This window comes from Jeotgalibacillus sp. S-D1 (assembly GCF_004358665.1).
GTDB lineage: Bacteria > Bacillota > Bacilli > Bacillales > Jeotgalibacillaceae > Jeotgalibacillus.
The window spans coordinates 1-57,671 of record NZ_SMZR01000008.1; the positions used below are offsets into that span (position 1 = coordinate 1).

46 protein-coding genes, 1 pseudogene and 1 riboswitch are annotated in these 57,671 nt (G+C 42.8%); of the genes and pseudogenes, 12 read left to right on the forward strand and 35 right to left on the reverse strand.

Annotation, left to right across the window (positions count from 1 at the left end; all coding sequences use genetic code 11):
• From E2R51_RS17455 to E2R51_RS17480, 6 genes are all read right to left on the reverse strand, one after another.
• Positions 1–1,736: NTTRR-F1 domain (locus tag E2R51_RS17455; protein WP_133378383.1), on the reverse strand; the 1,736-nt coding region annotated here is incomplete at its 3' end.
• Between the two features lie 903 nt (positions 1,737–2,639).
• On the reverse strand, positions 2,640–4,310 hold the full coding sequence (locus E2R51_RS17460) for a collagen-like triple helix repeat-containing protein (protein ID WP_133378384.1): 1,671 nt from the start codon (positions 4,308–4,310) through the stop codon (positions 2,640–2,642).
• Between the two features lie 396 nt (positions 4,311–4,706).
• Entirely contained in the window at positions 4,707–6,404 is a 1,698-nt protein-coding gene (locus E2R51_RS17465; protein WP_205703347.1) for an alpha-helical endospore appendage domain-containing protein, read from the reverse strand.
• A 353-nt stretch (positions 6,405–6,757) separates the two neighbouring features.
• Complete coding sequence (locus E2R51_RS17470) at positions 6,758–7,474, reverse strand: N-acetyltransferase (RefSeq protein ID WP_133378385.1); 717 nt, start codon at positions 7,472–7,474, stop codon at positions 6,758–6,760.
• Entirely contained in the window at positions 7,471–8,559 is a 1,089-nt protein-coding gene (locus E2R51_RS17475) for a Gfo/Idh/MocA family protein (RefSeq protein WP_133378386.1), read from the reverse strand. The genes E2R51_RS17470 and E2R51_RS17475 overlap by 4 nt, the downstream gene beginning before the upstream one ends.
• A complete protein-coding gene (locus E2R51_RS17480) occupies positions 8,553–9,665 on the reverse strand; it encodes a DegT/DnrJ/EryC1/StrS family aminotransferase (RefSeq protein ID WP_133378387.1) in 1,113 nt (370 codons plus the stop codon). Before E2R51_RS17480 ends, E2R51_RS17475 begins: the two co-directional genes overlap by 7 nt.
• Before the next feature lie 186 nt (positions 9,666–9,851).
• On the opposite strand from E2R51_RS17480, the gene E2R51_RS17485 reads away from it, so the two are divergent.
• Entirely contained in the window at positions 9,852–11,183 is a 1,332-nt protein-coding gene (locus E2R51_RS17485; protein WP_133378388.1) for a nucleotide sugar dehydrogenase, read from the forward strand.
• Positions 11,184–11,253: 70 nt separating this feature from the next.
• Here the strand turns inward: E2R51_RS17485 and E2R51_RS17490 are convergent, their stop codons facing one another.
• From E2R51_RS17490 to E2R51_RS19890, 3 genes are all read right to left on the reverse strand, one after another.
• Positions 11,254–12,036: an SDR family oxidoreductase gene (locus E2R51_RS17490; RefSeq protein ID WP_133378389.1), complete on the reverse strand. Its 783-nt coding sequence runs from the start codon at positions 12,034–12,036 to the stop codon at positions 11,254–11,256.
• 77 nt (positions 12,037–12,113) lie between these two features.
• Complete coding sequence (locus E2R51_RS17495; protein WP_133378390.1) at positions 12,114–12,560, reverse strand: staygreen family protein; 447 nt, start codon at positions 12,558–12,560, stop codon at positions 12,114–12,116.
• A gap of 70 nt (positions 12,561–12,630) precedes the next feature.
• Positions 12,631–12,771 (reverse strand): hypothetical protein, encoded by a 141-nt coding sequence (locus tag E2R51_RS19890; RefSeq protein ID WP_165967266.1) that lies wholly within the window; start codon positions 12,769–12,771, stop codon positions 12,631–12,633.
• 292 nt (positions 12,772–13,063) lie between these two features.
• On the opposite strand from E2R51_RS19890, the gene E2R51_RS17500 reads away from it, so the two are divergent.
• On the forward strand, positions 13,064–13,486 hold the full coding sequence (locus E2R51_RS17500) for a hypothetical protein (RefSeq protein WP_133378391.1): 423 nt from the start codon (positions 13,064–13,066) through the stop codon (positions 13,484–13,486).
• A gap of 52 nt (positions 13,487–13,538) precedes the next feature.
• Here the strand turns inward: E2R51_RS17500 and E2R51_RS17505 are convergent, their stop codons facing one another.
• The 3 genes from E2R51_RS17505 to rlmD form a co-directional block, all read right to left on the reverse strand.
• A complete protein-coding gene (locus tag E2R51_RS17505) occupies positions 13,539–16,295 on the reverse strand; it encodes a hypothetical protein (RefSeq protein ID WP_133378392.1) in 2,757 nt (918 codons plus the stop codon).
• A 388-nt stretch (positions 16,296–16,683) separates the two neighbouring features.
• On the reverse strand, positions 16,684–17,196 hold the full coding sequence (locus E2R51_RS17510) for a YehS family protein (RefSeq protein ID WP_133378393.1): 513 nt from the start codon (positions 17,194–17,196) through the stop codon (positions 16,684–16,686).
• Positions 17,197–17,223: 27 nt separating this feature from the next.
• Positions 17,224–18,603 (reverse strand): 23S rRNA (uracil(1939)-C(5))-methyltransferase RlmD, encoded by a 1,380-nt coding sequence (gene rlmD / locus E2R51_RS17515; protein ID WP_133378394.1) that lies wholly within the window; start codon positions 18,601–18,603, stop codon positions 17,224–17,226.
• A gap of 224 nt (positions 18,604–18,827) precedes the next feature.
• Here rlmD and E2R51_RS17520 point away from each other — a divergent pair, with 224 nt between their 5' ends.
• Positions 18,828–19,271, forward strand: coding sequence for an NUDIX hydrolase (locus tag E2R51_RS17520; protein ID WP_133378395.1), 444 nt, complete (start codon positions 18,828–18,830; stop codon positions 19,269–19,271).
• 94 nt (positions 19,272–19,365) lie between these two features.
• On the opposite strand, the gene E2R51_RS17525 is transcribed toward E2R51_RS17520, so the two are convergent.
• From E2R51_RS17525 to gatC, 5 genes are all read right to left on the reverse strand, one after another.
• Positions 19,366–20,319, reverse strand: a complete 954-nt coding sequence (locus E2R51_RS17525) for a diacylglycerol kinase (protein WP_133378396.1) — start codon at positions 20,317–20,319, stop codon at positions 19,366–19,368.
• A 199-nt stretch (positions 20,320–20,518) separates the two neighbouring features.
• On the reverse strand, positions 20,519–21,076 hold the full coding sequence (locus E2R51_RS17530) for a thioredoxin family protein (protein WP_133378397.1): 558 nt from the start codon (positions 21,074–21,076) through the stop codon (positions 20,519–20,521).
• Positions 21,077–21,219: 143 nt separating this feature from the next.
• A complete protein-coding gene (gatB, locus tag E2R51_RS17535) occupies positions 21,220–22,653 on the reverse strand; it encodes an Asp-tRNA(Asn)/Glu-tRNA(Gln) amidotransferase subunit GatB (RefSeq protein WP_133378398.1) in 1,434 nt (477 codons plus the stop codon).
• Between the two features lie 12 nt (positions 22,654–22,665).
• On the reverse strand, positions 22,666–24,123 hold the full coding sequence (gene gatA / locus E2R51_RS17540) for an Asp-tRNA(Asn)/Glu-tRNA(Gln) amidotransferase subunit GatA (RefSeq protein ID WP_133378399.1): 1,458 nt from the start codon (positions 24,121–24,123) through the stop codon (positions 22,666–22,668).
• A gap of 12 nt (positions 24,124–24,135) precedes the next feature.
• Positions 24,136–24,426 carry an Asp-tRNA(Asn)/Glu-tRNA(Gln) amidotransferase subunit GatC gene (gene gatC / locus E2R51_RS17545; RefSeq protein ID WP_133378400.1) on the reverse strand — a complete coding sequence of 97 codons (291 nt, stop codon included), beginning with the start codon at positions 24,424–24,426 and terminating at the stop codon, positions 24,136–24,138.
• A 277-nt stretch (positions 24,427–24,703) separates the two neighbouring features.
• Here gatC and E2R51_RS17550 point away from each other — a divergent pair, with 277 nt between their 5' ends.
• On the forward strand, positions 24,704–24,946 hold the full coding sequence (locus E2R51_RS17550) for a hypothetical protein (protein WP_133378401.1): 243 nt from the start codon (positions 24,704–24,706) through the stop codon (positions 24,944–24,946).
• A 401-nt stretch (positions 24,947–25,347) separates the two neighbouring features.
• Here E2R51_RS17550 and E2R51_RS17555 read toward each other — a convergent pair whose 3' ends face one another.
• On the reverse strand, positions 25,348–25,782 hold the full coding sequence (locus E2R51_RS17555; RefSeq protein ID WP_133378402.1) for a YueI family protein: 435 nt from the start codon (positions 25,780–25,782) through the stop codon (positions 25,348–25,350).
• 496 nt (positions 25,783–26,278) lie between these two features.
• Here E2R51_RS17555 and putP point away from each other — a divergent pair, with 496 nt between their 5' ends.
• From putP to E2R51_RS17585, 6 genes and pseudogenes are all read left to right on the forward strand, one after another.
• The gene (putP, locus tag E2R51_RS17560; RefSeq protein WP_165967271.1) at positions 26,279–27,763 is read left to right on the forward strand and encodes a sodium/proline symporter PutP; all 1,485 of its coding nucleotides are present in this window, start codon (positions 26,279–26,281) and stop codon (positions 27,761–27,763) included.
• Positions 27,764–28,016: 253 nt separating this feature from the next.
• Positions 28,017–29,876: pseudogene (gene glgB, locus E2R51_RS17565) on the forward strand (1,4-alpha-glucan branching protein GlgB); the annotation flags it as partial.
• Between the two features lie 40 nt (positions 29,877–29,916).
• The gene (locus E2R51_RS17570; RefSeq protein WP_133378404.1) at positions 29,917–31,074 is read left to right on the forward strand and encodes a glucose-1-phosphate adenylyltransferase; all 1,158 of its coding nucleotides are present in this window, start codon (positions 29,917–29,919) and stop codon (positions 31,072–31,074) included.
• The gene (locus tag E2R51_RS17575) at positions 31,071–32,096 is read left to right on the forward strand and encodes a GlgC family sugar phosphate nucleotidyltransferase (RefSeq protein WP_133378405.1); all 1,026 of its coding nucleotides are present in this window, start codon (positions 31,071–31,073) and stop codon (positions 32,094–32,096) included. Before E2R51_RS17570 ends, E2R51_RS17575 begins: the two co-directional genes overlap by 4 nt.
• On the forward strand, positions 32,093–33,538 hold the full coding sequence (gene glgA, locus E2R51_RS17580; protein ID WP_133378406.1) for a glycogen synthase GlgA: 1,446 nt from the start codon (positions 32,093–32,095) through the stop codon (positions 33,536–33,538). Before E2R51_RS17575 ends, glgA begins: the two co-directional genes overlap by 4 nt.
• Before the next feature lie 3 nt (positions 33,539–33,541).
• Positions 33,542–35,941: a glycogen/starch/alpha-glucan phosphorylase gene (locus E2R51_RS17585; protein ID WP_133378407.1), complete on the forward strand. Its 2,400-nt coding sequence runs from the start codon at positions 33,542–33,544 to the stop codon at positions 35,939–35,941.
• A gap of 74 nt (positions 35,942–36,015) precedes the next feature.
• On the opposite strand, the gene E2R51_RS17590 is transcribed toward E2R51_RS17585, so the two are convergent.
• The 7 genes from E2R51_RS17590 to E2R51_RS17620 form a co-directional block, all read right to left on the reverse strand.
• The gene (locus E2R51_RS17590; protein WP_133378408.1) at positions 36,016–37,230 is read right to left on the reverse strand and encodes a CamS family sex pheromone protein; all 1,215 of its coding nucleotides are present in this window, start codon (positions 37,228–37,230) and stop codon (positions 36,016–36,018) included.
• Positions 37,231–37,237: 7 nt separating this feature from the next.
• On the reverse strand, positions 37,238–39,253 hold the full coding sequence (gene ligA, locus E2R51_RS17595) for an NAD-dependent DNA ligase LigA (protein ID WP_133378409.1): 2,016 nt from the start codon (positions 39,251–39,253) through the stop codon (positions 37,238–37,240).
• A gap of 14 nt (positions 39,254–39,267) precedes the next feature.
• The gene (gene pcrA / locus E2R51_RS17600) at positions 39,268–41,508 is read right to left on the reverse strand and encodes a DNA helicase PcrA (protein WP_133378410.1); all 2,241 of its coding nucleotides are present in this window, start codon (positions 41,506–41,508) and stop codon (positions 39,268–39,270) included.
• Positions 41,509–41,553: 45 nt separating this feature from the next.
• Complete coding sequence (gene pcrB / locus E2R51_RS17605) at positions 41,554–42,234, reverse strand: heptaprenylglyceryl phosphate synthase (RefSeq protein WP_133378411.1); 681 nt, start codon at positions 42,232–42,234, stop codon at positions 41,554–41,556.
• 221 nt (positions 42,235–42,455) lie between these two features.
• Positions 42,456–42,770, reverse strand: coding sequence for a YerC/YecD family TrpR-related protein (locus tag E2R51_RS17610; RefSeq protein WP_133378412.1), 315 nt, complete (start codon positions 42,768–42,770; stop codon positions 42,456–42,458).
• Between the two features lie 24 nt (positions 42,771–42,794).
• Positions 42,795–43,847, reverse strand: a complete 1,053-nt coding sequence (locus E2R51_RS17615; RefSeq protein WP_133378413.1) for a DUF3048 domain-containing protein — start codon at positions 43,845–43,847, stop codon at positions 42,795–42,797.
• A 41-nt stretch (positions 43,848–43,888) separates the two neighbouring features.
• Positions 43,889–45,622: an adenine deaminase C-terminal domain-containing protein gene (locus E2R51_RS17620; RefSeq protein WP_133378414.1), complete on the reverse strand. Its 1,734-nt coding sequence runs from the start codon at positions 45,620–45,622 to the stop codon at positions 43,889–43,891.
• 150 nt (positions 45,623–45,772) lie between these two features.
• Between E2R51_RS17620 and E2R51_RS17625 the strand changes: the two genes are divergently transcribed.
• Together E2R51_RS17625 and E2R51_RS17630 are read left to right on the forward strand one after the other, a co-directional pair.
• On the forward strand, positions 45,773–46,048 hold the full coding sequence (locus E2R51_RS17625; protein ID WP_165967268.1) for a YgaP family membrane protein: 276 nt from the start codon (positions 45,773–45,775) through the stop codon (positions 46,046–46,048).
• 187 nt (positions 46,049–46,235) lie between these two features.
• Entirely contained in the window at positions 46,236–46,556 is a 321-nt protein-coding gene (locus E2R51_RS17630; protein ID WP_133378416.1) for a helix-turn-helix domain-containing protein, read from the forward strand.
• Positions 46,557–46,615: 59 nt separating this feature from the next.
• Here E2R51_RS17630 and E2R51_RS19895 read toward each other — a convergent pair whose 3' ends face one another.
• The 10 genes from E2R51_RS19895 to purC all read right to left on the reverse strand — a co-directional run bounded on the left by E2R51_RS19895 (position 46,616) and on the right by purC (position 57,588).
• A complete protein-coding gene (locus E2R51_RS19895; protein WP_165967269.1) occupies positions 46,616–46,759 on the reverse strand; it encodes a hypothetical protein in 144 nt (47 codons plus the stop codon).
• Positions 46,760–46,795: 36 nt separating this feature from the next.
• Positions 46,796–46,894: riboswitch (cyclic di-GMP riboswitch) on the reverse strand.
• A 784-nt stretch (positions 46,895–47,678) separates the two neighbouring features.
• Positions 47,679–48,935: a phosphoribosylamine--glycine ligase gene (gene purD, locus E2R51_RS17635; protein WP_133378417.1), complete on the reverse strand. Its 1,257-nt coding sequence runs from the start codon at positions 48,933–48,935 to the stop codon at positions 47,679–47,681.
• 191 nt (positions 48,936–49,126) lie between these two features.
• Positions 49,127–50,659, reverse strand: coding sequence for a bifunctional phosphoribosylaminoimidazolecarboxamide formyltransferase/IMP cyclohydrolase (gene purH / locus E2R51_RS17640; protein WP_133378418.1), 1,533 nt, complete (start codon positions 50,657–50,659; stop codon positions 49,127–49,129).
• 26 nt (positions 50,660–50,685) lie between these two features.
• Entirely contained in the window at positions 50,686–51,264 is a 579-nt protein-coding gene (purN, locus tag E2R51_RS17645) for a phosphoribosylglycinamide formyltransferase (protein WP_133378419.1), read from the reverse strand.
• A 12-nt stretch (positions 51,265–51,276) separates the two neighbouring features.
• On the reverse strand, positions 51,277–52,317 hold the full coding sequence (gene purM / locus E2R51_RS17650) for a phosphoribosylformylglycinamidine cyclo-ligase (RefSeq protein WP_133378420.1): 1,041 nt from the start codon (positions 52,315–52,317) through the stop codon (positions 51,277–51,279).
• A gap of 11 nt (positions 52,318–52,328) precedes the next feature.
• The gene (purF, locus tag E2R51_RS17655) at positions 52,329–53,750 is read right to left on the reverse strand and encodes an amidophosphoribosyltransferase (protein WP_133378421.1); all 1,422 of its coding nucleotides are present in this window, start codon (positions 53,748–53,750) and stop codon (positions 52,329–52,331) included.
• Positions 53,735–55,954: a phosphoribosylformylglycinamidine synthase subunit PurL gene (purL, locus tag E2R51_RS17660; RefSeq protein WP_133378422.1), complete on the reverse strand. Its 2,220-nt coding sequence runs from the start codon at positions 55,952–55,954 to the stop codon at positions 53,735–53,737. Before purL ends, purF begins: the two co-directional genes overlap by 16 nt.
• A complete protein-coding gene (purQ, locus tag E2R51_RS17665; protein WP_133378423.1) occupies positions 55,938–56,624 on the reverse strand; it encodes a phosphoribosylformylglycinamidine synthase subunit PurQ in 687 nt (228 codons plus the stop codon). Before purQ ends, purL begins: the two co-directional genes overlap by 17 nt.
• Positions 56,621–56,875, reverse strand: a complete 255-nt coding sequence (gene purS / locus E2R51_RS17670) for a phosphoribosylformylglycinamidine synthase subunit PurS (RefSeq protein ID WP_133378424.1) — start codon at positions 56,873–56,875, stop codon at positions 56,621–56,623. Before purS ends, purQ begins: the two co-directional genes overlap by 4 nt.
• Positions 56,872–57,588, reverse strand: a complete 717-nt coding sequence (gene purC, locus E2R51_RS17675) for a phosphoribosylaminoimidazolesuccinocarboxamide synthase (protein WP_133378425.1) — start codon at positions 57,586–57,588, stop codon at positions 56,872–56,874. Before purC ends, purS begins: the two co-directional genes overlap by 4 nt.
• Between the last annotated feature and the right edge of the window lie 83 nt (positions 57,589–57,671).

A 57,671-nucleotide genomic window follows, 5' to 3' on the forward strand; every position in this document is an offset into this window, starting at 1 on the left:
GCTCCCGTTGCTCCTGTTACACCAGTTGCTCCAGTTACACCTGTTGCACCAGTTACTCCTGTTACACCAGTTGCTCCAGTTGCACCCGTTGTTCCTGTTACGCCAGTTGCACCCGTTGTTCCTGTTACGCCAGTTGCACCAGTTGCTCCAGTTACACCTGTTGCTCCGGTTGTTCCGGTTACTCCGGTTACACCTGTTGCTCCGGTTGCTCCGGTTACACCTGTTGCTCCGGTTGCTCCGGTTACACCTGTTGCTCCGGTTGCTCCGGTTACGCCAGTTACACCAGTTGCTCCAGTTACACCCATTGCTCCAGTTACGCCAGTTGCTCCAGTTACACCCGTTGCTCCCGTTGCTCCCGTTGCTCCCGTTGCTCCCGTTGCACCAGTGGCTCCTGTTGATCCAGTAGCTCCTGTTACGCCAGTCGCTCCAGTTACACCAGTGGCTCCTGTTGATCCGGTTACGCCGGTTGCTCCGGTTACACCCGTTGCTCCAGTTACTCCTGTTGCTCCAGTTACACCAGTTGCACCAGTGACGCCAGCTGCTCCAGTGACGCCAGTTGCACCAGTTGCACCAGTTACACCAGTTACTCCAGTCGCTCCAGTTGCTCCAGTCGCTCCAGTTGCACCAGTTACTCCTGTTGCTCCAGTTACTCCTGTTGCTCCGGTTGCACCAGTTACACCAGTTACTCCAGTTGCACCAGTTACTCCTGTGGCTCCCGTTGCTCCTGTTACACCAGTTGCTCCAGTTACACCTGTTGCACCAGTTACTCCTGTTACACCAGTTGCTCCAGTTGCACCCGTTGTTCCTGTTACGCCAGTTGCACCAGTTACACCAGTTACACCAGTGGCTCCAGTTACTCCGGTCGCTCCAGTGACTCCCGTTGCACCCGTCACTCCGGTTGCACCCGTTGCTCCTGTGACTCCAGTGGCTCCAGTGATTCCAGTTGCTCCGGTTACTCCGGTTACGCCAGTCGCTCCAGTGACTCCTGTTGGTCCTGTGACTCCAGTTACGCCTGTTGCACCAGTTGCGCCTGTTACGCCTGTTACGCCTGTGGCTCCTGTGGCTCCTGTGGCTCCAGTTGCACCAGTTACTCCTGTGGCTCCAGTTGCTCCGGTTGCTCCAGTTACACCAGTAACTCCAGTTGCGCCTGTTGCTCCGGTTGCTCCAGTTACGCCTGTGGCTCCAGTTACACCTGTGGCTCCTGCGGCCCCTGTTGCACCAGTTATTCCGGTTGGTCCGGTTGGTCCGGTTGGCCCGGTTGGTCCTATCGTTTCAGTTACGGTCAAAAATGCAACATCATCTACAAAAATTGGGGAACTATTTGGCAAAGCTAATTTTTGAATGAGGACTACTCCAAATGCTGTTCCTGGCGGGGAAATGCTTGTTGTGCCGTATACCTCTAACCAGTCTCCAGCCGGTGGCAGCCGATTGGTTGAAATATTTAAAGCTAATCCCCTGCTTAAAAAATTAAAAGATGAATCGTAGTAGTCTACTACTATAATAATTGGAGGATTAGGGTTATTGTTCTGTTTAGCTAATGAAGCAATGAATTCGAATCTTTCCCCTGGATTTACAATGACGGTTTGAGCTATAAATGCTACTGATGTAGTGGCTAATAAGGCACTATAGGTTCCTGTATGACTTGTCTGTGATGTTACTGAGGCATTTAATCCGGTCCAAGGTGGTAAGGATCCAGTTTCAAATCCACCATTTATTACTCTATTTTCAATGGTCACTTTTTCACTTCCTTTCATATATAAAAGCTTCATATTATCTTATGAAAATAATTTAGAGTGGTTTAAGCATTTGTCCCTGTCTTTATTACATTTTTTGAAATTAATTCCTTTACCGGTACATGAGGTAAACCTTATAATTTCAAAACTACAAAACGGTAATTATCAAATAAATAATCTGCTTTCTTCAGATAAAAAGTGCTTATCCAACGCTACACTTTAATCAAATAATGATCTCAATTAATTATCGATAAGCTATTTAGTTTAAATCCTGCTTCCCTGTGACCAAAATTGGTTATGACCTTGAATATTTAAATCTTTTTAAAATTGGTTGCAGCATTTTTTTAAAGCTCATTAGGTTTTCAGATGTACCTTCCTCAACGCTTTCAGCGCATAAGCCTAATATATTTTCATCTTTTCAATTCAAAATCCAAGGAAGCTTCTTTTGATAATACGGATACACTAGTAATGCGGGTCTCTAACTGCCCTTGTATTCTTTTTGGTCTCAAGACTCAGGGTGAACCGGTTATTTTTTTAAACTACCCATTTACTAGAATAGGAGAACTGTAATTAGTGTCTGGACGAGCAATTAATATGATTTCTTACAGAGTTACAAATGCATCTAATCTCTCTAAGGAGGCAGAGAGCCTGTTACAAGTCCTCCATTCATTACTCAAATTTTAAGTTTCATTTATTCACACCCTTTCTGCGTTTTTTAGAAACCCATATTTAATTTATAAGAGCTTCCTTATAGCTTATGGATATTACTTGTTGTTGCTTATGTAGATAGCCTTAATTTTAAAATCTTTAAATTTATTGAGAATTAATAGATAGTTTAAATATTCTTACAAGAATATTTAAAAGGCAATCCGGCTTATAGGCCGAATTGCCTTCATTCATTCGCTGTTAGCTTAATCCGATGATATTTAATGCCCTTGTATTTGCTGTGATTGTTAATATATTTGTGCCTGTTACAGTTATTCTGATCTCATAAGTGTGAGTACCTGCAGCCGGGGTATCAAACCATGTCATATTAGGGATCTCACTAAATAATCGAACAATGTTTATTGGCTTTTCACCCACATTAGTTTCAGATATAGTGGTGATAAGGGCATCGTCTCTGAAAAGTGAATATGCAACGGTATAATCGAATGCAGTACTTAAACCTGCTACTACATCAACCTCTACCATAGAATCAATTTTTAATGACTGTGTTCCATCAGTTGTTATAGATACCGTTAGAACTGTTGTTTCTTCATCAGGATTGATTCCAGTACCAGCTTGGGACTGATCGAATTGGAATAAACCGACTCCTCCTGCTGGACCTGTTGGCCCTTGTGCTCCTGTTGGACCTGCTGGACCTGTGGCTCCTGCCGGTCCTGTGGCTCCCGCTGGACCTGTGGCTCCGGTTGCCCCTCCGCCTGGACCTGTTGGCCCTTGTGCTCCTGTTGGACCTGCTGGACCTGTGGCTCCTGCCGGACCTGTGGCTCCCGCTGGACCTGTGGCTCCCGTTGCTCCTCCGGCTGGGCCGGTTGGACCTTGTGCTCCGGTTGGACCTGCTGCGCCCGTTGCTCCTGCTGCGCCTGTCGCTCCTGCTGCGCCGGTTGGACCTGCTGCGCCCGTCGCTCCTGCTGCTCCATCTGCGCCCGTCGCTCCTGCTGCTCCGGTTGGACCTGCTGCGCCCGTCGCTCCTGTTACTCCCGCTGCTCCTGTTGGACCTGCTGCGCCTGTCGCTCCGTCTGCACCTGTCGCTCCTGCTGCTCCGGTTGGACCTGCTGCTCCGGTTGGGCCTGCTGCGCCTGTCGCTCCTGCTGCTCCGGTTGGACCTGCTGCTCCGGTTGCTCCGTCTGCACCTGTCGCTCCTGCTGCTCCGGTTGGACCTGCTGCTCCCGTTGCTCCGTCTGCACCTGTCGCTCCTGCTGCTCCGGTCGGACCTGCTGCTCCCGTTGCTCCATCTGCACCTGTTGCTCCCGTTGCTCCTGCTGCTCCGGTTGGACCTGCTGCTCCGTCTGCACCTGTCGCTCCTGCTGCTCCGGTTGGACCTGCTGCTCCCGTTGCTCCGTCTGCACCTGTCGCTCCTGCTGCTCCGGTCGGACCTGCTGCTCCAGTTGGACCTGCTGCTCCAGTTGGACCTGCTGCTCCGGTCGGACCTGCTGCTCCAGTTGGACCTGCTGCTCCCGTTGCTCCTGCTGCTCCAGTTGGACCTGCTGCTCCGGTTGGACCTGCTGCTCCGGTTGGACCCGGGGCACCTGTTGGGCCTGGGGCACCTGTCGAGCCAGAATCATCAATGATTCCACTTACCTGTTTAAGCTTGTTATCCAGCAATAATTCTTTTTTCATTGCCAGTTCCAACATTTCTTGCACACTTTCATTTACTTCCAGAATTTCGGGTAAAGTAGCTGCATTAGATAGTCCTGGCAAGGTGCCAAGGGCATACTGAATTTTTTCTCCTTCTGCATTTAAGATATGGGCCAGGCCTAACTCTTCCATCGCAATAGAAGCTAAAAGCAAATTAATGGCGTCATCTCTTGTGAGTGTAATATTTGGGGAAATATTGGGGATGTTTGGATGTGACATTTGATTTCTCCTTTCATTTTTTTTTTGAACAATTAATATGGCAAATTAAAACCATAATTGCTCTTCATATACTATTCATTACCTGAAGCTTTGGTATAAGCTAATTACCTTAAAAAGATTTAGGGATTAACAAGACTGACTATATATGAGCAAACAATTTTTAAATGAATCGTAATAATCTACTATGATAATAGGAGGAAATCTTATTCCTGGATTTACAGTTACTGTTTGAGCTATTAATGCTACTGATGCCATTGATAGCTCTGCATTTTTTACAAATGATGATCAAAATTATTTACGATAAGCTGTATAGTATGGTCTTAGGTCCTGTCACCAAAGTTGAACCTAAACTTAAAAAATTATAATTCTCTATGCCGAAAATTAATTTTTTCGATTCTATATACCTGCAATCCATGGCGACAAATTTATAATATCTGAGGTATTAATAATCTGCCCAACACTAAACAATGGTATATTCTGTACTCTAAAGTTAATCGGGAAAGCTGGTGCAGTTCCGCCTACACCGGTAAGTCTTCCTCCTAAAAATGCTCCATTAACTTGGTTGTATACCGCAAGATAATAAACATTAGTTGGCGAAAGAGTAACTGGTGCGGTTAACGGCAAAGTAAACAATCCTGGAGTTAGTGATGTGGCAACTGTGGTTACAGCAATAACCTGTGCAGAAGTTGTACCAGTTGGCTGTAATACAGCCATTTGGAAGTTGCCGGTTGACCCTACTTGAGTAACATATGCAGCAAGACTGGTAATTGTAGTTGAATCGCCTTTATATGCGAGAGCACCTATTGCCTGGCTGTTTCCTCCACTAACATTAAATGGAATTCGTTCATCTAGATCACCAATTTTAATTGTTTCAATAAATGACCCTGATCCAGCAGCCCCTGTTGGGCCTGGTGCTCCCGTTGCTCCGGCTGGACCGGTTGCTCCTGTTGCTCCGGCTGCTCCCGTTGCTCCGGCTGCTCCTGTTGCTCCGGCTGCTCCCGTTGCTCCTGTTGCTCCGGTTGCTCCTGTTGCTCCGGTTGCTCCGGTTGCTCCTGTTGCTCCTGTTGCCCCGGCTGCGCCTGTTGCTCCGGCTGCTCCGGTGGCTCCGGTTGCGCCTGTGGCTCCTGTAACCCCCGTTGCTCCGGCTGCGCCTGTTGCTCCTGTTGCCCCGGCTGCTCCCGTTGCTCCGGCTGCTCCTGTCGCTCCGGCTGCTCCCGTTGCTCCTGTTGCTCCGGTTGCTCCGGTTGCCCCGGCTGCTCCCGTTGCTCCTGTTGCTCCGGCTGCTCCGGTTGCTCCGGCTGCTCCCGTTGCTCCTGTTGCTCCGGTTGCTCCTGTTGCCCCGGCTGCTCCCGTTGCTCCTGTTGCTCCGGCTGCGCCTGTTGCTCCCGTTGCTCCGGCTGCTCCTGTTGCCCCGGCTGCTCCCGTTGCTCCGGCTGCTCCTGTGGCTCCGGTTGCCCCTGTTGCTCCGGCTGCTCCTGTGGCTCCGGTTGCCCCTGTTGCCCCTCCAGCTGGACCGGTTGGACCTTGTGCACCTGTTGCGCCTGTGGCTCCGGTTTGTCCAGCTGCTCCTGTGGCTCCGGTTGCTCCGGCTGCTCCTGTAACTCCAGTTGCCCCGGCTGCTCCGGCTGCGCCTGTGGCTCCGGTTGCGCCTGTTGCCCCGGCTGCTCCCGTTGCTCCGGCTGCTCCTGTTGCTCCCGTTGCTCCGGCTGCTCCGGTTGCGCCTGTTGCTCCTGTTGGACCCGGGGCACCTGTTGGACCCGGGGCACCTGTTGGACCCGGGGCACCTGTCGAGCCAGAATCATCAATGATTCCACTCACCTGTTTAAGCTTGTTATCCAGCAATAATTCTTTTTTCATTGCCAGTTCCAACATTTCTTGCACACTTTCATTTACTTCCAGAATTTCGGGTAAAGTAGCTGCATTGGATAGTCCTGGCAAGGTGCCAAGGGCATACTGGATTTTTTCTCCTTCTGCATTTAAGATATGGGCCAGACCTAATTCTTCCATTGCAATAGAAGCTAGAAGCAAATTGATGGCGTCATCTCTTGTGAGTGTGATATTTGGGGAAATATTGGGGATGTTTGGATGTGACACTTGATTTCTCCTTTCATCTTTTTAAAGTTTGACATTTGATTTGCAAAAAACAGAGTTTGTTCATCAGTTACCATACATATCTTCAATGAATTTCTTTAAGCTAAAAAATTCAGGTAAATAAGTTAACACTCATTCGCTCCTTTTTTTGAAAATCTAGCAGTCCGAAGAACATTAAAAGACAATTAATAGAAGGTTCCCGTGAACAATATCCGCCATCCCTCCTTATGACGGAACTATTTCACCTATTGGTTTACAATAATGAAACTCTACTATTGTATGTTTTTAGAAGATTAGGGGTGATGACAAATTGACTATAAAATATTATTTATTTTACATATAAAAAACCAATGCCATTAATCAGCACTGGTTTTAGTATTTTTGCTTAGCGGTTTGGATGGATTTCCTACTACGATGTCCTTTGCGGCTACATTCTTTGTTACAACCGCTCCCGCTCCTACGATCGCACCTTCACCAATTATAATAGAAGGAAGTAATGTAGCATTGTTGCCAATTTTAGCTCCTTTTTTTATGACCGGCCCCGCATGAGCGTAGTTCCCCATTCCCATATATTTATCATTTGAAGAGGAAAAACAGGGTCCTATAAATACATCATCTTCAATTATCATGTCTGCTGTTACATAAGAGCCGGTTTGGATGGTTACTCTTTCCCCCACTGTGGTTTTATTCTCAACAATTGCGTTTCTTCCTACTATACTGTCTCTGCCTATCCGTACATTTTCTCTAATGCTGGCAAGATCACCGATAAAAACACCTTCACTTATATGAACTCCTCGATACACGACACAATTACTTCCTATTACGGCCCCAGTTTGAATGATCAGCGGAGATAACGTAAGAGAGGGTTTTCTTGCCATTTTTTTATTGGTGCCCGGGTACCTGCCCAGCGTCGTTAGGTCATGGATGTGTACTTCATTTTCAATTACTGTATCCTTTTTGATGACAACATTATGGCCAATAATCACATTATCACCAATCTTTACTCCATCTTCTATCACCACATTTTCTCCAATAGAAACGTTTTTTCCTATTTGGGCGGCTGGACTAATCATGTTTTTTTCCTCCCAACAGATACTTGTTTCATTTCTTTTGTTGAAAAACTTGTCACCGGCATAGTTATCGGGTTTTTAAGATTATTTGACTGATAAATAGCGAAAATCGCTTCCAGGGCTCTTTTCCCTTCTGACGCATCCATGACAAGGTCTGATTGATCGTTTTCTATGCAGTCGATAAAATTTTGATACATATAGAAGTGTTCATTTTTTTTGCTGCTTAGTGTCTTAAGTTCCTCAACCAGCAGATCCCCGTTTTCGATAAAGCAATGGTCCAGCCGATCCAGCCCGTTCCCGCTGATGGTCAGTGATCCTTTTTCACAAAACAAAGACAAAGAATATCCCTGATTGCTTGGTTTGGTCACTGAATTCACTTCAATGACTCCCTTTGCGTGATTCGAAAAATTAATAATGCCCGCAGCAAAATCCTCCGTTTCTTTTTGATGGAGGCTGCCAGCACCAATTTCACCATAAACAGTCTCCATATCACCTAAAAGCCAGATTAATAAATCCACGATATGAATTCCCTGGTTAATCAGCATTCCGCCATCGTGTTCCCAGCTGCCTCTCCAGGTCGCTTGAGCATAGTACTCTGGTGAACGATTAATTCGGGCAGAAGCGACTCCCAGATAAGGATCTCCCAGGTGGCCTTCCTTGAGAACCTGTTTAATCTTTGCCATCACTGGCCTGTAACGGAGCTGGTGACAAACTAACACCTTCTTTTGTTTTGCTTTCGATAGGGAGATAATGTCATCTGCTTCTTCTATTGAGAGCGCCAAAGGCTTTTCTACTATTACATGTTTGCCTGCCAGTAAGGCCTGCTTTGCTATATTTCCGTGAAGCCCTGAAATAACAGCGATCAGGACAATATCGATTTCTTCATCTTGAATCAGGTCCAGATAATCTTCGTAATACTCGATTGAACCGATATGTCCTTTGGCTTTCCGGTAATAATTTGCTGCCGTTTCCATCTTGCTTTTTTGGACATCGCTTACTGCCGCTAATTCCACACGATTGATTCTGAGCAGGGTATCCAGGTGTTTTTGAGAAATATAACCGCAGCCGATTATCCCGATTTTCAACATGAAAGGATCTCCTCGCTTTCACGAATGGCTGCTATTACTTTATCCTGGCTTTCGACACTCAAAAAAGGGTGCATTGGTATGGCAAACAGCTTTTCTGTAAGAGCTTCTGCGATTGGAAGGGACCCCTTTTGATACCCCAATCCTTTAAAGGCTTCCTGCAAATGAAGACAGCAAGGGTAGTAAATTCCGGTTTGTACATTTTTCTGACGTAAATACTCAGTGATCTCTTTCCTGTAATCGGTTTCGAGGCAATATAGATGATAGACATGAAGGCTGCCTGAGGAGACTGCAGGCGAATGAACATGTTTCAGATCTTTTAAAGAAGCTCTGTACCTTGCAGCGATCGTACCTCTTTGCTGATTCCATTGATCAATATGTTTTAAGCAGGTGAGTAAAATAGCCGCATGCAATTCATCCAGTCTGCTGTTATAGCCAATTTCATTATGAAAATATTTTTTTACGCTTCCATGTATTCGTAATGTCCGAATTCTCTTAGCGAGGGCAGGATCAGACGTTGTGATCATTCCACCGTCTCCTACTGTGCCAAGGTTTTTGGTTGGAAAAAATGAAAAACAAGCTGCATCTCCCAAGCTTCCTGCTGCTTTGCCTTTATACTCAGCACCGAATGCCTGACACGCATCTTCTATTACAAGTAGGTTATGTTTTTTTGCCAGTTGATTTATTTCATTCATATGGGCGGTCTGTCCGAACAGATGCACCGGTATAATGGCTTTCGTTTTTGGCGTGATTTTTTCCTCAATTTTTAGTGGACAGAGCGTAAATGTTATGGGGTCGATATCCACAAAAACAGGCGTTGCTCCCACTCTGCTAATCGCTTCTCCAGTGGCAAAAAAGGTAAATGGCGTCGTAATCACTTCGTCACCTTTTCCAATTCCGTAAGCATCAAGTGTAAGAATTAATGCATCCGTGCCGTTCGCAACGGCAACAGCATGGGAGACCCCAAGTTTTTCAGCTATTTTCTCTTCCAATTCCTCCACTTTCGAACCTAAGATATACTGACCGCTTAGCAGGACCTTTTCCATTTCATCTATTAATTCATCCTTAATGGTTCCAAATTGCTGTTTTAAATTGATTAATGGAATCATTCTGCCGCTCCTTTAAAAACAGATTCGTAGTACATGATTATTTTATTTATAAATTCCTGGGTGGTGACAATATAGAAAAATAAGTCATTACTTGGCGCAGGGTTGACTTTTTACGTTCAAATAGTAACTCCTCATATTTAATGGCATATAAAGTAGTACCACTGATTTTTTGAAAGGAACGAAAATATGTCACTTAAAAATAAAAGCAAGGATGAACATGTTCATACAAATAATGAAGAGAAAATAGTAATTGGCATGGTCGGTCTTGGCTATGTAGGATTGCCCGTAGCATTGGGGTTTTCCAAAAAATACAGCGTGATCGGTTATGACGTGAGCCCTAAAAGAGTTCAGACCTTATCAAATTTTGAGGATTATACGGGGGAAGTTACAGGGGAGCAATTGAAAAACTCCGGCATTGTATTTACAACCGACGAAAAAAAGTTAAACCAATGCAGTTTTATCATTGTCGCTGTTCCCACTCCTATTTCAACGAGCAAAGAACCCGATTTAACCTACTTAAAAAATGCCTCAGCTGTGATCGGGAAAAATCTTTCGAAGGATGCTGTTGTTGTATATGAGTCCACTGTTTATCCAGGCGCCACAGAAGAAGTCTGCATCCCTATTCTGGAAGCTCACTCCGGCTTACAGGCAGGGAAGGATTTTTTTGTTGGTTATTCACCGGAAAGAATTAATCCAGGGGATAAGGAACATACCTTTGAAGTCGTAAACAAAGTCGTATCCGCCCAGGATGAAAAAACACTGGAGAAAGTCTACCAGCTGTATCAAAGTGTCATTACAGCACAAGTTGTTAAAGCTTCTACGATTAAGGTAGCGGAAGCTTCAAAAATACTTGAAAATACGCAGCGGGATATTAATATTGCCTTAATGAATGAAGTTTCCCTAATCTTTAATAAGTTAGGCATTGATACCTTTGCAGCAATTGAAGCAGCCAGTTCAAAATGGAACTTCATACCATTTCACCCTGGACTCGTTGGAGGGCACTGTATTGGAGTCGATCCATACTATTTAATCCATAAATCAAAAGCAGCCGGATACATCCCTCACTTTTTGAGCGCTGCAAGGGAAATTAATGATTTTATGCCGGAATATATCGTTACTTCCTTACTTAAAGAAGCTGTATTGCAGAAAAAGAATCCAAACGATCTTGTTATTACCGTTATGGGTGTGACATTTAAACCAGATATCCCTGATATTCGCAATTCAAAGGCAATTGAAATCATAGAGGAATTGCAAAACCTGGGATTAAAGGTACAGGTATGCGATCCTCATGTTAAGAAAGAGCAATTTGCAAGTGAAGCATTGATCGATTTAAAAAAACTGGATCAATTAGAAAAAGCGGATGTGTTACTTATAGCCGTTCCTCACAGTGCTTTTATCACTCTGCCTGTAAATATCTTTAAAGATCTGTTGAAAGACAGAAAGGGTATTATTATGGATATTAAAGGACTCCTCTCCTCTTCAGAGCTGGGGGATGACATCGTATTGTGGAAACTATAAACACATAATAAAGCCTGAACCCAGTATAATACTGAGTTCAGGCTTTTTGGCTGCCGGAGACTGTCATAATTCAGATATCCATTTCCCATCGTTCTTTTTCTGTTTCTTTTAATTGCTTTTCTGTTTCTTCTGGATAGACTGTGCGGAACTTGTGCTGATCAGAAGGAATGATTTCAATCATTTTATTTATCATATCTTCGGGATTAAACTCTTTTAGTCCTTCTTCCTGCTCAAGCATATCTTCTCTGCGTGTAAAATGTTTTTCATCATCAAACCACTTCCATTTTTCTTCTGCGCTACGTTTGTTAAATCCTGTTGCATAAGGCCCCGGGTTGATGGTTGCCACTTTCACCCCATGCTTTTGAAGCTCTGCCTGCATGGTTTGTGCGATTCCTTCCAGGGCATGTTTTGTTGCTGTATATGGTCCAACATAAGGTGTCGCCGAGATCCCAGCCATAGAACTCATGAATACAATCTTGCCGCTTCCTTTTTGAACAAGCTTACGTGCAGCAAATTGCGCCGTTTCAAGCGTTGCAAAAACATTTACCTCAAAGAGCTCCCGGAATCGATCCATCGGCACTTCCCCCAGCGGCCCGCCTTCGTTGATGGCTGCATTTGCTACAAAAACATCAAAATCATATTTTTCAATCTCTAAAAGATCACGCGGGTTCGTAATATCCAGCTTAAATACCTGAATGTCCAGTTCCTGCTGCTCCGCTTCCCGCAGTAGATCCGTTTTCTGAGAAGTATTTTCTGTGGTCGCGATCACACGATGACCTTTTTTTGCCAGACCAAGCGCCGTGCCTCTGCCAAGTCCAGTTCCAGCGCCAGTTATAAAAATTGTTTTATTCATTATTTGTTCCTCCTATAAAAATGTCCTACCCCCTTTCTTCCCATTACAAAAGAACCTGAAACCGACCAGAAAATGAACTATCGGTAATCTGCCATCCTGCCCCATTTTTCAATTTTATTGTACACCGGATCTGTTGAATCAAAATGAATCCAGATCGGTGCAAAATCCAATGGAGGATGCGCTGAAAATAATCCCCCGTCCCCATAGCGGATCGCTTCTAATGCAAGCGGCATTTCTCTTCTGAATATGGCATTTCGCACTCCCAATGCTGATGATTCATTCTGCCCGCCCACATATACATACACCCACAAATAACACTGGCTATTATGGATCCGCCATTCGGCCAGGACTTCATCCCGCATAGCAGTAATCTTATCGGCGGCATATTCCAGCCCGATCGTTAAAAATAAATTTGCCGTTACATCTGAATGCGTCAAAGTATACTTCCGTCCAATGATTGGCTCTGTCTGCATCACGCCTGGTCTGAATTCCACAAAAAGCTTGCTAGGATCCAGCTTTTTCATTCACTATCACCCCATCATTCGTATGGTTTTATACTGTATGCTTTGCAGGGGCAAGAGTGAAGACTCATTACTATTTAATGAGAGCCAGTAAGATTTGAATGAATTTAACCGCATTTGCAAGTACCACAGCGATTGCGGCAGCCATTTGAACCATGTGTTTAAATTGAATCTGCTTTTTTGGTTTGCTGTTGTTCGATGGATGTCCTTGCATACACTTTTCAACCTCCTTCGTTCATCTGCTGCTATCATTATTTTAGAACATATGTTCTTATTTTAAACATGGGAATATATAGCACTGATGATCATTTGAAATGATCGAGCACTATTAAGTGATTTTCTTTCGGTATAACAGCTATTTAACCCTTGAAAAACCTTTTTTTCTTTGTTTAAATTTCCAAATAAGCTTAGAATGTTTAATATGTAAGGGTTTTTTGGCTTTATCCATGGCAATTGCTTCTAAACACACACCCGTTAAAAATAGATGAAAAAGGATGAATGCTCATATGATGTATTTTTGGGAAATAGAAAAAATCATTAAAGAGACACTGCAGGAACTTAAGTTAAGTTTGTCATACGAAATTGACAATCAATTAAAGGCCCCTATGAGCTTTAATATTTCGACCAATACAATAAAATTTAATTACATTCAAATCAATCAATACAAAGGAAAAATGAATGTCAGATTGAAGGAGACGAATGAAAATTTCGTAAAACTTATGCTTTATCGGGAAATTGGCTATTATTTAGATTTCAAGAAAAATAAACATGATTTAAGAACCTTGATGTACGGAGGAGAAGAGGAGAAAAAACAGCTTATGAAACTTATCGAAAAAAACGCTTGGGTTTTTGGACGGACACTTGTGCCTGAGGAGCTTTTGGGTTCGTACGATAAACTGTATGAATTGGATAAAATGTTTAGTGGGTAAAATCGCAAAAAACGCCTCCAGATACAATGGAGGCGCTGATACTGCCTGATACTTAAAAATAGAGGTAGCTTTTATTTTTACCTGAATTAATTTCGATTCTTTTTAGCTCTTCATCATAAGGAATCAGCTTACTAAACTCCCCTGTTGAATTTGATTTAACCTTATACATTTTACTGCCGGCTTTGATGGTTATACGCTTATTTTTAAGGGGCCGGCCTTTGGAATCTGCAATCGATCCCAATATGCGTACCTGCTCTCCCTCAATCTCGTAAGCCGAAAGAACAGTATCCTGTTTTTTTCGTTTCTTCGCTTCGCCCACCACTAATTTGTTGCTTATGCTGTCCCGAATGACGTTAATCTTTTTACCTTTACCCGTTTCAAAAACAGCTTTAGACTGTACCGGATAGAGAGTAATCTGGTCAAGATCAGCAGGTACTTTTCCGCTATTAATCAGTTTGATTCCTTTTTGACCCTCAGTTACTTTAATATCACCTGCATGGATAATCTGAACGGATTCTTTTTTATCCGTTAAATCTACAGAAAGAGTCTGTGCTTTTTTAAATTTCATGGAGATTTGACTTGGCTCTTTAGTTGTTCTTGCGCTTACATAAACACGATATTTTCCAGCTTTGATCTCTTCAGGCAGCTCCATTTCTTTTTCCTGGCCGGAAGGCATTTCAATGTAATAGCCTTTTGAGAAATCGGTGCCTCCCGCTCTTAATTCAGGTGTATTCGCTTTAAAAAGCTTTACACCTGCCAATGAAACGTATCCTTTGTTAAACCATTCATTATCGGAGTCAACGGAAAATTTTATTCTGAGCTTGATGGTATCTTCCGGAATGGCAGCCACCGGCACTGTTTTTATTGCACTTCCGCCAGAATACCAATGGCGAAAATGATAATTTACTCCTTGCACCTCAGAAATCACTTTGCTTTCACCTTCTGAGTTTAAAGCAATGACCTCAGCAGTCAACTGGGTATCAAACTCCAGCCGTGTGGCAAATTCCAGGTTAACAGAATCACCCGCTTGAAGCGTGCTTACCACTTCGTTCATCGGAATATCCTGATATAAATTTGCATCATCGTACAATCTGGTATTGTTATACCCCGAGCCTTTCACAAATAAAGCGTTTTGCCCCTGCCACCCTTCCACTATTTCAGCTTCTCTGTCGCGGGATTCCTCTGGGATAACGTCGTTTTTTTCTATGTTTTCATTTGTTTCATCCAATCCCGGATCATCAAAAGGTTTCGTAACAATCGCTGTATCAGGGTTTGACAAGCTGGCATTAGAAACCGGTAAAGGCTCATCCGGCTTTTCGATATATTGATCCTCCACTTCAAGCTTTACCGCTTTGTTTTTTTCTTTTTCAGTGGAAAACAAGGCAGTTGTGCTAATGTCATTCTGTAAAATGCGGGCAAGAGCCCTGATCGCTTCAACATTGGATTCAGCACCTGAATTGTGATTTACCTTGTCTTCATCAATTGCATCAAACGCGATACCAAATTCCTGATTAAACATCGGTACATTCCTGTCATTGTTTCCAAGCCACCACTTGCCGGCTATGCCTGCCATGAAAGCATATTTTTCTTTACCCGTCACTTCAAATAATTTGATGAAGTTATCCACGTAAGATGCGGTTCCATAATTAATCTGAGGATACACAATGTCATTGGGCTGCTTTGAAAATGCTCTTCCTGAAATCAGCAGATCACTTAAAAAACTGTCGGCTGCAAGCTCTGCCGCAGCTATCCAGTTCTCGTTCCCGGTGGCTTTTCCTGCCAGTGCCATTGATGCCGTCTGCTGGCTTCCCCATTCGTTCCAAATATCTGTCCTGTCTGAATATGTACTCATAAATCCACCAAAAGGATACTCAATAAAATCTCCAAATTGAGAGGCATAAAGCGATTCTCCCAGCATTTGAATATTTTCCTTAACAGTCACATCCGGTGCTGCTTCATGATGTTTGGTCAGAGCATCCAATGCGATGGTGGAAACCCAGTTGTCATACAAATCCCAGGCAGGATAATCCTTCCCATCCTTCGTTGTATAGGTTCCATAGTTTGGCTTTACTCTTTCGTTAATTCGTTGACTTGACAGGTCCATATGCTCCTTTACCCTTTGGGCAAGTTCCGGATCTTCCTCTGCAAGAATTTCATAAGAATAGCTAAGTGCGGTATAGGCTCTTGCTGCCCAATAGCTGAAGGTTTTAGAGGAAGAATGAGAGTCTCTTTTGTAAATTTCACCGTCATCGTTTAATGCAACAAAATTTCGGAAGTCACCATCCTCTTCCTGCATCCACATAACAAATTCCAAGCCTTCTTTCATTTTGTTTAAGCTGTGGGTGTCTTTGTAAAGCCTGTAATGTTCCACATAAGCGGTAACCGCCCTGCTCACATCATCCAAAGCTGCAATCCCTTCCTGCGGATCGCCAACATAATGATATCCCTGACTGATATCATCGGGGTTATTGGGTTCTGCATAAAGCCTGGTTATCATCATATCCGTCCCCTGCACCGTTTCCTTTTCGTTCAGCCAGTTCAGGTGATTCAGATTCAGGTAGAATTCATCTTCTTTTTTTAAGATAAATTTCTTAAAATAAGATACATCCTTATAAGTGAGTTCATTGTCTTTATCAAAATCATATTTACTAAAGAATTGATTGTTTTTAATCGCTCTTTCTATCTTTTTCACCTCTCCATTTGAACGGTTAGGTGTATGATTTCCATTTTTTGAACTTACTGCATGGCCAGTTGAATAAGCAGGGACTACCAGGCAGATGATCAGAAGTAAAGTAAGCCAATGTTTCATCGAATTCTCCTATTCTATTAAATATTTGCGGGGACCGTTTCAATGGACTTAAACTTAACTAACTTGCGGCGCAACTAATGAAAGCGTATACATTTTAGAAAATACTTTACAGTTTCACCCCTTTTCCACACCTCCAACATTTTAAATCGTACTGTTAATATAGTATTCTACTTTTTGTAATGTTATATGTCAAATTATTTTTAATATTATAACTATAATAGTAACGTTATTTTAACATTACAAAATAATGTGCGGTAAGATAAACTGAGTAATGAGAGAAGACGAATCCACAAAAAAAGTTCTCACGAAATAAATTCGTGAGAACTTTATCTAAGCAAGATCATTGTCTACTTTGATCACTCAAAGTAGACATTATGTCACCTATTTACTAAACTCTATTCCTTAAAGCCAAACCCTTCAGAAAATTCCTGAGGTATTTGTCTCCGCATTCTTTATAATTTTTGTGCCCTTCCTTGCGCAGCAATGCACTTAATTCCCCTTTGGTAATCGTGACGCCCGCTTCACCAATAATCTCGATAATGTCATCGCTTGTTAATTGAAGCGCAATCTTAATTTTTTTCAACACAACATTATTTACACTGGCATGGCTTTTTATTGTAAAAGGAGGCCGATCCGGCTGTCCGGGTTTTGATTCCTGCGGTCCTCTATTAAAAAGGATAAATCCATTTAAAAACGATTCGAGCATCCGATTGTCACAGCGCATCTGGTATACTATTTCTTCTGTATCATCTGCTTCATTTTCAATCGTTTCTTTTGTCAGAATCTCTACCGTCTCTTCTTTCGTTAGCTCACCCCCGCCAAGTTTAAACATCTCTGCCATATCGATATCTTTTATGTCCAATGCATATCTTAAACGTACTAATATATCATTATTTTCCATAACTTAACCTCCCTGAATCCTTTCCTGTCAAAGTTCCAGCACCGCAACTGCTTCAACATGTGAAGTCTGTGGAAACATATCCACTGGCTGCACTTTTTTCGTTTGGTATCCTCCGTCTTCCAGTACACGCAGGTCACGTGCCAACGTTCCCGGATTACACGACACATAAACAACCCGTTTCGGTTTCATCTCGAGAATTGTTGTGAGAAGGGCTTCGTCACAGCCTTTACGCGGAGGGTCCACAACAATGACATCTGCTTTCTTTCCTTCTTTGTGCCATCTTGGGATCACTACTTCTGCAGGACCTGCTTCAAATTCCGCGTTATCGATACCATTCAGTTCTGCATTAATCTTTGCATCTTCAATCGCTTGTTCAACAATCTCTACGCCATATACCTTTTTTGCTTTTTGAGCCAGAAATAGTGAGATTGTGCCAATCCCGCAGTAAGCGTCAACCACGGACTCTTCTCCTGTCAGTTCAGCGTACTCCAGAGCTGTCTGATATAAGACCTCCGTTTGTACAGGGTTGATCTGATAAAAACTTCGTGCAGATATGGCAAATTGAATGTTCCCGATGGAGTCATAGATAACCTCTCTTCCCCAAAGGACAGTTGTCTGATCCCCCATAATGACATTTGTTTTTTGATTATTGACGTTATGAACGATTGACGTCAATCCTTTAATATTCTCTTTTAGCATATCAACAAGTTCTGACAGATGCGGTACATGATTGCTTCTTGTGACCAAAACGACCATCACTTCTCCTGAGGTCCGGCCGTAACGGATCACAACATGTCTCAGCACGCCTTTATGGCGCAATTCATCGTAGGGCTGAATGCCAAGCTCGTTTGCTTTTTCTTTTACCAGCTGCATCACCTGATCACTGACCTGCTCCTGGATGATACACTGATTAACATCGACAATTTCATGGCTTCTTTTTGCATAAAATCCGGATATCACGCGGCCATCGCTTCTGCCAATGGGAACCTGGCTTTTATTGCGGTAGCGCCATGGCTCTTCCATTCCAATCGTCGGATGAACCGGTACATGAGGCAGTTTCCCAATACGCGCCAATACCTCCTGTACCTGTTTTTGTTTTGCTTTCAGCTGGCCTTCGTAGCTTAGATGCTGCAATTGGCAGCCGCCGCAGCGGTCATAAACAGGACAAGGCGGTTCTACCCGGTCCGGACTTTTTTCATGCCACTCCATCAGCCGTCCAAAGCCGTAATTTTTGGTGGTTTTCACGACCTTCACATCAATTGCTTCGCCTGGGAGAGCATTGGGAATAAAAAGAGGATATCCCTCGACTTTTCCTACACCATGCCCTTCATGTGTTAAATCTTCTATGGTTACTTGCAGCACATCATTTTTTTTAACGGGGATTACTCCCTCGTGTTTTTTCGCCATTATAATCTTCCTTTTCGCTAATATCACGTTCCATAACAATGCATTTCATTTTAGCATACATTTATTTTTTCTGCGATTTTCAAAAATTTGTTTATTTTGAGTCAAAACCGGGTATACATATGTCACCCCCATTTTATTTGCAGGTTGAAATAGTTGTCATAATTGTTTATAATTAAGAAACAATTCTATATTTTCTTAAAATTTTTACAAAAGGAGGGCTTTGCATGGGACATTCACCATTCGTAAAAAGAAAAGTATTAGCTTATATCACAAGGGAACAAAACGGTCATAAAGAATTACTTGTCTTTACACACCGCGACTACCCAGAAGCTGGCCTTCAGGTACCAGGCGGAACCGTTGAGGATACTGAGCTGCTGATCGACGCATTATACCGCGAAGTAGAAGAAGAAAGCGGGCTTAAGCGTGAGGATCTGCATCTGCAAGGAAAGCTTCACAAGCAGATGTATTATGCAGAAGATCGTGAAAAATACTACGAACGAAATTTCTTTCATTTAGAAGTAAAGGCAAAAACGCCCGATGAATGGGAATATGTTGTCGAAGGAGACAGCGAAGATGGCGGAATGCATTATAATTTCCAGTGGGCTCCAGTGGAAGAATGTACATTAGCTGCGGATCAGGATAATGCGGTTGAATGGCTGTATCAATAAAAAAGTTAGTCTTTCGGGGCTGACTTTTTTTATTTGACCAGCTGCATGGAAAAAGGCAAAAAAAAAGACTGCTCCCCCATGGGAACAATCTTTCTCAATCATATAAACTGTTTTTCAGCGTAACCGTTTTATCCTGTTCAACAACATCCTGCTCGCGAAGCTGATCCAGTGGAGCAAATACTGTTAGATGACGATAGAGATTTTGGAATTCTGCAGGCAGCAAACCTCCAAATTCACCGTCAAGATTAAGCTGCACTTTTTCTTTAGCTGTGACCTTAATATGATTGGCTTTCACATACACCAAATGTGGATCATTTAAATGTTCCCCGCGCAGTGCTAATGAAATAATACGGATGGTTTCAGCCAGATTGGTTTTCTTCAAAAACATAAGCGTAAACAATCCATCGTTAATAGAAGAATCAGGTGCAAGCTTTTCAAATCCGCCAACTGAATTGGTCAGGCCGACAAGAAATATCATTACTTCTCCTTCAAATACTTTGCCGTCATACTCAATCCGCACATCAGATGGTTTGAAGGAAGGGAGCATCTCAATTCCTTTTAAATAGTAGGCAAGCTGACCAAGCATGGTTTTTAGCTTGCTTGGCACTTCATAAGTCAGTTCTGTAATACGGCCACCGCCAGCGATATTAATGAAATACCGGTTATTCATGCGGCCAAGATCAACAGGAATGGTCTCGCCTTTTAAAATAACATCGAGTGCCTTATCAATGTCGCGCGGAATGTGCAGGGCCCGGGCAAAGTCATTGGTTGTCCCCATGGGGATCAGGCCAAGCTTTGGACGGTTTGGTTTTTCAGCCAGGCCATTCACCACTTCGTTCAGCGTCCCGTCTCCCCCTGCAGCGATCACCAGGTCATAACCGCGTTTCACAGCAGTTTCTGCCGCAATTGTCGCGTCCCCTTCGCTAGTCGTCGCATGACACGAGGCTTCGTAACCTGCTTGTTCAAGCTTCATCAGTACATCTGGCAAATGCTTTTTAAACAGCTCTCTGCCTGATGTAGGGTTATAAATAATTCTCGCTCTTTTCATAACTTCTCATCCTAATCTTTATAGAATAATGCTTAATTTATATGACTTAATTGTCATTAATAGAAAAAATATCGTTTGCTGATTATTGAATAGATGTGAGTAATGATTATGCAAACAAAAAAAGATAAGCTGGAAACTTCCAGCTTATCTTTATCATACCTCCAATTAAAGGAGATTTCCACTGTCAAGTATGAAATCTTTATAACGGCTGCAAGGTTGCCTTTAATTCTCCATAAACCTCAAGCCAAAAATCCTCCCGCTCTTTATAGGCAGCCGTAAGCTGTTTTATCAGCAGTTCCTGTCCCGCTTTAAAGGCCTCATCTTCTTTTGCAGGCAGTTCGCTTCTGGCCTGATCCACGAAGGCTTGTACCTTTGCTGCGCGCGGGCCCCATTTTGCCACCTCTTCGCCTAGATCATTTATAAAAATAAAAATAGGTATAGAGCGAGCAGTTCCATTAGTTAAGTATTGATCCATCAGATCAGCATGTTCATCCCTCAATATAAATCGAATATCAAGATTGGCGGCCTTTCCAAGAGCAATCAGAACAGGATTGTTCATCATCGCATCACCGCACCAATCCTCTGTAATGACAATCACTCTTAAATTCCTTGAAGCAAGCTGATCAAAAAAAGCCTGATCATCCGGCAGATTGAATTCCTGCAATACATGCTCCATATTGTCTTTATGGAACGTCATCTGGCTTATGTATTCTTCTATTGTTAAGCCTTTATTAAACCAATAATTTAATGCGGTCATGTTTGACACCTCTTTATATGGATTTTCTATTAGAATGGCATACTGGCAATCTTTTTACCATTATTTTGATTCTGTAATTTCCACAAAAAAACTGCCTCCCAATGTGTCAGCTCATGCTGACAGGGAGGCAGTTAGGTCATGTATTATCTATTTTTAATTTCCTGATTCAGAAGTTTATTTACCATCGGCGGATTTGCCTGACCTTTTGAGGCCTTCATAATCTGGCCGACCAGGAAGCCGATTGCACGGTCTTTACCATTTTTAAAGTCTTCAATGGATTGCGGATTGGCATCCAAAACATCCGTAACATATTTTAGCAATTCGCCTTCATCCGAAATTTGAACAAGACCCTTATCTTTTACGATCTTTTTCGGATCGCCGCCTTTTTCAATCAGTTCTTTAAAGACTTTTTTAGCAATTTTAGATGAAATCGTTCCATCCTCGATCAGCTTGATCATGCCAGCAAGTCCTTGCGGAGTCAGTGCAACCTCTTTCAGTTCCTTCTGCCCGGCATTTAAATAAGCAGATACTTCTCCCATCAGCCAGTTGGAAGCCAGTTTAGGATCTGCCCCCTGCTCAAGTGTTGCTTCGAAGAAATCTGACATTTCTTTTGTAAGAGTTAACACCATCGCATCATAGCCAGGGAGACCAAGATCTTCCACATAGCGCTTTTTGCGTGCGTCAGGCAGTTCAGGTATTGTTGCGCGAACCGCTTCTCTCCACTCTTCATCAATATACATTGAAACAAGATCCGGTTCAGGGAAGTAGCGGTAGTCATCCGATCCTTCCTTCACACGCATTAACAGGGTTTTACCCGTAGCTTCATCAAAGCGGCGTGATTCCTGCTGAATTTCTCCGCCTGAAAGCAGTACCTGCTCCTGGCGAATTTCCTCATGCTCAAGTCCTTTTTTCACATAGTTAAACGAATTTAGGTTTTTAAGCTCCGCTTTTGTGCCAAACTCTTCCTGACCAACAGGACGCAGTGAGATATTGGCATCACAGCGAAGTGACCCTTCTTCCATCTTACAGTCAGATACGCCGGTGTATTGAATAATCGATTTGACCTTTTCTAAGTAAGCATAGGCTTCTGCAGGCGTACGCAGGTCAGGCTCAGAAACGATCTCAATTAGCGGTGTTCCCTGACGGTTGTAGTCACAAAGAGAATAACCCTTGTCGGTATGCGTCAGTTTCCCTGCATCTTCTTCTAAATGAAGACGGGTAATGCCGATGCGCTTTTTATAGCCATCCACTTCGATTTCCACCCAGCCATGTTCGCCAATCGGCTGATCAAACTGAGAAATCTGATATGCCTTTGGATTATCCGGATAAAAGTAATTTTTGCGGTCAAATTTAGTAGACTCTGCAATTTCGCAGTTTAAAGCCATTGCAGCTTTCATGCCCCACTCCACTGCCCGCTTATTGATTACAGGTAAAACCCCCGGATAGCCAAGATCAATTACATTTGTGTTTGTGTTCGGTTCTGCACCAAAATGAGCAGGTGCAGGAGAGAACATTTTGGAGTCAGTTTTTAATTCCACGTGAACTTCAAGTCCAATAATCGTTTCAAAATTCGTCATATTTTCTCCCTCCTACAATTCTGGTCGCAGTGTATGATGATCAGTTGCTTGCTCAAATGCGTGAGCAACACGGTATACAGTGCTTTCATCAAAATGCTTGCCGATTATTTGCAGACCAAGAGGCAGACCGCTGCTTGAAAGTCCTGCCGGTACAGAAATTCCCGGCACTCCGGCAAGGTTAACCGGAATCGTTAAAATATCGTTGGCATACATCGTTAGAGGATCATCCACTTTTTCACCAATTTTAAATGATGGTGTTGGTGTAGTTGGTCCGACTACTACATCATATTGTTCGAAGATTTGATCAAAGTCCTGTTTAATCAGTGTACGCACCTGCTGGGCTTTTTTATAATACGCATCATAATAGCCTGAGCTTAGGGCATACGTTCCGAGCATAATACGGCGTTTCACTTCATCCCCAAAGCCTTCAGCACGCGTCTTTTTATAAAGGTCAATCAAATTTTCCGCATTCTCTGCACGATATCCATAGCGAATTCCATCAAAACGTGCAAGGTTAGCCGATGCTTCTGAAGAAGAAAGCAGGTAGTATGTTGCTACTCCGTATTTAGAGTGAGGCAATGATACCTCGTCCACCGTAGCTCCCAAACCTTCTAGCACTTTTAATGCTTCACGGACGGATTGACGAACTTCCTCGCTTACACCCTCGCCCATGTATTCTTTTGGCACAGCGATTTTTAATCCTTTAATGTCACCAGTCAATGCAGATTTGTAATCCGGCACTTCCACATTTGCAGAGGTTGAATCATTTGGGTCAAGTCCAGCAATCGCTTGAAGAAGGTAGGCATTATCTTCAACGTTGCGTGTGATCGGTCCAATTTGATCAAGAGAAGATGCGAATGCAATCAGTCCGAAGCGGGATACACGTCCATAGGTTGGTTTTAAACCGACTACGCCGCAAAATGAAGCAGGCTGGCGAATCGATCCGCCTGTATCGGATCCAAGTGAAAATGGAACTTCTCCTGCTGCCACAGCCGCTGCTGATCCGCCTGATGATCCACCCGGAACGGTTTCTAAATTCCACGGGTTTTTAGTTTTAGCAAAATGAGAGTTTTCTGTTGATGATCCCATCGCAAACTCATCCATGTTCAATTTCCCAATCGTAATGGCATCCGCAGCAAAGAGTTTATCTGCAACAGTTGAATTATAAATTGGATCGAAATTGCCAAGAATTTTACTTGCTGCCGTAGTGCGAAGACCTTTCGTTACGATATTGTCTTTTACACCAACAGGCATACCAAAAAGCATGCCCTGGCCGTCTGCTGAAAGCTTGCTCTGCAGGGACTCGGCTTGTGCCAATGCGCGTTCTTCATCCAATGTCAGGAAGGCTTGAACCCTATCATCCACTTCTGAAATGCGCTTGTATGATTCACGTACAAGATCCGTAACGGTAATTTCTTTTTTATGTAGAAGACCTTGAAGATCTGCTAGCTTATGCTCAAATAATGACATTCTTTTCCCTCCCTATTCCAGTATTGTCGGCACCTTAACTTGTCCATCCTGATGGTCCGGTGCATTTTTTAGTACTTCTTCACGTGGAAGGCCTTTGCCTGATTTATCTTCACGCATAATATTTTTCATTTCAAGAACATGTGTCGTTGGCTCCACATTAGAAGTGTCAAGCTCATTCAGCTGCTCTGCAAATGTAATGATCGAGCCTAATTGATCAGCAAATTTTTCTGCTTCCTGTTCTGTAATAGACAGGCGGGCCAAGTGGGCTACGTGCTTTACTTCATCTGTTGTAATTTTTGTCATTGTGTAAGTCACCTCCGCGATTGTTCGAACACTCACAATACTGTTTATCATACCAAAAATGCACTTTATAAGGCAAATTGCTTTGAACTTTTTCTTTTTCCAGCCTTCTTTTCAACTGTATGAACCAATTTTTTTGGAATTCAATTACAAAACCGTCCCATTTTAAATAGAAGAAACTTTTTTCCAATAGGGTTGGGGTGGTCATCTAAACATCCTTTAAAGGATTGGTTCATTTCCGTGCTGGCGGGGTTTTTTGCAGGGTTTCGGGATTTGAGCGTTGGCGTTTATCGCTCATATTTTTCTGTTTATCGATCATCTTAGCAGGTTTATCGATCAACTTTCACCACTTATCGAACTAGTTTCTGCTTTTATCGGTCTCGCGGCACCAGGACGGCGGTTTATCTTACTTGTTTTCACTTTTATCGATCACCTTTTCCACTTTATCGATCACCTTTCCGTTTTTATCGGTCTCAGACGGTACTTGGCGCGTGCCGCTCACTTGCCTGGAACGGAGGCATGAAGCCATAGTCGTTTATCGATCATCTTTTTCCGTTTATCCATCATCTCAAACGGTTTATCGATCAACTTTCACCACACATCGAACTAGTTTCTGCTTTTATCGGCCTCGCGGCACCCGGACGACGGTTTATCTTACTTGTTTTCACTTTTATCGATCACCTTTTCCACTTTATCGATCACCTTTCCGTTTTTATCGGTCTCAGACGGTACTTGGCGCGTAACCCTGCTATGCTTCCCCTGTAATTCCCGCCTGCTGCCCACGTGCCCGTTTTTCAATCATTTCACATGATGTTTCTTTCGCCCAGCACCAAACAAAAACTGCCCTCACACGAATCTTATCTTGTTCGTGAGGGCAGTTTAATGAGTTTTCTCCCAGCCTTCAAAGACTTAAATAAGCAGTTACTATTTAAACAGCCGCTTAAAAAAAGAAGGCTTTTTCCTTTTTTCTTCAGCGGAAGATCTTTTTCTTTTAGGCACATCAATCTGTTCGTTGTCCACTGCATCCTCATGAGCAAGCACCAGTCCGTATTCGGAATTATGCTCCTTGTTGGAAACAACTGAATACGTAATTCTATGGCGGTCAGCAAGCTGAATATATTTTGAGAGATATTGATAATTCATATTGCCGTTAAGAAATAACTGCAATGAGGGATGCGCCTTCATTGCCTTTTCGATTTCAGGATACGGCGTGTCTTCTCTCACTTGGTTTTGCAGTAGGACAACTTCAATTCTTTCTCTTATCGAGCCAAGATACAGCCTTCTTTCATCGGGCAAGGTTTCCCTTGCTCCGTAAATGCCATCTTGAATATAATCATCAACATTTTTTTGATTCGACATGGAAACACCTCTCTTCTTGCTAGTGTGTCCATTGTAAGGGAAAAATAAGACGATTTCATAGCCAAAGGGTTCAGCCTTTTCCGGAACTCACGGAATGCCCTTTGACCCACTGCTCTTTTTAGGGAGATGGATGTATAATTTTCGCTCATTGGAGTGAAAATAAATTGATGCATTACAACCTATTCTAAGCTATCTGGTGAAAACGCCTTCTTTCGATGCTGGTTTAAAGCAATTTGAATTATTTTTTTCATATGATCATTGAAATTAAACTGAAAAATAAACGATCTAAATTTTTAGAATAGTTTTACTTTATAATATATAAAAAATGCCTGTAAACCTTATTAGAGTAAGGGAATAAGTCTATTTTACCATCTGTTTCCTAGTTTAGACCTCTTGAATAATGGTTATTAGTTTGTTAGGTTATTCAACTGTAGGTGTCTTCAACAGAATCTGACACAAAATTTATAAAGGAGGAGATTTGATGGACGTCGTAGAGATTGGATTTGAAGTTTACATTTCGCTCGCGATTTATTTTATCGCCATGCTGGGCATTGGTTATTATGCCTATAAAAAATCCACTGGCGATTTATCGGAGTACATGCTGGGAGGCAGGAAAGTAGGACCTGCTGTTACTGCACTATCTGCCGGCGCTTCTGATATGAGTGGCTGGATGCTGCTTGGTCTACCAGGCTCGATCTATGTTTCCGGGCTTTCGGGCATGTGGATTGCGGTTGGTTTATCAATCGGTGCATATTTAAATTATATTTTAGTGGCCCCTCGTTTACGTACTTATACTGAGGTGGCAAATGATTCGATTACGATTCCGGATTATTTTGAAAATCGTTTTGTTGATAATACGAAGATTCTACGTTTAGTTTCTGCAGTTGTAATCATTATCTTCTTCACCGTTTATACCTCATCAGGAATGGTGGCCGGGGGAGTACTTTTTGAAAGTGCTTTTGGCATCGACTATTTCACAGGTTTGATTATTACAGCAGCTGTTGTTCTCGCTTATACGCTGTTTGGAGGCTTCCTGGCAGTTAGTATTACCGACTTTGTACAGGGCTGTATTATGTTTGTTGCGCTAATCCTTGTTCCTGTTGTTGCTTTTATGGAGCTTGGCGGCGTGGGACCGACATTTGATACGCTTGCAGCAGTTGATCCGACACTTACTTCACTTTTTGAAGGAACAACAGCACTAGGGTTAATTGGTTTGCTTGCATGGGGACTTGGGTATTTTGGCCAGCCTCATATAATCGTTCGTTTTATGGCAATTCGGGATGTAAAATCATTGAAAACTGCCAGACGAATTGGCATGACATGGATGATCGTAGCAATTATCGGTGCACTATTTACCGGTTTGACTGGACTGGCTTATATTACGACCACTGGCCAGGAGCTTGCTGATCCGGAGACCATTTTTGTGTTTTTCTCTCAAGTTCTGTTCCACCCGATTATTTCCGGTTTCCTTCTAGCGGCAATTCTTGCAGCAATCATGAGCACGATTTCTTCTCAGCTGCTTGTAACATCAAGCGCACTGACAGAAGATTTCTATAACACATTCCTAAAACGAAGCGCATCTGATAAAGAGCTTGTTTTAATTGGACGTATAGCGGTACTGCTCGTTGCAATCGTTGCTGTTTTACTGTCGCTTGATTCAGACAGCACCATTCTTGATTTGGTAAGTAATGCCTGGGCTGGTTTTGGTTCTGCGTTTGGACCTGCAATCCTGCTGAGCCTGTACTGGAAACGCATGACTCGCTGGGGTGCACTGGCGGGAATGCTTACAGGTGCAATTACTGTCATCCTCTGGGTATATGTATTTGAACTCAGCGGTGTATTGTATGAAATGGTTCCTGGCTTCTTCCTCAGCCTTCTTGCAATTGTGGTTGTCAGCTTATTATCTGGTAATTCACGAAAGCCGGTACGCGAAGGATATGATGCTTTCGAAAAAGTTCATAATGTGGAAAAAAATAAATAATTATTTTACTCTGAACCGAAGAGAGGAAACCTCTCTTCGGTTTTTTGTGTTTTAAATGATTCATCTCCTAAAAAAAAGGGTACAGGTTTTTATACAGTCCTTACCAAAATAATAACCATTTCGGACAATTTATGCAGCGCTTTCAAAGATGTGGTAAATTAATTTTCAAAAAAACTCAATATTTCAAGGATTTTAGTCACTCTTTGTAGAATAAGTAAAAACAATCAATCTTTTGAAAGGATGAGGGCCTCTTATGATTCTTGCACCAAGCGAATTTGATGTACATTTATTTCACGAAGGCACCCTTCATCGAGCGCATAAGTTATTTGGAGCTCAGTTGATAAAAATAGGGAAAAACACTGCTACAAGGTTCACCGTTTGGGCACCTCACGCACAATCTGTTTCCGTCGTTGGGAACTTCAATGGGTGGGATGCAACTGAGAACAGACTTCTTAAGCAAAATGAAGAAGGAATTTGGAGCTTGTTGTTAAACGAGAATTTAACCGGAGAAATTTACAAATACTCGATTACAACACGCAGCGGTGAAGTCATCTTAAAAGCAGATCCCTATGGTTTTTATTCTGAACTGCGTCCGAATACTGCATCTGTTGTGTACGATTTAAAGGGCTATTCATGGAAGGATAAACTTTACAGGCAGCGGGTGCGCAGAAGGAAAGCCATTTATGAAAGACCCCTTTCCATTTACGAGCTTCACCTAAGTTCATGGAAGCAAAAAGATGATGGCTCCTATTTTACTTATCGGGAAATGGCGGCTGAGTTAATTCCTTATATTCAGGAGCGGGGATTTACCCATATTGAACTCCTTCCTCTGACGGAACATCCGCTTGATGCTTCCTGGGGCTATCAGGGAATCGGCTATTTCTCCCCTACCAGCCGTTTTGGGACCCCGCATGATCTCATGTACTTTATTGATCAGTGTCATCAGGCAGACATTGGCGTAATACTGGACTGGGTGCCGGGACATTTCTGCAAAGATTCCCAGGGGCTTTATTTATTTGATGGTGAACCTACCTATGAGTATGACACGTTCAGTGATCGGGAAAATGTCGAATGGGGCACAGCCAACTTCAATCTTGCTAAGGGAGAAGTAAGAAGTTTCCTGATTTCCAATGCTATTTACTGGATGGAAACGTTCAAGATAGACGGGCTCCGCGTAGACGCTGTAGCAAACATGCTCTATTGGGCGAACAGTGAACCGCCTGCTGCCAATCCCTACACTGTAGAGTTTCTACAGGAATTAAATACAGCTGTTTTCAATGAAAATCCTAATTTTCTTATGATGGCTGAGGATTCAACTGACTGGCCGCAGGTAACAGCACCCGTACATGAAGGAGGGCTTGGCTTTAATTACAAGTGGAATATGGGTTGGATGAATGATGTTTTAAGTTATATGGAGATTCCTCCATTTGATCGAAGGCATCACCATCATAAAATGACCTTCTCTCTCGTATACGCTTATACTGAGAATTTTATTTTACCTTTATCTCATGACGAAGTTGTGCATGGTAAGCGCTCTCTCTTGCATAAGATGCCTGGAGAGTATTGGGAAAAGTTTGCTCAGTTAAGGCTGCTACTAAGTTTTATGATGGTTCACCCTGGCAAAAAGCTGTTATTTATGGGAGCCGAATTTGGTCAGTTTGATGAGTGGAAATTTGTTCAGGGCTTGGATTGGTTTTTGAAGGACTATGAATCACATGCTAAAACGGACGTTTTTACAAAGGATTTGTTAGCCTTCTACCATAGTCAAAAAGCATTATATGAATTGGATCATGATCCGGCAGGATTTGAATGGATTGACGCCGATAATGCTGAACAAAGTATTTTTACATTTATTAGAAAAGGTAAGCGAAAAAGTGATACCCTTATCATTGCCTGCAACTTTACAAATGTTGCGTACGATGTTTTTCGCATTGGAGCACCATTTAAAGGGAAATGGAAAGAAGTATTTAACAGTGATAATGGCCATTACGGAGGCTCCAATCAATCCCATGAAACCGTTGTAGCTACCGAAGATACAGCTATACACAGTCGGGAGCAGTCCATTACAGTCAGCATACCGCCACTTGGCATGACGGTATGGAAACCAGCAAAGTGATGCAGCCAGACACTACGAAATGAGGAGTTGTGACATTATGGTAAAGAAAAAATGTGTAGCAATGTTATTGGCAGGAGGACAGGGCAGCCGTCTTCATTCGCTTACAAAAAGCATTGCAAAACCGGCTGTACCGTTTGGAGGAAAATATCGAATTATTGATTTCACTCTAAGCAACTGTACAAATTCCGGAATCGATACTGTGGGTGTCTTAACTCAATACCAGCCGCTTGTTTTGAATTCTTATATTGGAATTGGCAGTGCATGGGATTTAGATCGCCGAAATGGCGGGGTTTCAGTATTACCCCCTTACACGGAAGCTTCAGAAGTTAAATGGTACAGTGGTACAGCAAATGCCATTTATCATAATATGAAATATATTGAGCAATACAATCCGGAATATGTTCTTGTTTTATCCGGTGATCATATTTACAAAATGGACTACTCCAAAATGCTTGATTACCATATACAAAATGACTCAGAGGCAACCATTTCGGTTATCGAAGTGCCTTGGGACGAAGCAAGCCGTTTTGGAATTATGAATACCAATGAAAATTTCGAGATTGAGGAATTTGACGAGAAACCGGCTGAACCAAAAAGCAACCTGGCTTCTATGGGAATCTACATTTTTAACTGGAGTTCACTAAAGAATTTCTTAGAGGTGGATAATGTAAATGAAGATTCTTCCCATGACTTCGGCAAAGATCTTATTCCACTATTTTTGAACGAGGGAAAACGCTTAATGGCCTATCCTTTTGAAGGATACTGGAAAGATGTAGGTACGGTGAAAAGCCTTTGGGAAGCCAATATGGATCTGTTAAATGAAAATCCAGGTTTAAACCTGTTTGATCATTCCTGGAGAATTTATTCAAGAAACCCTAACCAGCCTCCTCAATTCCTGTCTGATACTTCAGAAGTTCGGGAATCATTAATTAATGAAGGCTGCGTTGTCGAAGGGAAAGTAAATTATTCAGTCATTTTCCAGGGCGTTAAAATTCATGAAGGCGCCGAAGTGGAAGAAGCGGTGATTATGCCGGACGCAGTCATCGGAAAAAATGCTATTGTCCGACGAGCGATCGTACCTGAGAATATTTCCATCCCTGAAGGTTTAACAATCGAGCCTGAGGATGGATCGGATGATATTATTTTAGTGACAGAAGATATGATTGCGCAATTGCGAAAGGACGTGACAGCATGAGTCGTTTGTTAGGTGTAATTGATGCTACAACTGTTATTGGAGGACTTCAGGATATTTCATTAAACCGTTCAGTGGCTTCTATCCCATTTGCAGGCCGCTACCGGTTCATTGACTTTGTGTTATCCAATATGGTGAATTCCGGTGTAGACAGTGTAGCAATTTTTCCAAAGCATCAATACCGATCACTGATGGATCATATCGGTTCAGGTAAGAACTGGGATATGGACCGTAAAAAGGATGGATTATTTTTCTTCCCTCCTTTTTACGAACCAAATGAAAACAGCAGTGTTGGCTCATTTGCGCGTCTGGAGCAGCATCTTGACTACTTTAAACGCAGCCATCAGGACTATGTATTCATTGCGAACAGCTATGTGATTACAAATGTGGACATTGAAGAAGCACTGGCTGAACATTTAATTCACGATCATGATATTACAGAAATTGTGAATCATGACCAGTCTCTTGAGATGTATGTCCTGAAGAAATCCCTGCTGATTGACCTTATTGAAGACCGGAAGAAATCTCAGTTTATAAGTGTGGCAGACGTGGCCAAGCAGCCATTCCACAATTATAAAATTGGAACATATAATCACCCGGGTTACGCTGCGGTGATGAATTCGATTGAGGCATATTATAATCACTCTATGGATTTGCTGGATAATACGGTGTGGAACCAGCTGTTCTCCGCTGACCGTCCAGTCTTTACAAAAGTGAAGGACGAGCCGCCTACGCGCTACTCCTCTTCCTCTGTCGTTACCAACTGTATGGTTGCTAATGGAGCAGTTATCCAGGGGAATGTAGAAAACAGCATTATCTCAAGAGCCGTAAAAATCGGTCGCGGCTCCATGGTGAAGAACTGTGTTGTCATGCAAAAAAGCCAGATTGGCGAAGGATGTACACTTGAATACGTTATCCTCGACAAAGATGTGCGAGTAATGGACGGAGTATCTTTAAAGGGTACACAGGAAAATCCTTTAGTTCTGCGAAAGGGAACAGTTCGTGAAATGGCGGTGAGCAAGTGAGAGTTTTATTTGCAGTATCAGAATGTGCACCATTTGTAAAATCAGGTGGCCTCGGCGATGTAGCCGGGGCTCTTCCTAAAGAATTAAAAAAGCTGGGAACGGACGTCCGCGTTATGCTCCCCAAATATTCTTTAATTGGAAGTGACCTGCTGAAAAAAGCAAAAAAGATAACATCCATCACAGTCCAGATTGGCTGGCGGAGGCAGTATTGCGGGATCGAATCACTTGAATACAACGGCATCACGTATTATCTACTAGATAATGAATATTACTTTAAACGCGATTCTCTGTATGGTCATTTTGACGACGGAGAACGTTTTTCGTTTTTTTGCCAGGCTGTATTGGAAGCAATGCCCGTCATTCCCTTTAAAGCGGATTTAATTCACTGCCATGACTGGCATACAGGTATGATCCCCTACCTTCTGGATCGAAAATACCGCAATGATCCCTACTACCGGGATATGAGAACTGTTTTTACAATTCATAACCTGCAATTCCAGGGTCTTTTCGCTCCTGAAGTTGGCGGGGAATTATTAAACCTGGAGGATCACTACTATTATTCCGGGGATCTTGAATTTAATGGAGCATTCAGTTTTATGAAGGGTGCTATCTTAAGTTCCAATGCCATTACGACGGTGAGTCCAACCTATATGGATGAAATTCAAACCCCCTTCTTTGGCGAGCGGCTCGACGGATTACTACGGGATCAATCGTTTAAACTTCAGGGCATTATAAATGGCATCGATACAGAAAGCTATAATCCGGAAACGGATAAATTAATTGAAGCAAATTATTCAAAGGATCAGGATTTAGTTGAACATAAATTAAAGAATAAATTGGCTCTCCAACGGGAATTCAATTTGCCGGAATCGGAAAATACACCGATTATTGCCATGGTCACAAGATTAACCGAGCAAAAAGGCCTTCCTTTAGTTCAACGAATCATGCATGAGATTCTGGAAGAAGAAGACGTTCAATTTATCGTGTTAGGCAACGGTGAATGGGAATACGAGGATTACTTTAATTATTTAGCTGGCACTTATCCGAACCAGGCAGGCGTGTTTATTGGCTTCAGTGAGGCCATGGCTCATCGGATTTATGCCGGTGCAGACTTTTTCCTTATGCCCTCGCTGTTTGAACCTTGCGGATTAAGCCAGTTGATATCTCTGCAATATGGAACTGTGCCGATTGTCCGTGAAACAGGCGGCCTGAATGATACCGTTCTTGCCTTAAATGAAGAAGAGCTTTCCGGCAATGGTTTCACTTTTGCAAACTACAATGCACATGATATGAAGCATACGATTAAGCGTGCTTTGTCGTTTTACCATAACAAAGAGGTTTGGTCTGTGTTACAGCAAAATGGCATGTCCGGTGATTACAGCTGGGCTCGATCAGCAGCTGAATACCTAGAGCTTTATTCCAAGCTATCAAGGAGGCCATAAGTGATGTTTCATGACAAAGAGCAATTTAAAGCCTCTTATCTTCAAAGACTTGAACAATCGGCCGGCGTATCGTTTGCCAATTCCTCTCTACAGCACCAATACCAGACGTTAGGGATGATGGTGCGGGAATATGTAAGTACGAACTGGATTGCTTCGAATGAAGAAACACGTAAAGGCGACCATAAAGAAATTTACTATTTATCAATAGAATTTTTGCTTGGAAGATTGCTTGTCAGTTCACTTATTAATTTAGGTGTAAAGGAATTGGTTGAAGAAGGATTGCATGATTTGGGAATTGAGCTTGCTGATTTAGAAGAGGCAGAAGCTGATGCTGGTTTGGGCAATGGCGGACTTGGCCGATTAGCAGCGTGCTTCCTGGACTCAATGGCTTCACTGGAGCTTCCAGGACATGGATATGGAATCCGTTATAAGCATGGTTTATTCGAACAAAAAATCATTGATGGCTATCAGGTTGAACTTCCTGAACAATGGTTGCGCAACGGGAACGTTTGGGAAGTGCGAAAACCGGATTTGGCCATTGAGGTGCCGTTTTGGGGAGATGTGCAGTGGATTGAGAAAAATGGAAAAGTAACGTTTGTTCATGAGCATGCCGAAACGGTCCTAGCTGTTCCTTTTGATATGCCTGTTATTGGCTATAATTCTGAAAGAGTTAATACGCTTAGACTTTGGGGTGCTGAGCCGGCAAAACATTTCCCTCCACATAAGGACTTCATGCAGTATAAACGGGATACAGAGCAGATTTCAGAATTTCTATATCCTAATGATGTATCCAACGAAGGCAAGGTCCTGCGCTTAAAACAGCAATATTTTCTGGTGAGAGCAAGTTTAATGAGCATTATCCGTGACTTTAAGGAAAATCATGATGATTTGTATCATTTTCATGAGCATGTGGCAATTCATATCAATGATACTCACCCGGCGCTGGCGATCCCTGAATTAATGAGGATATTTGTGGATGAAGAAGGTATGCGCTGGGAACAGGCGTGGAGTATCGTAACGAACACATTCTCTTATACCAATCATACGATTCTATCAGAAGCAATGGAAAAATGGACGATTGAACTCTTTAAACCTCTCTTCCCTCGTATTTATATGATTATTGAAGAGATTAATAAACGCTTTTGCAAGGAGCTGTGGCAGCAATACCCAGGTGACTGGGACCGGATCGAACAAATGGCGATTATCGCCCATGGCTATGTTAAAATGGCCCATCTATCCATCGTTGGAAGCTACAGTGTAAATGGCGTTGCAAAGCTTCATACCGAAATTCTTAAAATGCGGGAAATGAAAAACTTTCATAACTTCTATCCCGATCGATTTAATAACAAAACAAATGGAATTACGCACCGTCGCTGGCTGCTGCAGGCAAACCCGGAACTTACTTCGGTCGTCTCAAATGCAATCGGAATTGACTGGATAGCCAACACTGAAAAATTGAAGGAGCTTTCTTCATTTGCCGGCGATCCATCTTTTCAGCAGGAAGTAGAGCAAATAAAGCAATTTAAAAAGCATGAACTGTCAAGAATCATTTTTGAGCGCAACGGCGTTGCCATTGATGAAAATTCGATATTTGATGTTCAGATCAAACGGCTTCATGCTTATAAACGGCAGCTGTTAAATGTGCTTCATATTATGCATCTTTACAACCGGATGAAAGAAGATTCCTCCTTTAAGCCTTACCCAAGAACCTTTATTTTTGGGGCAAAAGCGGCTCCAGGCTATGACTATGCTAAAAAAGTGATTAAGCTTATGCATTCCGTTGCAAACATTGTCAATCGTGATCCGGTAACGAAGGACTTTATTAAAATTATTTTTCTGGAAAACTACAGTGTTTCTCTGGCTGAAAAGATTATTCCCGCTACCAATATCAGCGAACAAATCTCCACTGCCAGCAAGGAAGCATCCGGCACTGGCAATATGAAGTTTATGATGAACGGAGCAATTACACTCGGCACCCTGGATGGAGCAAATGTAGAAATTGGTGATTTAGTAGGTCCCGAAAACATCTTTATTTTCGGTTTAAAGGCAGAGCAGGTTATGGCCTATGAGAAGAATGGCGGATATCACTCCTACGATTACTATCATAATGACCGACGCATAAAACAAGTGGTAGATCAGCTTACTTCGGGATTTTTCCGTGATTCTTATTATGATTTTGAATCCATATCCGACTCACTGCTAATGGAGAACGATCAATACTTTCTTCTAAAAGATTTCTCAGCTTATACCGAGGCGCAGGAAGAAGTTGCCGCTTCATACAGCGACCGAAAAAAATGGCTTGAAATGAGCATACATAATATTGCTCAATCAGGGTTTTTCTCAAGTGACCGTACTGTGGCGGAATACGCAAAAAACATTTGGAATGTTCATTCCAATAGATAGGATAATAGTAAAAATCCTGACTGAATCGCTCAGTCAGGATTTTTTTAGTTCAATTTTAAGGAAATCTATGAATTTTATTGTTCATAAATGTGGACAAACGGCTCAGTTTCATCCGGTTTTTTTATTATTAAAGCTTCCGGTCCATTGACAGAGGTTATGTTTACTTCAATATTAAAATAAGGCGGAAATTGATCCATAATCCGTCCTGCTACAAATTGTGTAAAGCCGATTATTTCTGCCTTGCCATAGAACTGAATCGGGATATCAATATTTAGAAGCGACATTTGGTCTCCCTGGTATAACCCTCTCCCTATTACACTATTAAAATTAGGAAAATAGGATTCAACATCTTGTTTAAAATTCAAAAAAGAAGTTTCATCGTCACGGAAGTTATCATTTGCTTCTGAAGATGGAAATAATACATAGTTTTCATTCATGGAACTCCAATCTCCTAAGCTATCATCTCCACCGTCAGCAGACGCATAGGAAATAAAGTTCCCCGGAACGACCGAGCTTTTCGGTTCTTGTTTAAACAGAGCAACAGTGATTGGAATATCAGCCAAATCCGCTTTTTCCGGATCCTCTGCAGCCATTGCCCGTATACGCTTCACTACCTCCTGGCCGATCTTTTCGCCTTCTGCTTTAAGTTCATCAGCCGGTATCGCCTCTTCGTATGTAGGCCCAAAAGGATCATTATCATTTTGATAGTAGTATACGGAATTTAAGGCCAGCCCGATAACCATTCCACCAAGCCGCACCTTGCTTTCATCTTCATCCGATTTTATAAAATAGTTGTGTTCCAGAATATGAGCAAGATAAATTGGACTGTTTTTTGCCCGCTCGGCACGAGAGCCTTCCCCGTTATCTATCGGATTAAGACCCAAATTTTCCTCTGGCTTCATCTCGCTCTCTTTCAGCTGAGATTCATTTAGCTCCCGTGACAGCCAATTTGTAATGGTATCACTTTCCAAAAAGTTGCCTGACTGAAAGAAATAGTCATCAGGAGAGAACTCACGCTGAGCGATTCTCATTAATCCGCTTTCTAATTCCGCAACATCATAATTCGTATTAATATTATTTACAACCATTCCTCTCGAAGGAGAAGGCTCAAAAGGCAGCAGTGTCTTGTAATAATCCTCCGAAATTTGATAGTTTGGAATAATCACTGACTGGTCCTCTGTCTTTTCAGGGGCATTTTCCTGTATTACCTCATCCTCTTGCTTAAAAGACGGCATACAGCCGCCTAACAGCAAGGCAGCTCCCAACGCTGATGCTACCCATTTTTTCATGTATACATTACACCTCTTGTCCGTTTATTTCTTCCAGGAGCTGGTCTTCATCCCAAATCGTAATTCCAAGCTCCTGTGCTTTGGACAGTTTAGAACCCGCATCTTCTCCTGCAACGAGCAGATCTGTCTTTTTACTGACACTTCCTGTCACATTTCCACCTAATATCTCTATTTTCTCTTTTGCTTCATTGCGTGTCAATTGTACTAATTTCCCAGTTAATACGACCGTTTTTCCAGCAAGAGAGGAATCGAGATTTTCTGCACGCTGAAGTTTAGGTCCTTTGTAGGTTAAATTAACCCCAGCTTCCTTTAGTTCAATTATTAATTCACTAACTTCTTCCTGTTCAAAATAAGTGACGATGGCAGAAGCCATTTTGTCACCAATTTCATTAATTTGTAACAACTCTTCTTCGGAAGCTTCCCGTAAACGATCCATCGTTTCAAAATTCTGAGCAATGGTTTTGGCAGCTTTGGCTCCCACATGACGAATGCCTAATCCAAACAACAGCTTTTCGAGGGAATTTTCTTTTGAAGCTTCGATCGCTTTTAACAGGTTAGAGGCTGATTTTTCTCCCATTCGCTCAAGGTTAATAAGCTGGTCCATAGTCAGCGAGTAGATATCTGCTACATCTTCAATCAGTTTTTCTCTAAACAGCTGAGCCACTACTTTTTCTCCCAATCCGTCGATGTTCATCGCGTTTCTTGAAACAAAATGAATTAGCCCTTCCTGTATTTGAGCAGGGCACTTAGGGTTTAAGCATCTTAATGCCACTTCTCCCTCTATGCGAGCCAGGTCGCTTTCGCAGGCAGGACATTGATCAGGCATACTAAAGTGGCGTTCTTCACCTGTTCTGCGCTCAAGTATTACACTTACAACTTCAGGGATAATATCTCCTGCTTTTTTGACCACTACATGATCACCCAGCCGAATATCCTTTTCCCGAATCAAATCTTCATTATGCAATGAAGCACGCTGAACAGTCGTTCCTGCGACAAGTACCGGCTCAAGCAGCGCGGTGGGGGTTATCACGCCGGTTCTGCCGATACTCAATTCGATGTCGTGTAAAATGGTCACCACTTCCTCAGCAGGGAACTTAAAGGCAATCGCCCAACGCGGACTTTTTGCGGTTGCTCCCATTTCCTCCTGATGTGAGAGTGCGTCCACTTTAATAACAATTCCATCAATATCATATTGGAGCTCCGCTCTTTTTTCAGTCCACTCCGCTACATACTCAAGCACATCGTCGATCGTTTTACACTTTCGGCGTTCGTTATTCGTTTTAAATCCAAGTTCACTTAATAAATCAAGTCCTCCGCTTTGCGACTGAACCCCTGTTTCTCCTATTTCCCCAATCCCATAAAGATATAAATCCAGATTTCTTGAAGCCGCTATGCGGGGATCCAACTGGCGAAGGGAACCGGCTGCTGCATTTCTTGGATTAGCAAAAGGCAGCTCTTCCTGTTTTTCTTTTTCTTTATTTAACGCAATAAAGGATGACCTGGGCATGAAAGCTTCGCCCCGAACTTCAATAGAGAAAGGCTTTTTAAGCTTTAGTGGAATAGATCGTATCGTTCTTAAATTGGCTGTGATATCTTCTCCGATTGCTCCATCTCCGCGGGTTGCTCCCTGTACAAAAAGTCCATCTTCGTAGCGAAGCGATACAGCGAGTCCATCAATCTTCAGCTCACAGATATACGTAATATGATCGCCGATCGAGTTGCGGACCCTGCGGTCAAAATCGCGCAAGTCTTCTTCATTAAATGCATTCCCAAGACTTAGCATCGGGGTGCGGTGGCTTACTTTTTTGAATTGCTCCGACACAGTTCCTCCGACCCGCTGTGTTGGGGAATCAGGTGTCACAAGTTCAGGATGGTCTTCCTCCAGCTTTTTCAGTTCGTGTAGAAGCTTATCGTATTCAACATCTGGAACTGAAGGCTTGTCCAATACGTGATACTCATAATTGTATTGGTTAAGTAAATCCTGCAGTTCTCTTACTCTTGTTTCAGCGCTGGATCGTTCCATCAATTGTCATCCTCTCATCCTGTCACTTTTTTTACGGGCGCAAATTTTGCCAGGAGACGTTTAACTCCGGTCGGGCTTGGAAATGCGATATCAAGCTCCATGGAATCTCCTTCGCCTTTTACACTGACGACCGTGCCTGTCCCCCATTTGCCATGTTCAGCTTTATCTCCAACCATCCAGCCAATGCCGCTGCCGCCGGTCGCTTTTGGCGCTGGGCGGCTGACAGGTTTTCTCTCAGCAGGACGGCTCTTGCCATATGCGCCTCCCCCGCTTCTCCCGCTCATTCCAAATGGATTGGAGGCTTCTTTTTTCATTGGCTCCTCCATTAATTCAGATGGGATTTCGGCTATGAAGCGAGAAACAGGGTTCATATTGGTTCGGCCAAACAATGTTCTCATTTGTGCGTTTGAAATAAATAATTCTTCCTCGGCTCTTGTAATGCCAACATAGGCAAGACGGCGTTCTTCCTCCATCTCAACTTCTTCCATTAGAGAACGGCTGTGGGGAAATACACCTTCTTCAAGCCCGATCAGGAATACAATCGGAAACTCAAGACCCTTTGCAGAGTGGAGGGTCATTAAAGTAACAAGCTCCGATGAAGTTTCCTCTTTATCTAATTGATCAATATCAGCCACCAATGCAAGATCTGTCAGGAACGCTACTAAGCTTTTGTCTTCACTTGCTTCTTCAAATGCTTTTGTAACGGATAAAAATTCATCAATATTTTCCAGTCTGCTTTGTGCTTCAATTGTTTTTTCTGCCCTTAAGGCTTCCCGGTATCCGGACTTTTCAATAATATCTTCAACCAATTCTGTTACAGAAAGATATTCCTGCATTTGAGTGAAGTTGGTAATAAAATCACGGAACTCCATAACGGTTTTGGTTATTTTAGGGCTGATGCCGATAAAATCCCCCAATGCGAGCGCTTCATACATCGACATATCATTATCTCTGGCGTAATTGCCAATGCGATCCACAGATGTCGCTCCGACTCCGCGCTTTGGAACGTTGATAATTCTTGTTAAACTGATATCATCAGCAGGATTTGCTACAAGCCGCAAATAAGCAAGAATATCTTTAATTTCTTTGCGATCATAGAACTTTGTTCCTCCAACAATCGTATACTCGATGTTGGATTTCATTAAAACTTCCTCCATTACACGCGACTGGGCGTTTGTGCGATAAAGAATGGCAAAATCAGACCGTTTTCTTTTTCCAGACTGTACCAGTTCGTTAATTTTTCCTGCTACAAACTGGGCTTCCGCCTGCTCGCTGTCCGCACGGTAATAATTGATTTTCTGGCCGTCATCATTTTCAGTCCAAAGATTTTTCGGCTTCCGGTTAGGATTGTTCTGGATCACCTGATTGGCTGCATCCAGAATTTTTTTGGTGGATCGGTAGTTCTGCTCCAACAGTATTACCTGTGCATTCGGATAGTCCTTCTCAAACGACATAATATTGGCTATATCCGCTCCGCGCCAGCGGTAAATTGACTGGTCGGAATCCCCTACCACACATAAATTCTTAAAACGGGAAGCAAGCTGTTTTACAAGCATATATTGTGCGCGATTTGTATCCTGATATTCATCCACATGGATATATTGGAATTTACGCTGGTAAAATTCCAAGACCTCTGGGATCCGCTCAAATAAATGAATGGTCTGCATGATTAAATCATCAAAATCCAGGGCGGAGTTTTTACGAAGCCGCTTCTGGTATTCTGTAAAAATTTCACTGATGGTTTCCTCATAATAGCTGCCAGTATCCTTCGCAAATTGCTCTGGCGTGATCAGTTCATTTTTCGCTGAACTGATTACGGATAAGATTCCTCTTGGTTCAAATTTTTTCGGGTCCAGGTTTTTATCCTTTAGAATGCTTTTAACAACAGACTGCTGATCTGTTGAATCCAAAATCGTAAAGTTTCGATTATAGCCGATGCGGTCAATATCTCTTCGCAGAATTCGAACACACATGGAGTGGAAGGTTGAGATCCAAACATTTTCAGCCGCGCCGCCTAAAATGGTTCCTACCCGGTTTTTCATTTCTCTTGCTGCTTTATTCGTAAAGGTAATGGCTAATATATTGTAGGGAGCTACTCCCTTTTCAATCATAAGATAAGCGATGCGGTGCGTGAGCACCCTTGTTTTTCCGGAGCCGGCTCCGGCCATAATTAAAAGAGGGCCGTCCGTTGCTTTAATTGCCTTTGCTTGCTCAGGGTTCATTCCCTTTAATAATCGATCTGTTAAAAATTGCATTCCCTCACCACCTCGAACATTTGTTCTTATTATAAAGTATAATCGCTATTTTTTCACGATTGTTTTTAACGCTTCAGGTAAATTCTCATAAATTAAATTGCCTACAACGATAACATCTGCCCATTGTGCCATTTCTTCCGCTTTGTTCCGGGATGTAATTCCCCCACCGTAAAAAAATACTGCTTTGGAAAGCTCATTAGATACAGCTTTTACAATATCCGGGTCTCCGTACATTCCACTGTATTCCAAATAAAAAATAGGAAGATGAAATAACCGCTCACTCATTCGCGCATGAGCGATTACATCATCTTTCGTTAAATTGGCATCAGCCTGCGTCAGTTTTGCTGCCTTGCAATCGGGATTAACAATACAATAGCCTTCTGCCATTATTTCCTCCCAATTCATTAAGTCTCCGTGCTCTTTTAGTGCTTTATGATGTAAACCGGTAATCCACTGAGGATCAGTCGAATTTAATACGGTTGGAATAAAATATAAGTCAAATCCAGGGGTAACCGATTCAAGATTGGACACTTCAAGAACGCATGGAACGGTATAGCGGCGAATTCTCGCCATTAAGTCCAGTACGTTTTCCAGTGTAACACCGTCCGATCCTCCAATCATCACGGCATCTGTTCCAGATTCACAGATCTTTTCAAGCTGTTCGTCTGAAATCTCCTTATTCGGATCTAGTTTAAACACATGATTCCATTCCTGGATGTCATACATGGTGCATCCTCCATTTCATTACGTTCCTATTAAACTTTATCCGTACCATTATAGCATCGTTGGAGTGAAGCTTAAAGCATCGGACAGAAGAACAAATATTGGGATAACGAAAAAAATCATTTACTGTGAAAAAATAAAAATTGAGACTGATAAACCTAACCAAAAAGAATGCCCTGTCGAACAAAAACATGTTCGGCAGGGCATTCTCTTTGAATTACTATCTATTTCGTTTCTTTTACATCCTCTTCCTGGTGAACGCGTGCCAGGACAAGGGCATAGGTATCATTTCCATAGTTTAAACAGCGCTTAACACGTGAAATTGTGGCTGTGCTGGCACCTGTTTCTGTTTCGATTTTGTGATAGGTTTTGCCTTCACGAAGCATCCTTGCAACTTCAAGACGCTGGGCCAGGGACTGAATTTCATTTATCGTGCATAGATCATCAAAAAATCGGTAGCATTCATCCAGATCTTTTAAAGAAAGAACAGCGTTAAACAGTTGATCTAATTCTTTCCCTCGTAGTTTATCGATTTGCATAATATAGGAACGACTCCTTTAATGTTATTCGTGTATAGTTACAGACTGTTCAAATCCAGTGGTTTTAGGGATAATATGGATCCAGCTTAATCCAGGGGCCATTGGGGCAGGCTTATCATCAATAAACGGAATCATTCTCCCATTTACATCCTTCCAGGTCATCTGGCTCAACTCGCCTCGTTGAAAAACATACGCGTCTCCACCCGATACTAAATCAATCATTAAACGTCCCTCATCATCAACAATCTGATGGTCCGCTTCTAAAACGATGACATTCGATATGGATACAGCTTCCTGCGTTTCCTGGTCTATAGTTGTTTCACCATTGATCATACGTGTGTATGTATGGGAGGTAGGGTCATATTGATATTTACTATTGTAATCGGCATTTTCATTAACCGATACTGAGAAAGAAACTGCATCAGCGGCTTCAGAGCCAATTGGATCCTCTTGGAAAATGATCGCTTCCGGCGCACCTTCTAATGAATCGCCCTGGCGCTCCGCCCCTTCTTGAATCAACTCGTAGCTGCTGTAAGAATTATGAGGGGCCTCCCGGTCAGAAGAGCGGATAAATAATTCCCCGTCATATTTTATTCCATTCATATGTTCAATAACACCGGCTTCAAGCATCTCTAAAGCATCCGGACTGTATCCATGGGCCACAAAAAAACTGTCGAAGCCTTTAGCTAATTGAATATGGTAATCCCGTGCACTGCGAATGGGTCCTACCCGGTCTGGCAATTGGCTTTGATAAATGGCCAGTAGGCGGGTGATTCCCCCTTCTGCCAGCAACTCGTATACGAGATCTGCTTCAGCAAGTCCGCTTTGAGGACGAGCCTGCTTATGATTATTTAAAATTACGGAAACGGCACGCTGGTCATATTCTGCATTTGAAGGTTTTCCTGTTAAAGGAAAAATCGGATTGATGGATGGCGCATCTACTGTTACGGCTTCTTTATTTTCTTCTCCAATAGGCGATTCACTCGATTGATTTACTGAATTTTGCTCTTCTGCTTTTTGAACCTGACTGCAGCCCGCTGTTAAACACGCAAAAAACACCAGTAAAAACCGTTTCATGCCTCTGCCACCTTTTATTTAATTTTTCTTACTTTCTCATTTTAACGCATTATCGTTGGAAAGAGTACCGTTTTCTTTTTAACATCGTACAGTCCTCTTTCAGTAATTCGAATATACGGCAAATGAGTAGAGGATAAAAATAGCAGGGTATACACCGGGTCACCATGTTCATAGCCCCTGCTTTTCAATATCTCCTTTAAGGCTTCTTCCTTATCCATCACTTGCTCCATCGGTTCCAAGGACATAACTCCGCCAATCGCCAGAGGTATTTCATGCAAAACCTCTCCCCGGTCGGCGACGACGATCCCCCCGTTAAGTTCTTTTATCCGATTGAATGCAGCTGTCATATCCCGTTTGTTTTTTCCAATCAGCAGGATGTCTCCTGAGTTTGAAAAGGAAGATCCAAGCCCGCCAAGATCCTCAGCAAATCCTTTTATCAACGTGCATATTTTCCATTTTCCATATCGGTCAATTAACATTAAAAAACATTCATCACTGTTGCGGTCCAATTCTTCTGTTGCCGCATCAATTTGGATGGAATACGGCTTTGTAATAACATTATTCACCATCTCAATTCCACATGGCATAGAGAACTGAAGATCATCTTCCTGCAGTTCCCAATCCAATTCGAGTGGAGGAATCATAGACCAGTCAGGCTGTTGCAGGGACAAAACGCTTTTTCCATCCCTCTTCATCCACTGCCCTCTGGACATGACTGACTCCGGAGTAGGGTTTTCCTTTGAGGTCAGTATATTGAGAGTTGCCTGACGGCCGGTCGCCACCATCCCCTGCATTGATTCCATTCGGTAATATTTTGCAATCGAATAGGAGGCCATATGATAAGCTTCAATTGGATCAATTCCTTCATCTAAAGCAATTCTGATCAGCTGATCCATGACGCCTTCCCGGTAAAAGGAAGGGGTTGAGCCATCGGTTGTCATCATAAGAGAATCAAATGATCTCAGCCCTTTGTCCTTTAATTCTTTCAGGAGCTTTGGAAGATCTGGACGAATTGACGAATGTCTTAAGGTTACAGCAAGCCCCTGCTCCAGCCGCATCCAGGCCTCTTCTCCAGTCATGGCTTCATGATCCCCCGTGACGCCAAGCAATGCCATTTTTGCAACCGTTTTTTCCGAAGCTCCCGGTAAATGACCTTCTATCCGTTTATAATTCAGCTTAGCCTCCTGCATCCAGCTTAAAAGCAGATCATCTCCAGCTAACAGCTTTGGCCAGCTTGTCATTTCTCCTGCCAAAAGGACATTCGGATCATTGAGCCAATTCCTAACCTCACCATTTGTAAAGTATTCTTCTTCGTCAGAAAGCTCCGTTTGAGAGTCCAGCCTGGTCCACCAGTAAAATGATAGCGGCGACTCTTTGAACTGCTGAATAAAAGGAAGCGCTTTCTTTTTTTCGTTTAATAAAAGCATCATCAGGTTGTCCTGAATAAAGGTAGTCGTCCCTCCCTGAGATGCATACTCAGCAAAAGATTGGGGATTATAAAGCTGGAAAGGATGAACATGAGGCTCAATATAGCCTGGGACAATCCATTTATCTGACATATTGATTATTTCAGTATTACGTGTATTCTCAGGAAGCTCTTTTCCCACATAAACAATCCGATCCTGGTAAACCCATATGTTCCCCTTTGTCCACATGCTTAAGGAAGAGTTTAAATAATTGGCATCTTCCAGCACGATGGTTGGGGCAATCGTACCTTCCAGTATCGCTGTATGCTCTCGTAAATGTGGTATCTTCCAGGGAAAGCGTTGACCCATTGTATTGTTCTCCTCCTGATCATCCATGCTTACGTAACGTCTTTAATGCAGTTAGACACATGAAAATAGTAGTTTCATCGTACCATATTCTGCCCGTTAACGCATTAAAGACACACAGTTTCACAAAACTTTCATACAGGAGTGATGATGATGGAAACGAATATTGGTAAAGTTAATTCATTTATCCGCACAATCATTGGTTTTACAGTACTTAGTTACGCTACAGCCCGCATGTCAAAAAAACCATGGAAACAGTCTTATGTTCTATTGGCCTTATTAGGTGCCATGAAAGTGGCTGAAGGGTTAATGCATTATTGTCCAATGGTTGCGTTGTGGCAGCGCAGGAATAATTGGATGGACGATGCCATGTTCTGGGAAAATGAAACAAGTAATGATTTGTACAGCAGCACAGAAAAAGGTGAGTAATCCCTCGTTTTTATACTAACCTATCTTAATAATGAATTTTTAACACAATTCGTCACAATTCACCAATAATTCGACATTTTAACGCATTGGTATGCTATAATAATGTGCGTTATAGTGTGGATTATTATCAAGTATGTTAAAATTGTTATATGTAAGCATTTTAAATACTTCAAGGTGTGTGATGGAAATGATAGGTGATCGAGTTAAGACGTTGCGCAAAGAAAAAAAAATGTCTCTTTCTGAACTTGCCGAACAAGCAGGAGTTGCCAAATCATATGTAAGTTCGCTGGAACGAAACCTTCAACAGAACCCATCCATTCAATTTTTAGAAAAAATAGCCCCAGTACTTGGTGTATCAGTCAATGCCTTGCTAGATCCTGGTGATGATCAGGAAAACGTTGACGCAGACTGGGTGAATTTAGCTAAAGCTGCAATGGATTCCGGCATCTCAAAAGAACAGTTCAAGGAATTTATCGAATTTAATAAATGGCGAATCAATAAAACATGACCTGGCATCATTTTATGCTCAGGTCATGTTTTTTAGTATAATCCGTCAATAATATTAGTCTAAAAGGCCCTTCTGACTTCAGCGTCCTCATAAGATTCCCTGCTGCTTAAAAAATCAAAAATTTCCGTTTCCGAGATCCCAGTTCCAAGTGCTTCCTTAATCAATGCGACCCATTCCAAATCAAGTTCCATTTTTTTACCCATTGTTTTTCCCTCCCGAAAATACTAAATTGCAGTACCTCAGGCGGCTCAGCCATCTTAGCATCTATCTTTTTATCTCTATGCCTTAGACCCGTAGCTTTGCGTCCCAATTTTTCAATTGGTTTGCCTTTATCTGGTGTTTTAAAACCCATAAGCAGGAGAAGTCATTGTTAATCATGCGCCAGTACTTTGAGCTATGAGTATTTGATCTTATCTTACCACCGATATAATTCCTCATAAATAGTTATATAGCACTAATCAATCGGTCTTTTTCAACATTCTCTATTGATTTAAAAGATAGATGTGTAGTATAATGTCTTTTTTTGTCGATAGATGGCGTTATTTGAATTATTTTCTCTTACAATATCTTCATTTTTCAGGATATTTGTTCAAGTAAAATTCACTGGACAAAAAGTGATGACAATTAATCTGTTTACCGCTACTATTGAAATGTAATTTCCCGCTGCCTCACTCCTTTATCACTAATTTTCGCATCAGTGTTTTATGGTCCATTTCACACGATGTTCTATATATAGAACTTATTACCGTAAGTATACGATTTACTTTCGATTTATTAAATGTGCAAATTTCTCCTTTTCTTCTTAAGAAAAACCCATTACCTAAAAAATACTACCTGATGCTCCATTTTTTAAAGATTTAGAATTATTTAATTACTATTCTTAATAAAGAAAAAAGGCTGGGACAAAAGTGTCTCAACCTCTTTAAACCGGTTCACTGCGCTTCAGGCGGCGCTTTCCGCAGGGACTCTGCTTTAGCCTCCACAGGCTTCGCCATGCGGAGTCTCAGCTTGCCGTCATATCCTGCAGGAGTCGCCACCTTCCACTCCGTTCGCCTCATGTTCTTATAGAAAATAGTCTCCATTATATACTTTTGGCGGTTTTGTCCCCCTTACCCTAGTCCTCTATAATGAAGATATTGCCCTGTGCGCAATATCCTTACGATAATATAATCCGTCCGCTTTTTTTTCTTTCAGATAGGCATAGACGTTTTTTTGCGCCTGCCCTATTGTTTTACCCATACGGGCAGCCAGCAGGACTCTGCCTCCTGTCGAAACAAGCTGTCCTTCTTCCAGCTCTGTTCCGGCATGGAATATGAACTCATGGTCCTGAGTGAATTCGTGTAACTTTATTCCTTTTTGATAATTGCCTGGATATCCTTCCGCAGCTAATACAACACCAGCGATCGGTCGGGGGTCCCAATCAACCTCTTCCGTTTCACCCTGCAGCAGCTTTAAAATAAGCTGGGCCAAATCAGAATTCATTCTTGGCAGCACTACCTGTGTTTCAGGGTCACCGAAGCGGGCATTAAATTCAATGACCTTTGGCCCCTCACTTGTCAGTATCAGGCCAGCATAGAGAACGCCAGTGAACGGTCTTCCTTCTGTAATCATTGCATCAACAACCGGCTGAAGGATTTCTTTCATTGCATGCTTTGTCAAATTTTCAGGCAAATGCGCTACTGGCGAATATGCACCCATTCCGCCGGTATTTGGTCCTTTATCACCGTCATATGCTCTTTTATGATCCTGCGCAATCTCCAGCGGGATAATCTTGTCCTGGTGAACAAGCGCCATAAGGGAAAACTCTTCCCCTTCTAAAAATTCCTCAATCACAATCTGACTCGAAGAAGACCCAAATTGCTGATGAATGAGCATATCTTCTATGGCATCCATCGCTTCTTTTTGTGACATAGCAACAACGACACCTTTTCCGGCAGCAAGCCCGTCCGCTTTTATCACAATAGGCGCACCATGTTTAAGAATGTACTCCTTCGCCGATTCAGCATCAGTAAAGGTTTCATAGGCTGCAGTGGGCACATTATATTTTTTCATCAGATCCTTCGCGTAGGACTTGCTTCCTTCTATAATAGCAGCTTCTTTTGAAGGGCCGAAAATGGTGAGACCCTCACTTAAAAAACGATCCACTATTCCTTCTGCCAAGGGCTGTTCAGGTCCGACGATCGTAAGGGCAATATCATTTTCTCTGGCAAACTGCACAAGTAATTCCTGGCTGCTTTCATCAATATCGACTCTTGTAGCCGTATTTGCGATTCCTGCATTTCCTGGAGCACAAAAAACACGGCTGACTGATTTTGCCTGCGAAAGGGTCCAGCAGATTGCATGTTCTCTTCCTCCACGGCCTATAACCAAAACGTTCATAATCGAGCTCCCTTCTTTGAGACTTTGGTCTTTTACAATTTTACTATATTATATCGGACTTTCTTAAACGCGGCTGTTGATTGCAGCACGCTTAAATATAAAAAGAGGCTGACTCAAATTCGAGTGAGTCAGCCGTAAGGACATGGACATGAGTAAGATATTTTTGACATGGAATATCTTACGTATCGTGATTAATGCTTAAAGTGCCTAACGCCTGTTAAGACCATTGAAATACCATATTCGTTAGCTTTTTTAATGGAATCTTCATCGCGAATAGAACCGCCTGTTTGAATAATAGCTGTAATACCGGCTTTTGCTGCTGCTTCGACCGTATCATCCATTGGAAAGAAAGCATCGGATGCGAGGCTTGCACCTCTTGCACGTTCACCAGCTTGTTCAAGCGCAATTTTAGCAGCCCCCACACGATTCATCTGACCTGCTCCAATTCCAACCGTCATATTTGAATCTGCAACAACGATTGCATTCGATTTAACGTGTTTCACCACCTTCCAAGCCATTTTCATTGCATCCCATTCCTGATCTGTCGGCTGTCTATCCGTTACAACACGAACATCACCGTTTTCCAATGTGAAATGGTCCTGGTCCTGCACAAGCAAACCGCCCTCCACAGACGTATAAATAAGCTCATGCTCGGTTTTGCGGTCAAATGGAACAGTCAGCAGACGCAGGTTTTTCTTCGTCGTTAAAATGGCCATTGCTTCATCTGTAAAAGCAGGAGCAATGATGATTTCCAAAAAGATTTGCACTAATTTTTCTGCAGTTTTTCCATCAACAGCCCGGTTAAACGCAACGATGCCGCCAAAAATGGATGTTGAATCACTTTCAAAAGCTTTTAGAAATGCTTCATAAGGGCTTGCTCCAGTTCCAACACCGCAGGGATTCATATGTTTCACTGCCACCGCGGCAGGCTCTCCAAAGTCTTTCACGATTTGAAGTGCTGCATCGGCGTCTTTAATATTGTTATAGGAAAGCTCCTTGCCATGATGCTGTCTTGCATGGGCTACTGAAAACTCTGAACCCAGAGGATTGCGGTAAAAGGCTGCCTGCTGATGCGGGTTTTCTCCGTAGCGCAGGTCCTGCTGACGTTCATATGTAATGGTCATCCGCTCAGGGTTTTCTTCACCAGCTTCTTTAGTCAGGTACTGTGAAATATAAGCGTCATAAGCAGCTGTATGGCGGAATACTTTAGCTGCCAGCTTGCGTCTGGTGCCTGCGTCAACTGCCCCCTGTTTAAGCTGCGTGATCACCTGCTCATAATCCAGTGCATCCACAATAACTGTAATATAGGCATGATTTTTAGCTGCAGCGCGAAGCATCGTTGGTCCGCCTATATCAATATTTTCAATTGCTTCATCAACTGTAACAGTCGGTTTGCTGATTGTTTGCTGGAAAGGATACAAATTAACACATACCAGATCAATTGGCTGAATTCCCTGTTCCTCAAGCTGTCTGATATGCTCTTCATTATCCTGCTTGGCTAAAAGTCCTCCGTGAATGGAAGGGTGCAATGTTTTCACTCTTCCTTCAAGTATTTCCGGGAAGCCGGTGATTTCATCGACCCCTTTCACTGCCACATTGTTTTCCTGAAGCAGTTTTTTTGTGCCCCCTGTGGACAATATTTCATATCCAAGCTGCTGGAGTTGTTCTGCAAATTCCACAACTCCTGCTTTATCTGACACGCTAATGAGTGCACGCTTTGCCATCTTCATTCCTCCATAAATTCAGGTTATCAATTCTGGATGTTTTGGTTAAAAAGCTTTTGCAGTGTAGAAGGATAGAGCTGATGCTCAATTTGATGTATTTTGAGTTCAATATCTGACCGCTCCATTTTATCTTCAACATGAAAAGAACACTGCGATATAATCGGACCGGTATCCATTCCTTCATCAACAAAATGAACCGTTACACCCATCACTTTTACACCGTAATCGATCGCTTGCCCAACAGCGTCCTTACCGGCAAAAGCAGGTAAAAGAGAAGGATGGATGTTAATAATTCTTTTTTCATATGAGGTTAGAAGTACCCGTCCAATCAATCGCATATAGCCAGCTAATACAATCCACTTTATTTCTTTTTGCTGCAATTTGGAAAGGATCACCTTTTCATACTCTTCTTTAGAAGAAAAGGTTTTTGCCTGAAAAACAAACACCTCAATACCCGCCTGCTTTGCCCGTTCAATCACATAGGCATTGGGTCTGTCGCATACCAGCAGTTCGATGGTTGCTGACAGCTTATTCCTCTCGATTGCATCGATCATTGCTTGTACATTACTTCCATTTCCAGAAGCAAATAAGGCTATTTTCGTCATGATGATCTCTCCTTACAACTGTGCCGAAAACAATACTTCTTTGTTTTCAGAGCGGGTTACCCGGCCGATCACATAGCCTTTTTCACCTGATTCACTAATGGCAGCCATCGCCTCGTCCACTTCATCTTCCTGTACAACTGCAACAAAACCAATTCCCATGTTAAAAACATGGAACAATTCATCCTGACTCATGCCCGCAGCTTCTTGAATCAAATGAAAAACTGGATGAACCGGCCAGCTTCCCTGGTGAATCGACACGCCAAACCCTTCCGGAAGCATGCGCGGCAGATTTTCATAAAACCCGCCTCCTGTCACATGGGCCATCCCCTTTACATCAACCCGTTTAAGCAGCGGGATGACAGTTTTGGCGTACAGTTTTGTTGGTGTCAACAGCACTTCTCCAAGGGGCTGATCAAATCCTTCCAGCGTTTCATCAAGGCTGTATCCTTTATCTTCTAAAAGACTTTTGCGAACCAGCGAGTAGCCATTGCTGTGAATACCGCTGGATGGAAGGCCGATTAACACATGGCCTTCTTCAATTGCATCACCTGTCACGATCGCAGATTTTTCACAGGCTCCAACAGCAAATCCTGCCATATCGTACTCATCTTCTTCGTACATTCCAGGCATTTCAGCGGTTTCCCCGCCAATGAGTGCACATCCTGATTGTTCACAGCCGTCAGCGATTCCTTTTACGAGCTGTTCAATTTTCTCAGGAACAGCTTTCCCAACAGCCAAATAGTCGAGGAAATATAGCGGTTCCGCTCCCTGTGCAATAATGTCGTTTACACACATTGCCACACAGTCAATGCCAATCGTATCATGGCGGTCCATTGAGAATGCCAGACGGAGCTTTGTGCCCACCCCGTCAGTTCCTGAAATTAGTACAGGCTCCTTGTATTGCAGTGACGATAAATCAAACATGCCGCCGAAGCTTCCAAAAGGTCCCATAACACCGGGCCGGCTTGTTCTTTTTACATGCTTCTTCATTCGTTCAACCGACTCGTACCCTGCTTCAATATTTACTCCCGCCTGACGGTACGCATTAGACATGTTGTTTCCTCCTAGTGTGTTAGCTCTTTTTCATAGGGGTGAAGCGTATCCGGGTAAATCTCTGTTGGATATTTACCTGTAAAGCAGGCCAGACAATGGCCGCGGTTTTCATCTGCATCCGGACGCCCGATCGCTTCAACCATGCCCTCAACAGAGATAAAGCTAAGAGAATCTGCACCAATGATGGAACGGATTTCTTCCACTGAATTCTTACTTGCAATTAATTCTTCATGTGTGCTCGTATCAATTCCGTAAAAACATGGATTTTTTATAGGCGGCGAACTAATCACAACATGTACCTCGGTTGCCCCTGCATCCTTTAGCATTTTTACGATTCTTCTGCTTGTCGTACCGCGGACGATTGAATCATCTACCATAACAACACGTTTTCCTTCTACAACTCCGCGTACTGGTGAAAGCTTCATTTTCACACCCTGTTCACGCAGCTCCTGAGAAGGCTGAATAAAAGTACGGCCGATGTAACGGTTTTTAATCAAACCCATCTCATATGGGATATTGGCTGCTTCTGCGTAGCCAATCGCAGCAGAAATACTTGAGTCAGGCACCCCTGTCACTACATCTGCTTCAATGGGAAACTCCGATGCCAGCTGTTTGCCAAGCCGCTTTCTTGCACTGTGAACATTCAGGCCGTCAATATCGCTGTCAGGACGTGAAAAATACACATATTCCATTGTGCAAATCGACCGGTTTGTCGCATAAGTAAAACGTTCTGATCGGATGCCTTCATCATTTATAATTAACAGCTCACCCGGTTCAACCGAACGAATATATTCCGCTCCAATAATATCAAACGCACAGGTTTCAGATGCAACGACATAGCCGTCGCCAATCTTGCCAAGGGAAAGAGGACGCAGTCCATTAGGATCAAGTGCCACCATGAGCTCTGTTTCCGTCATAATGACGAAAGCATAAGCTCCCTTCAGCATCGTTAGAGCATTTTTCACTCGTTCCTTGGCATTTTCATAGCCGCTGCGTTTAATTAAGTGGGCCAGCACTTCGGTGTCCGATGTTGTCTGAAATATGCTTCCCTGGCGTTCTAATTGATGTTTAAGAGCATTGGCATTCACAAGGTTTCCATTATGAGCCAGTGCAAGGCTGCTAGTCTGAGAACGAAACAGCAAAGGCTGAACATTCTCATAGCCTCCTCCACCTGCAGTCGTGTAGCGGACATGGCCTACAGCGCCATGTCCTTTCAATCCATCCAGCTGCGCTTGACTAAAAACCTCAGTTACCAGCCCTTCACCTTTATGACTGGTGATCTCCAGACCATTGGATGCAACAATACCGGCTCCTTCTTGCCCGCGATGCTGTAGGCTTTGAAGAGCATAGTACGTTAATTGTGCCGCTTGTTCATGACCCCAAATTCCAAATACACCACACTCTTCATTAAGCCCTCTTAGCTCAGCAAGCATGCGATCGCTCCTCTCCAACTAGCTTCAAAGTCTTGTACAGGACGATTGACAACAGCCTGGCCTTCGTTTCTGATAATAAGCGCCGATTGAGCTGTTACATGTCCGATTTTTTCTGCATCTGCCACTAATTTTTCAAACGCTGCTTGGTTTTCCGGATCGACAGAAACGAGAAAACGGGATTGTGTTTCACTGAACAATGCAGTAATAACCGACCCATTTGTATCCACTTCCACCCCAAGTCCGTCAGTTCCAAAAGTAGACTCAGCAAGCGCTACAGCAAGACCACCTTCAGCCAGATCATGCGCCGATGAGATGAGCCCATTCTGAATTGCTTGAAGAAGCTGCGCCTGTCGTCCTGACTCTATCGTTAAATCAAGCTCTGGCGATTTGCCAAATATGTTTCCATGAACAAGCTTTTGAAGCTCGCTGCCGCCAAATTCAGTAGCAGTTTCACCGATCACATAGACAAGATCCCCGGCTTTTTTAAAGCTTTGCGTTGTAATATGGTCAACATTTTCAATCAAACCAACCATTCCAACAACCGGTGTCGGGTAAACTGCCGTTCCATTTGTTTCATTATAAAGAGACACATTGCCTCCAATAACCGGAGCGTTAAGCACATTACACGCTTCGCTCATTCCGTCAACTGCCTTTTCCATTTGCCAGAAAATCTCCGGCTTTTCAGGATTGCCGAAATTCAGGCAATCTGTAATCGCAAGCGGCAGTCCGCCTGAGCAGACAATGTTTCGCGCAGCTTCAGCCACTGCAATCTTGCCGCCTGTCTCCGGATCCAGATAAAGATAGCGGGAGTTGCAATCCGTTGTCATTGCGAGCGCTTTTTCAGTACCGCGGATTCGCAGCACGGCAGCATCTGATCCCGGTGTTACTACAGTGTTTGTCCGAACCTGGTAGTCATATTGATCATAAACCCATTCCTTGCTTGCAATGGTCGGCTGTTTTAAAAGCTTCAGTAATGTTTCTTCTATATTTTCAACCTCGGGCTCAGTGTTTTCGATTGCCTGAAATTCACGATAATAACGCGGTTCACTTGACGGTTTATGATATACAGGTGCATCTTCAGCAAGCGCATCAACCGGAACGTCAGCAATCGTTTCACCTTTATGAATTAAACGGAGATGATGATCATCAGTTACGTGCCCGACTGCCACTGCATCAAGATCGTATTTATGGAACAATTCCTGAATCTCTTTTTCCCGTCCTTTTTCAATAACAATTAACATACGCTCCTGCGATTCTGAGAGCATCATCTCATAACCTGTCATACCGGTTTCGCGCTGAGGAACCAGGTCAAGATCCATCTCTATACCTGAACCGGCTTTACTGGCCATTTCCGCTGATGAACTTGTTAAGCCCGCAGCACCCATGTCCTGAATTCCAATCAGCGCATCAGACTTGATCAATTCCAGACATGCTTCAAGAAGAAGCTTTTCCATAAATGGATCGCCCACTTGAACAGCGGGGCGTTTTTCCTCGGAAGCATCACTTAATTCCTCTGATGCAAATGTCGCACCGTGTATTCCGTCACGCCCGGTTTTTGCCCCTACATACATGACCGTATTCCCTACACCTTTTGCCTGGCCCTTTTGTATGTCTTTATGGTCAATTAACCCAACACACATAGCATTTACTAAAGGATTGCCATCATAAGAAGCGTCAAACTGAATTTCGCCGCCGACTGTCGGGATGCCAATACAGTTTCCGTAGCCTGCAATCCCTGCCACTACTTCTTCGAAAAGGTACCGAACACGAGCAGAATCCAATTCTCCAAAGCGTAAAGAGTTGAGGATCGCGATGGGTCTTGCTCCCATTGAAAATACATCACGTATAATGCCGCCGACACCCGTTGCTGCACCCTGGTAAGGTTCGATCGCAGAAGGGTGGTTATGGCTTTCAATTTTAAATGCCACTGCTTGCCCGTCTCCAATATCAACGATTCCTGCTCCTTCACCCGGCCCCTGCAATACGCGTTCTCCTGTAACGGGGAATTTTTTCAGCAACGGCTTCGAATTTTTGTAGCTGCAGTGCTCCGACCACATAACAGAAAATAATCCGAGTTCTGTATAATTTGGAAGGCGGCCTAAAATGGATTCAACCATTCCAAACTCCTCATCAGTTAATCCCATTTCACGGTATATTTTATCGTTTTTAATATCTTGAGCTGTTGGTTCAAGCAGTAATGACATTTGAGTCCCTCCAGTGCTTCACAATCGATTGAAACAATTTAAGTCCGTCTGCGCTTCCGAGTAGCGAATCTACTGCACGTTCCGGGTGTGGCATCATCCCAAGAACATTTCCTTTTGAGTTGGTAATGCCCGCAATATCTCCTAAACTTCCATTAGGATTTTCTAAAGCATAGGTAAAGGCAATCTGCCCGTTATCTTTCAGCTGATTATACGTTTTATCATCACAATAATAGTTCCCCTCGCCGTGCGCAATCGGGATTTGAATCATTTGGCCTTCTTCATAGTTTTTGGTAAACATTGTGTCGTTGTTTTCCACACGCAGTCCTACCGTACGGCACATAAATTTCAGCTTTTTGTTGCGAAGCATGGCGCCTGGCAGCAGCCCCGCTTCAAGCAGAATTTGAAAACCATTGCATACGCCCAATACCGGCTTGCCTGCTTCAGCTGCTTTCACTACTTCTTTCATCACGCTTGAAAAGCGGGCAATCGACCCCGAACGAAGGTAATCACCATAGGAGAATCCCCCCGGCAGCAAGATGCCATCAAATCCATCTAAGTTCTCTGTATCATGCCAGACAAACTCTGCTTCTTCCCCAAGCTCATCCTTTATCGCATGGTACATATCGATATCACAATTCGAACCTGGAAATACTATCACCGCAAATTTCATGTTGTGACAGCCTCCTCCACCTCATATTCATAGTCTTCAATTACTGTATTTGCCAGCAGCTTTTCACACATTTCCTTTACTACATCATCTATCGGACGTTCGGTTGGTTCAATTAAAACCTCTAAGTATTTACCGATGCGTACATCCTGCACCTCATGGTAATTTAATGCATGCAGCGAGCTTTTAACTGCTGTCCCTTGAGGATCTAGTACACTTTCTCTTAATGTAACGTGAATTTTAACCTTCATCATGATGAAACGCCTCCCAGTCGTGTAAAAACGGTTTGATATGCATCTGTTAAACTTCCTAAATCTCTTCTGAAAACATCTTTATCTAGTTTTTGCTTAGTTTTTGCATCCCATAACCGGCATGTGTCTGGCGAAATTTCATCCGCCAAAAGAATTGAGCCATCTGCAGCCCGTCCAAATTCCAATTTAAAATCAATCAGATCTACATCGATCGCTGTAAAGAATCTTGTCAGAACCTTATTGATTTCAAGGGCTTTTTCTCTAAGTACTGTCAGTTCATCCGGCTGAGCTAATGACAAGATGGAAATATGATCTTCATTAATCAGCGGATCCCCCAGGTCATCATCTTTGTAATACCATTCGACGATTGTATGCGGAAGCGTCTTGCCTTCCTCAAGTCCAATTCTTTTGGCCAATGTGCCAGCAGCAACATTGCGCACGACTACTTCAATTGGAATGATTTCTACATGGCGTACAAGCTGCTCATGATCGGAAAGTTTTTGCACAAAATGTGATTCAATTCCTTCTGCTTTTAATTTTTCAAACAGAAGACTTGTAATCAAGTTATTCAGCTGCCCTTTGCCTTCAATGTTCGCTTTTTTTTCTCCATTAAATGCGGTAGCAGAATCCTTGTATTCCAGCCAAAGAATTCCTGGTTCGTCTGTTGAATACAATCGTTTTGCTTTTCCTTCGTAGAGCATTTGCCCTTTTTCCATGTATCCTTCACTCCCTGATAATCGGAATTTTGAATCTATTAATTTTGTATTAAGGGCAACCCGTCCGGCCCCAAAGTAATGGG

Bases quoted from the DNA above. Each gene is read 5' to 3' on its own strand.
- E2R51_RS17460 (WP_133378384.1), bottom strand. From the start codon at position 4,310: ATGTCACATCCAAACATCCCCAATATTTCCCCAAATATTACACTCACA.
- E2R51_RS17470 (WP_133378385.1), bottom strand. From the start codon at position 7,474: ATGATTAGTCCAGCCGCCCAAATAGGAAAAAACGTTTCTATTGGAGAA.
- E2R51_RS17475 (WP_133378386.1), bottom strand. From the start codon at position 8,559: ATGTTGAAAATCGGGATAATCGGCTGCGGTTATATTTCTCAAAAACAC.
- E2R51_RS17480 (WP_133378387.1), bottom strand. From the start codon at position 9,665: ATGATTCCATTAATCAATTTAAAACAGCAATTTGGAACCATTAAGGAT.
- E2R51_RS17485 (WP_133378388.1), top strand. From the start codon at position 9,852: ATGTCACTTAAAAATAAAAGCAAGGATGAACATGTTCATACAAATAAT.
- E2R51_RS17490 (WP_133378389.1), bottom strand. From the start codon at position 12,036: ATGAATAAAACAATTTTTATAACTGGCGCTGGAACTGGACTTGGCAGA.
- E2R51_RS17495 (WP_133378390.1), bottom strand. From the start codon at position 12,560: ATGAAAAAGCTGGATCCTAGCAAGCTTTTTGTGGAATTCAGACCAGGC.
- E2R51_RS19890 (WP_165967266.1), bottom strand. From the start codon at position 12,771: ATGCAAGGACATCCATCGAACAACAGCAAACCAAAAAAGCAGATTCAA.
- E2R51_RS17500 (WP_133378391.1), top strand. From the start codon at position 13,064: ATGATGTATTTTTGGGAAATAGAAAAAATCATTAAAGAGACACTGCAG.
- E2R51_RS17505 (WP_133378392.1), bottom strand. From the start codon at position 16,295: ATGAAACATTGGCTTACTTTACTTCTGATCATCTGCCTGGTAGTCCCT.
- E2R51_RS17510 (WP_133378393.1), bottom strand. From the start codon at position 17,196: ATGGAAAATAATGATATATTAGTACGTTTAAGATATGCATTGGACATA.
- rlmD (WP_133378394.1), bottom strand. From the start codon at position 18,603: ATGGCGAAAAAACACGAGGGAGTAATCCCCGTTAAAAAAAATGATGTG.
- E2R51_RS17520 (WP_133378395.1), top strand. From the start codon at position 18,828: ATGGGACATTCACCATTCGTAAAAAGAAAAGTATTAGCTTATATCACA.
- E2R51_RS17525 (WP_133378396.1), bottom strand. From the start codon at position 20,319: ATGAAAAGAGCGAGAATTATTTATAACCCTACATCAGGCAGAGAGCTG.
- E2R51_RS17530 (WP_133378397.1), bottom strand. From the start codon at position 21,076: ATGACCGCATTAAATTATTGGTTTAATAAAGGCTTAACAATAGAAGAA.
- gatB (WP_133378398.1), bottom strand. From the start codon at position 22,653: ATGACGAATTTTGAAACGATTATTGGACTTGAAGTTCACGTGGAATTA.
- gatA (WP_133378399.1), bottom strand. From the start codon at position 24,123: ATGTCATTATTTGAGCATAAGCTAGCAGATCTTCAAGGTCTTCTACAT.
- gatC (WP_133378400.1), bottom strand. From the start codon at position 24,426: ATGACAAAAATTACAACAGATGAAGTAAAGCACGTAGCCCACTTGGCC.
- E2R51_RS17555 (WP_133378402.1), bottom strand. From the start codon at position 25,782: ATGTCGAATCAAAAAAATGTTGATGATTATATTCAAGATGGCATTTAC.
- E2R51_RS17570 (WP_133378404.1), top strand. From the start codon at position 29,917: ATGGTAAAGAAAAAATGTGTAGCAATGTTATTGGCAGGAGGACAGGGC.
- E2R51_RS17575 (WP_133378405.1), top strand. From the start codon at position 31,071: ATGAGTCGTTTGTTAGGTGTAATTGATGCTACAACTGTTATTGGAGGA.
- E2R51_RS17585 (WP_133378407.1), top strand. From the start codon at position 33,542: ATGTTTCATGACAAAGAGCAATTTAAAGCCTCTTATCTTCAAAGACTT.
- E2R51_RS17590 (WP_133378408.1), bottom strand. From the start codon at position 37,230: ATGAAAAAATGGGTAGCATCAGCGTTGGGAGCTGCCTTGCTGTTAGGC.
- ligA (WP_133378409.1), bottom strand. From the start codon at position 39,253: ATGGAACGATCCAGCGCTGAAACAAGAGTAAGAGAACTGCAGGATTTA.
- pcrA (WP_133378410.1), bottom strand. From the start codon at position 41,508: ATGCAATTTTTAACAGATCGATTATTAAAGGGAATGAACCCTGAGCAA.
- pcrB (WP_133378411.1), bottom strand. From the start codon at position 42,234: ATGTATGACATCCAGGAATGGAATCATGTGTTTAAACTAGATCCGAAT.
- E2R51_RS17610 (WP_133378412.1), bottom strand. From the start codon at position 42,770: ATGCAAATCGATAAACTACGAGGGAAAGAATTAGATCAACTGTTTAAC.
- E2R51_RS17615 (WP_133378413.1), bottom strand. From the start codon at position 43,847: ATGAAACGGTTTTTACTGGTGTTTTTTGCGTGTTTAACAGCGGGCTGC.
- E2R51_RS17620 (WP_133378414.1), bottom strand. From the start codon at position 45,622: ATGGGTCAACGCTTTCCCTGGAAGATACCACATTTACGAGAGCATACA.
- E2R51_RS17625 (WP_165967268.1), top strand. From the start codon at position 45,773: ATGGAAACGAATATTGGTAAAGTTAATTCATTTATCCGCACAATCATT.
- E2R51_RS17630 (WP_133378416.1), top strand. From the start codon at position 46,236: ATGATAGGTGATCGAGTTAAGACGTTGCGCAAAGAAAAAAAAATGTCT.
- E2R51_RS19895 (WP_165967269.1), bottom strand. From the start codon at position 46,759: ATGGGTAAAAAAATGGAACTTGATTTGGAATGGGTCGCATTGATTAAG.
- purD (WP_133378417.1), bottom strand. From the start codon at position 48,935: ATGAACGTTTTGGTTATAGGCCGTGGAGGAAGAGAACATGCAATCTGC.
- purH (WP_133378418.1), bottom strand. From the start codon at position 50,659: ATGGCAAAGCGTGCACTCATTAGCGTGTCAGATAAAGCAGGAGTTGTG.
- purN (WP_133378419.1), bottom strand. From the start codon at position 51,264: ATGACGAAAATAGCCTTATTTGCTTCTGGAAATGGAAGTAATGTACAA.
- purM (WP_133378420.1), bottom strand. From the start codon at position 52,317: ATGTCTAATGCGTACCGTCAGGCGGGAGTAAATATTGAAGCAGGGTAC.
- purF (WP_133378421.1), bottom strand. From the start codon at position 53,750: ATGCTTGCTGAGCTAAGAGGGCTTAATGAAGAGTGTGGTGTATTTGGA.
- purL (WP_133378422.1), bottom strand. From the start codon at position 55,954: ATGTCATTACTGCTTGAACCAACAGCTCAAGATATTAAAAACGATAAA.
- purQ (WP_133378423.1), bottom strand. From the start codon at position 56,624: ATGAAATTTGCGGTGATAGTATTTCCAGGTTCGAATTGTGATATCGAT.
- purS (WP_133378424.1), bottom strand. From the start codon at position 56,875: ATGATGAAGGTTAAAATTCACGTTACATTAAGAGAAAGTGTACTAGAT.
- purC (WP_133378425.1), bottom strand. From the start codon at position 57,588: ATGGAAAAAGGGCAAATGCTCTACGAAGGAAAAGCAAAACGATTGTAT.